Annotated in this window: 52 protein-coding genes and 1 pseudogene (1 of these 53 running past the window's edge); 27 read left to right on the plus strand and 26 right to left on the minus strand. The window is 57.7% G+C overall.

The genetic code is table 11. The annotated features are described in order from the left end of the window. Positions 1-95: 95 nt before the first annotated feature. Both RAC79_RS17090 and RAC79_RS17095 read left to right on the plus strand, forming a co-directional pair. Complete coding sequence (locus RAC79_RS17090; RefSeq protein WP_220331349.1) at positions 96-386, plus strand: DUF1778 domain-containing protein; 291 nt, start codon at positions 96-98, stop codon at positions 384-386. Then, on the plus strand, positions 383-910 hold the full coding sequence (locus RAC79_RS17095) for a GNAT family N-acetyltransferase (RefSeq protein WP_374997308.1): 528 nt from the start codon (positions 383-385) through the stop codon (positions 908-910). The genes RAC79_RS17090 and RAC79_RS17095 overlap by 4 nt, the downstream gene beginning before the upstream one ends. Before the next feature lie 666 nt (positions 911-1,576). Here the strand turns inward: RAC79_RS17095 and RAC79_RS17100 are convergent. After that, the gene (locus RAC79_RS17100; RefSeq protein ID WP_374997309.1) at positions 1,577-2,500 is read right to left on the minus strand and encodes an AraC family transcriptional regulator N-terminal domain-containing protein; all 924 of its coding nucleotides are present in this window, start codon (positions 2,498-2,500) and stop codon (positions 1,577-1,579) included. 162 nt (positions 2,501-2,662) lie between these two features. On the opposite strand from RAC79_RS17100, the gene RAC79_RS17105 reads away from it, so the two are divergent. From RAC79_RS17105 to RAC79_RS17170, 14 genes are all read left to right on the plus strand, one after another. Continuing rightward, entirely contained in the window at positions 2,663-3,976 is a 1,314-nt protein-coding gene (locus tag RAC79_RS17105; protein WP_374997310.1) for an MFS transporter, read from the plus strand. Between the two features lie 123 nt (positions 3,977-4,099). Further along, positions 4,100-4,876, plus strand: a complete 777-nt coding sequence (locus tag RAC79_RS17110; RefSeq protein WP_374997412.1) for an SDR family oxidoreductase — start codon at positions 4,100-4,102, stop codon at positions 4,874-4,876. A gap of 60 nt (positions 4,877-4,936) precedes the next feature. Then, positions 4,937-5,986, plus strand: a complete 1,050-nt coding sequence (locus RAC79_RS17115) for an aldo/keto reductase (RefSeq protein ID WP_374997311.1) — start codon at positions 4,937-4,939, stop codon at positions 5,984-5,986. A 138-nt stretch (positions 5,987-6,124) separates the two neighbouring features. Further along, the gene (locus RAC79_RS17120) at positions 6,125-7,108 is read left to right on the plus strand and encodes an oxidoreductase (RefSeq protein WP_374997312.1); all 984 of its coding nucleotides are present in this window, start codon (positions 6,125-6,127) and stop codon (positions 7,106-7,108) included. A 2-nt stretch (positions 7,109-7,110) separates the two neighbouring features. After that, positions 7,111-7,746 carry a DedA family protein gene (locus RAC79_RS17125; protein WP_374997313.1) on the plus strand — a complete coding sequence of 212 codons (636 nt, stop codon included), beginning with the start codon at positions 7,111-7,113 and terminating at the stop codon, positions 7,744-7,746. Beyond that, on the plus strand, positions 7,746-8,384 hold the full coding sequence (locus RAC79_RS17130; protein WP_374997314.1) for a class I SAM-dependent methyltransferase: 639 nt from the start codon (positions 7,746-7,748) through the stop codon (positions 8,382-8,384). Before RAC79_RS17125 ends, RAC79_RS17130 begins: the two co-directional genes overlap by 1 nt. Positions 8,385-8,478: 94 nt before the next feature. Next, the gene (locus RAC79_RS17135) at positions 8,479-9,060 is read left to right on the plus strand and encodes a class I SAM-dependent methyltransferase (RefSeq protein ID WP_220331356.1); all 582 of its coding nucleotides are present in this window, start codon (positions 8,479-8,481) and stop codon (positions 9,058-9,060) included. An 84-nt stretch (positions 9,061-9,144) separates the two neighbouring features. Then, the gene (locus tag RAC79_RS17140) at positions 9,145-9,618 is read left to right on the plus strand and encodes a DUF2147 domain-containing protein (RefSeq protein ID WP_220331357.1); all 474 of its coding nucleotides are present in this window, start codon (positions 9,145-9,147) and stop codon (positions 9,616-9,618) included. 369 nt (positions 9,619-9,987) lie between these two features. Beyond that, positions 9,988-10,455: a (2Fe-2S)-binding protein gene (locus tag RAC79_RS17145; RefSeq protein WP_142187508.1), complete on the plus strand. Its 468-nt coding sequence runs from the start codon at positions 9,988-9,990 to the stop codon at positions 10,453-10,455. Next, the gene (locus tag RAC79_RS17150) at positions 10,452-11,141 is read left to right on the plus strand and encodes an Isoquinoline 1-oxidoreductase subunit (RefSeq protein WP_142187507.1); all 690 of its coding nucleotides are present in this window, start codon (positions 10,452-10,454) and stop codon (positions 11,139-11,141) included. Before RAC79_RS17145 ends, RAC79_RS17150 begins: the two co-directional genes overlap by 4 nt. Before the next feature lie 41 nt (positions 11,142-11,182). Next, on the plus strand, positions 11,183-13,384 hold the full coding sequence (locus tag RAC79_RS17155) for a molybdopterin cofactor-binding domain-containing protein (RefSeq protein ID WP_374997315.1): 2,202 nt from the start codon (positions 11,183-11,185) through the stop codon (positions 13,382-13,384). 133 nt (positions 13,385-13,517) lie between these two features. Beyond that, complete coding sequence (locus RAC79_RS17160) at positions 13,518-14,135, plus strand: 2Fe-2S iron-sulfur cluster-binding protein (RefSeq protein ID WP_142187505.1); 618 nt, start codon at positions 13,518-13,520, stop codon at positions 14,133-14,135. Positions 14,136-14,138: 3 nt separating this feature from the next. Further along, positions 14,139-15,140 (plus strand): FAD binding domain-containing protein, encoded by a 1,002-nt coding sequence (locus tag RAC79_RS17165; RefSeq protein WP_374997316.1) that lies wholly within the window; start codon positions 14,139-14,141, stop codon positions 15,138-15,140. Further along, entirely contained in the window at positions 15,137-17,317 is a 2,181-nt protein-coding gene (locus tag RAC79_RS17170) for a xanthine dehydrogenase family protein molybdopterin-binding subunit (protein WP_374997317.1), read from the plus strand. Before RAC79_RS17165 ends, RAC79_RS17170 begins: the two co-directional genes overlap by 4 nt. 54 nt (positions 17,318-17,371) lie before the next feature. On the opposite strand, the gene RAC79_RS17175 is transcribed toward RAC79_RS17170, so the two are convergent. Continuing rightward, the gene (locus tag RAC79_RS17175) at positions 17,372-17,737 is read right to left on the minus strand and encodes a DUF1330 domain-containing protein (protein WP_374997318.1); all 366 of its coding nucleotides are present in this window, start codon (positions 17,735-17,737) and stop codon (positions 17,372-17,374) included. A gap of 113 nt (positions 17,738-17,850) precedes the next feature. Here RAC79_RS17175 and RAC79_RS17180 point away from each other — a divergent pair, with 113 nt between their 5' ends. Continuing rightward, positions 17,851-18,861, plus strand: a complete 1,011-nt coding sequence (locus RAC79_RS17180; protein ID WP_374997319.1) for an AraC family transcriptional regulator — start codon at positions 17,851-17,853, stop codon at positions 18,859-18,861. On the opposite strand, the gene RAC79_RS17185 is transcribed toward RAC79_RS17180, so the two are convergent. Then, positions 18,837-19,514 (minus strand): TetR/AcrR family transcriptional regulator, encoded by a 678-nt coding sequence (locus RAC79_RS17185; protein WP_223216061.1) that lies wholly within the window; start codon positions 19,512-19,514, stop codon positions 18,837-18,839. The genes RAC79_RS17180 and RAC79_RS17185 overlap by 25 nt on opposite strands. A gap of 82 nt (positions 19,515-19,596) precedes the next feature. Here RAC79_RS17185 and RAC79_RS17190 point away from each other — a divergent pair, with 82 nt between their 5' ends. Continuing rightward, positions 19,597-20,334, plus strand: coding sequence for an SDR family NAD(P)-dependent oxidoreductase (locus RAC79_RS17190; protein WP_220331367.1), 738 nt, complete (start codon positions 19,597-19,599; stop codon positions 20,332-20,334). A gap of 256 nt (positions 20,335-20,590) precedes the next feature. Next, positions 20,591-21,169 (plus strand): acyltransferase, encoded by a 579-nt coding sequence (locus RAC79_RS17195; protein ID WP_374997320.1) that lies wholly within the window; start codon positions 20,591-20,593, stop codon positions 21,167-21,169. 275 nt (positions 21,170-21,444) lie between these two features. On the opposite strand, the gene RAC79_RS17200 is transcribed toward RAC79_RS17195, so the two are convergent. The 3 genes from RAC79_RS17200 to RAC79_RS17210 are packed head-to-tail and all read right to left on the minus strand — an operon-like array spanning position 21,445 to position 24,172. Further along, a complete protein-coding gene (locus RAC79_RS17200) occupies positions 21,445-22,029 on the minus strand; it encodes an intradiol ring-cleavage dioxygenase (RefSeq protein WP_374997321.1) in 585 nt (194 codons plus the stop codon). 42 nt (positions 22,030-22,071) lie between these two features. Continuing rightward, positions 22,072-23,154: an aldo/keto reductase gene (locus RAC79_RS17205; RefSeq protein WP_374997322.1), complete on the minus strand. Its 1,083-nt coding sequence runs from the start codon at positions 23,152-23,154 to the stop codon at positions 22,072-22,074. 25 nt (positions 23,155-23,179) lie between these two features. Then, positions 23,180-24,172, minus strand: coding sequence for an MBL fold metallo-hydrolase (locus RAC79_RS17210; RefSeq protein WP_374997323.1), 993 nt, complete (start codon positions 24,170-24,172; stop codon positions 23,180-23,182). Between the two features lie 164 nt (positions 24,173-24,336). Here RAC79_RS17210 and RAC79_RS17215 point away from each other — a divergent pair, with 164 nt between their 5' ends. From RAC79_RS17215 to RAC79_RS17240, 6 genes are all read left to right on the plus strand, one after another. After that, complete coding sequence (locus tag RAC79_RS17215; RefSeq protein ID WP_374997324.1) at positions 24,337-25,245, plus strand: LysR family transcriptional regulator; 909 nt, start codon at positions 24,337-24,339, stop codon at positions 25,243-25,245. 378 nt (positions 25,246-25,623) lie between these two features. Beyond that, complete coding sequence (locus tag RAC79_RS17220; protein ID WP_374997325.1) at positions 25,624-25,995, plus strand: MarR family winged helix-turn-helix transcriptional regulator; 372 nt, start codon at positions 25,624-25,626, stop codon at positions 25,993-25,995. Between the two features lie 2 nt (positions 25,996-25,997). Next, complete coding sequence (locus tag RAC79_RS17225; protein WP_374997326.1) at positions 25,998-26,807, plus strand: NAD-dependent epimerase/dehydratase family protein; 810 nt, start codon at positions 25,998-26,000, stop codon at positions 26,805-26,807. 613 nt (positions 26,808-27,420) lie between these two features. Continuing rightward, positions 27,421-28,071 (plus strand): 2Fe-2S iron-sulfur cluster-binding protein, encoded by a 651-nt coding sequence (locus RAC79_RS17230; protein ID WP_374997327.1) that lies wholly within the window; start codon positions 27,421-27,423, stop codon positions 28,069-28,071. Then, the gene (locus RAC79_RS17235; protein ID WP_374997328.1) at positions 28,068-29,048 is read left to right on the plus strand and encodes an FAD binding domain-containing protein; all 981 of its coding nucleotides are present in this window, start codon (positions 28,068-28,070) and stop codon (positions 29,046-29,048) included. Before RAC79_RS17230 ends, RAC79_RS17235 begins: the two co-directional genes overlap by 4 nt. Then, positions 29,045-31,222, plus strand: coding sequence for a molybdopterin cofactor-binding domain-containing protein (locus RAC79_RS17240; RefSeq protein WP_374997329.1), 2,178 nt, complete (start codon positions 29,045-29,047; stop codon positions 31,220-31,222). The genes RAC79_RS17235 and RAC79_RS17240 overlap by 4 nt, the downstream gene beginning before the upstream one ends. Positions 31,223-31,454: 232 nt before the next feature. On the opposite strand, the gene RAC79_RS17245 is transcribed toward RAC79_RS17240, so the two are convergent. The 8 genes from RAC79_RS17245 to RAC79_RS17280 form a co-directional block, all read right to left on the minus strand. Then, positions 31,455-32,969, minus strand: coding sequence for an ATP-binding protein (locus RAC79_RS17245; protein ID WP_374997330.1), 1,515 nt, complete (start codon positions 32,967-32,969; stop codon positions 31,455-31,457). Then, positions 32,966-33,685, minus strand: coding sequence for a response regulator (locus RAC79_RS17250; protein WP_080865165.1), 720 nt, complete (start codon positions 33,683-33,685; stop codon positions 32,966-32,968). Before RAC79_RS17250 ends, RAC79_RS17245 begins: the two co-directional genes overlap by 4 nt. A 197-nt stretch (positions 33,686-33,882) precedes the next feature. Next, positions 33,883-35,517 (minus strand): NTP transferase domain-containing protein, encoded by a 1,635-nt coding sequence (locus RAC79_RS17255; protein WP_374997331.1) that lies wholly within the window; start codon positions 35,515-35,517, stop codon positions 33,883-33,885. After that, complete coding sequence (locus RAC79_RS17260; protein ID WP_374997332.1) at positions 35,514-36,221, minus strand: XdhC family protein; 708 nt, start codon at positions 36,219-36,221, stop codon at positions 35,514-35,516. The genes RAC79_RS17255 and RAC79_RS17260 overlap by 4 nt, the downstream gene beginning before the upstream one ends. Beyond that, positions 36,221-36,541 carry an XdhC family protein gene (locus RAC79_RS17265; RefSeq protein ID WP_374997333.1) on the minus strand — a complete coding sequence of 107 codons (321 nt, stop codon included), beginning with the start codon at positions 36,539-36,541 and terminating at the stop codon, positions 36,221-36,223. The genes RAC79_RS17260 and RAC79_RS17265 overlap by 1 nt, the downstream gene beginning before the upstream one ends. 252 nt (positions 36,542-36,793) lie before the next feature. Continuing rightward, the gene (locus tag RAC79_RS17270) at positions 36,794-39,940 is read right to left on the minus strand and encodes an efflux RND transporter permease subunit (protein WP_374997334.1); all 3,147 of its coding nucleotides are present in this window, start codon (positions 39,938-39,940) and stop codon (positions 36,794-36,796) included. Between the two features lie 10 nt (positions 39,941-39,950). Beyond that, positions 39,951-41,207, minus strand: a complete 1,257-nt coding sequence (locus RAC79_RS17275; RefSeq protein ID WP_374997335.1) for an efflux RND transporter periplasmic adaptor subunit — start codon at positions 41,205-41,207, stop codon at positions 39,951-39,953. A gap of 169 nt (positions 41,208-41,376) precedes the next feature. Beyond that, on the minus strand, positions 41,377-41,583 hold the full coding sequence (locus RAC79_RS17280; RefSeq protein ID WP_374997336.1) for a hypothetical protein: 207 nt from the start codon (positions 41,581-41,583) through the stop codon (positions 41,377-41,379). 430 nt (positions 41,584-42,013) lie between these two features. On the opposite strand from RAC79_RS17280, the gene RAC79_RS17285 reads away from it, so the two are divergent. Beyond that, a complete protein-coding gene (locus tag RAC79_RS17285; protein ID WP_374997337.1) occupies positions 42,014-44,173 on the plus strand; it encodes a TonB-dependent receptor in 2,160 nt (719 codons plus the stop codon). Positions 44,174-44,251: 78 nt separating this feature from the next. Further along, on the plus strand, positions 44,252-45,067 hold the full coding sequence (locus tag RAC79_RS17290) for a helix-turn-helix transcriptional regulator (protein ID WP_374997338.1): 816 nt from the start codon (positions 44,252-44,254) through the stop codon (positions 45,065-45,067). 86 nt (positions 45,068-45,153) lie between these two features. Here RAC79_RS17290 and RAC79_RS17295 read toward each other — a convergent pair whose 3' ends face one another. From RAC79_RS17295 to RAC79_RS17350, 12 genes and pseudogenes are all read right to left on the minus strand, one after another. Then, the gene (locus RAC79_RS17295; RefSeq protein ID WP_374997339.1) at positions 45,154-45,606 is read right to left on the minus strand and encodes a hypothetical protein; all 453 of its coding nucleotides are present in this window, start codon (positions 45,604-45,606) and stop codon (positions 45,154-45,156) included. Positions 45,607-45,663: 57 nt separating this feature from the next. Further along, positions 45,664-46,068 (minus strand): hypothetical protein, encoded by a 405-nt coding sequence (locus RAC79_RS17300; RefSeq protein ID WP_374997340.1) that lies wholly within the window; start codon positions 46,066-46,068, stop codon positions 45,664-45,666. Positions 46,069-46,146: 78 nt separating this feature from the next. Then, positions 46,147-49,311: an efflux RND transporter permease subunit gene (locus RAC79_RS17305; protein ID WP_374997341.1), complete on the minus strand. Its 3,165-nt coding sequence runs from the start codon at positions 49,309-49,311 to the stop codon at positions 46,147-46,149. A gap of 154 nt (positions 49,312-49,465) precedes the next feature. Next, positions 49,466-50,629 (minus strand): efflux RND transporter periplasmic adaptor subunit, encoded by a 1,164-nt coding sequence (locus RAC79_RS17310; protein ID WP_374997342.1) that lies wholly within the window; start codon positions 50,627-50,629, stop codon positions 49,466-49,468. A 343-nt stretch (positions 50,630-50,972) separates the two neighbouring features. Continuing rightward, positions 50,973-51,470 (minus strand): annotated as a pseudogene (locus RAC79_RS17315) (transposase); the annotation flags it as partial. A 471-nt stretch (positions 51,471-51,941) separates the two neighbouring features. Beyond that, positions 51,942-52,613 (minus strand): RraA family protein, encoded by a 672-nt coding sequence (locus RAC79_RS17320; RefSeq protein WP_374997343.1) that lies wholly within the window; start codon positions 52,611-52,613, stop codon positions 51,942-51,944. Between the two features lie 24 nt (positions 52,614-52,637). Further along, positions 52,638-53,594 (minus strand): hydroxyacid dehydrogenase, encoded by a 957-nt coding sequence (locus tag RAC79_RS17325; RefSeq protein WP_374997344.1) that lies wholly within the window; start codon positions 53,592-53,594, stop codon positions 52,638-52,640. 188 nt (positions 53,595-53,782) lie between these two features. Next, on the minus strand, positions 53,783-54,673 hold the full coding sequence (locus RAC79_RS17330; RefSeq protein WP_374997345.1) for an ABC transporter permease: 891 nt from the start codon (positions 54,671-54,673) through the stop codon (positions 53,783-53,785). Then, the gene (locus tag RAC79_RS17335; RefSeq protein ID WP_374997346.1) at positions 54,666-55,487 is read right to left on the minus strand and encodes an ABC transporter ATP-binding protein; all 822 of its coding nucleotides are present in this window, start codon (positions 55,485-55,487) and stop codon (positions 54,666-54,668) included. The genes RAC79_RS17330 and RAC79_RS17335 overlap by 8 nt, the downstream gene beginning before the upstream one ends. Further along, on the minus strand, positions 55,487-56,500 hold the full coding sequence (locus tag RAC79_RS17340) for an ABC transporter substrate-binding protein (RefSeq protein WP_374997347.1): 1,014 nt from the start codon (positions 56,498-56,500) through the stop codon (positions 55,487-55,489). Before RAC79_RS17340 ends, RAC79_RS17335 begins: the two co-directional genes overlap by 1 nt. A 146-nt stretch (positions 56,501-56,646) precedes the next feature. Next, positions 56,647-57,354, minus strand: coding sequence for an IclR family transcriptional regulator (locus tag RAC79_RS17345; protein ID WP_374997348.1), 708 nt, complete (start codon positions 57,352-57,354; stop codon positions 56,647-56,649). Positions 57,355-57,395: 41 nt separating this feature from the next. Then, positions 57,396-57,671: the 3' portion of an SMP-30/gluconolactonase/LRE family protein gene (locus RAC79_RS17350; RefSeq protein ID WP_374997413.1), read on the minus strand. Its footprint extends 645 nt past the window's final position; the window shows 276 of its 921 coding nt (coding positions 646-921); its start codon lies off the right edge, out of view; the stop codon is at positions 57,396-57,398.

The following is a 57,671-nucleotide window of genomic DNA, read 5'->3' on the forward strand; positions in this document are numbered from 1 at the left end:
CCAAGAAGGTATAGAAATGCGCGCGGGTGACCTGTACGCCTTGAAGGCACACATGATTGATGACGAGAAGACTTTAGCTTATATTCCGTCAAAAGATGGAGGCTGACGTGCCCAGCATAGCAAACGAGAACAGTGAGCGTATGAGTTTGAGGGTGCCTGCCACGGCCAAGGCTAAACTCGTTCGCGCTGCGGCGCTTCGTAATACCGATCTGACGGATTTCGTGACGCAATCCGCCCTGCGAGAAGCAGAGGCTGTGATCGAGGAAGCCGAGACGATGAAAGTGTCGAAGCGCGATCATCTTCGCATTCTTGAGCTTCTGGAAAATCCGCCTAAACCTAACGCCAAGCTGCGCGCGGCGATTGCCGGCCTGCCTGGCGGCCTATGACTTTACCTGCATGGCATGAGGAACCGATCGCGAAGTCTCACGGTCGGGCAGTCTTCGATTGCGGCGACGCCCAAATGAAGGAGTTCCTGCTCCGCTTTGCCCGACAAAGCCATGAACAGAATGCCTCGAAGACCTTCTGTGCTATCGACGACGCAGTGCCGGGCCGTATTCTTGGGTTCTATACGATCGCGCCTTCGGCAGTCGAGCATGCGACTGTGCCTGATGCAATGACACGCGGTCTTGCCCGCCATGATGTGCCGGGCTTCAGGCTTGCTCGACTGGCTACCCACCGCACGGTTGCCGGGCATGGACTGGGAGGCCGGCTCCTAGCCGCCGCAGCGCTCCGCTGCCTGCGACTTGCAGGAGAGGGCGGGGGACTTCTACTGATCATCGATGCCAAAGGAGAGCAAGCCGCCAACTGGTACGCTTCCTATGGTGCCGAACCGCTGAAGGACAAGCCGCTAACTCTCGTTATGCCGCTTATCTCCTTCGCGGCCGGCTTGCGTGCCAAAGGTCTCCTATGATCCCTTAAGGTGCGGGAACACGATTGAATTCGCCGCATTACGAACTATCGCATCGTGATGATCATCTTGAGGATAAGCTGTACCACCAATGACCACATGGTGAGCCAGTGCCTGCGGCGGCCCGACTAGAGAAGAAAAAGGCCGAAGCGGCCTTCGTCAGCCATTCCGGAGAAATGAATGACCCGATTGCCGAGTTCGACGTCGGACGGCGACCTATGTTCTAAACGATGATGGCTTGTCAGTCCCTGTCGAGGCCGAGAAGGCATCTGTAAAAGGTCCCATTTAGATTAGTGTCGCTGAGATCGTCCTTTGCACTGTCGGGCTCGCGGTAAAAAAGCAGAGAAGACTCAAGCAAAACGATCCCCGGGGTGAGGCAGATCATTGTCGGCGCAATATTGCATAAGAAAAATTGTAAACGCCGACTGCCTAATTACCCTGAGCCCTTTTCCGCAGGGCCTTCTCGCTTTCCCGGACACCACAAGATCTTTGGCGGTTGTGTCGAAGTGCACATGCTCGACCGCAGGGAAACGCGAGAATGTGATCTGCGCACCCGAATAAACGAGCCTAGAGCGCCTGGTTGCCAGTCGCGGGATCTTCGTAACTGACAACCAGATTTCAGCGGTTCACGCTGGGCTCGTTTTGCCTTCACTTAAGCTGCAATTCGGCTCACGCGGATCGAACGGTGCGGCTGGCGTACTCGTTGTGGAGGCGCTGCTGGTTTAAAGCATCCTGCTTAGGTGCTACACCAAAGGTTCTTGAATATTCTCGACTGAATTGGGATGCACTCTCGTACCCGACCTTGTAGGCGGCCTCCGTGACATTCGCAGCTTGTGTTGCCATAAGTCGGCGTGCTTCCAGCAAGCGAAGCTGTTTTTGAAATTGAAGCGGTGTCATCGACGTCAGCGCCTTGAAATGTTGGTGAAACGACGACGGGCTCATCCGTGCGATATCAGCCAGTTCTTCCACCCGCAGTGTCTCTGCAAAATTCGTATGCAGGACTGATACCGCTCTGACGACGCGCTCAATGTTCGACTCTGGCATGGCCAACTTGCAGATTTCGCCGCCATGTGGCCCGCTCAGCAACCAATAGCAAATCTCCCGGACAATCGAAGGCGCCAACACAGGAATTGCTTTCGGCGTCGCCAGGAGCCGCACGAGGCGAAGGATGCAGTCAGCCAAGGGCTGATCGACCTTTGCAACGAAGGCGCATGGACCTGATACGTCCGATTGCGGTGGGAGCGTTTCTAATTGCTCAAGGACTTCCCTGACCGTTGCCACATCAAAGTCAATCATCACGCCGACATAGGGCGTATCCTCACTTGCTTCGACGATACGGCCAGTGGCTGGAACCCCGACACTGACGACCAGGCACTCCATTGTGCGGTACTCGAGATGTTCGTCACCAAATTGCAATTCCTTGCCACCCTCCACCACGACGCAGAGAGATGGCCGATAGATGTTTCTCATCGGCATCATCGACTGGTACGAGCGGACGATGTTGAAGCCTTCTATGGCTGTCGGGAACAGGCCTTGGCCACCACCCTGGTCCTCAATGTAGGCGGTGACGGCAGAGAGCAATGGCGTATTCAAGCGTGGCTCCGGTTGTCTCAGGGGCCACGGCAATATGTGACTCCTCGCCAGCATCATCGTCTCTTTCGCAGGAATAGGCAAGTTTCTTGAAGGTTCGGGCATTCTGGTCATTGGAAACTCCATCTAGCTTAAGGGTGCAACCAAGCGAGGAGTGACCTCAAGATGACAGAATTCGCCGCCCGGTCAATAGACCCGTCAACGACACGAGCGCCGACTGCTACGTCCAGCGACACGTACGTAAAAGGCCTGCGTATGGCCGCCATATGCACCGTGCTTCTGCTGATCAATGCTTTCTCGCAGATCGATCGAATACTGCCCTTCATTCTGGCGGAAAAGATCAAGGCGGATCTGTCGCTGACCGACACCCAGATGGGCCTGCTCACGGGCCTCGCGTTTGCGGTCTGCTACGCACTTCTTTCCTTGCCGCTTGCCCGTGCTGCGGATCGCGGATCGCCGCGGCTCGTGTTGGTGTCCTGTGTCCTGATCTGGAGCGTCATGACGACGCTCGGCGGTTTTGCTGCCAGTTTCATGTTCCTGGCCCTTACACGTTTCGGCGTCGCATTCGGGGAGGCAGGTGCCGTCCCGGCGGGCCACGCCCTGATCGCCCGCAAAATCAGCCCCGAGCGGCGCGGTCTTGCAATTGGACTTTTCGCAATGGGCATTCCCCTCGGCACGATGGTCGGGTTTGCGGCAGGCGGCGCGATCGCGGATATCTTCGGCTGGCGTGTCGTGTTGATGGGTGCAGGCGCGATCGGCATCGTGATCGGCCTGCTAACAATCCTTGTTATGGGTCCAACACCGCGCCTACAGCATGTGAGCAGCCACGACGAACCTTTTCTGCGGACAAGCCTTGACCTGCTGTCGTCTCCCGCTTTCCGCTGGCTGTTTCTCGGCACGATCTTCCTCGGCTTTGCCGGTGCGCCTTTCTACGCATTTTCCATCCCCTTTCTGATCCGCACTTATGGGTTCACCGCCACCGAGGTCGGAATGACCTTTGGGATGCTGCAGGGATTGATGGGGATTATCGGGACCTTAGGCGGCGGACGATGGTTCGATCATGCCGTCCGCTCGGGAACCGGCAAGGTCCTTGGGCCACCGGCAATCCTCTTCCTCATCGCCAGTGTGACAACGACGTCTGCGCTGTTTGCTCCAGTGGGCTGGATGTCGATTGCACTGTTCGTGCCGGGAATGCTGTCGTTCTCATTCATGTTGCCATGGGGCTTCGGTGCCGCCCACCTCGTCGCTGGACCGGGCCGGCAGGCCCAGGCATCAAGTCTGGTAATGATCGGAAGTGGTCTCGTCGGACCGGCACTTGGACCCTTGTTCGTCGGCATGGTCAGTGACGCCGCAAACACGGCCAACATTGCAAACGGCCTCGCCCTGGGTCTGTTGATCGTACCTTTGGCAAGCGTTTTGTCGGGCATTGCCCTTCTCGTCGCAAACCGACGTGTCGGTGCGTTTCTCCGCCAGAACTGAGTAGGGACCCAGCCTAAGAAACACATTCGCAGCTTTCAATCTTCACAAGGAGCCGATACTTTGACTGATAACTCCCGCCGCAAGTTCCTGGCTCTTGCAGCCGCTGCCCCTTCAGCTCTGGCCATGACCGGCGTCACATTGGCCCAAACATCCGCCGAGGACACTCAATCTGGAAAAACACGTGGCGCGATCGTCACCGGGTCCTCTCGTGGCATTGGCGCCGCGACAGCCCTGCGGTTGGGGCGGGACGGGTTTGCCGTGACGGTCAACTACCTAACCAATCGCGCGTTGGCCGAGCAGATCGTTCGCGACATCGAGGCAACCGGCGGCCGCGCAATCCTGCGTCAGGGCGACGTCGCCGATCCGGTCGCGGTCAGGGCCCTGTTCGACGCGCACGACCAAGCCTTTGGCGGCGTCGACGTGGTGGTCAACAATGCAGGGATCATGAACGTCGGCCCCTTCGCTCAAATGACCGACGAGGCATTTGATCGAATGATGGCCACCAATATGAAGGGGAGCTTCAACGTGTTGCGCGAGGCGTCACGACGCGTTCGCGATGGCGGCCGGATCATCAGCCTGAGCTCCAGTATTATCAAAATGAGTCCTCCCGCTACGGCAGCCTACGCTGCGACCAAGGCGGCGCAGGAGATATATTCAAACGTTCTCGCCAAGGAGCTGGGCGGTCGCAACATCTCGGTGAACGCGATATCGCCAGGTGCCGTCGACACTCAGCTCTTGCGCCAGCATGGGGAAGAGGCACTTCGCGGCATACCGGAAGCGACCCCGCTTCGTCGGTTGGGCCAGCCGGAAGATATCGCCAATGTCATAGGCCTCCTCTGCTCGCAAGACGGGGCTTGGATCAATGGTCAAAACGTCTTCGCAAATGGCGGCATCGCCTGATCGACGCCGCTGCGCGTCAAGGGTCCGCGAGACCCGACTTCTTTAGAGGATGTTCTCATCGTGAAATACAACACACTCGGAAATACCGGCCTCTTCGTCTCGGAAATCTGCCTGGGCACGATGACGTTCGGCGGTAAAGGGGTCTGGGCCAACATGGGCAACGTCCAGCAAAACGACGCTCAGGCTCTGATCGCCCGCGCACTCGATCATGGGATCAACTTCATCGATACCGCCGACATCTATTCGAGCGGCACATCAGAAGAGATGATCGGAAAGTCGCTGAAAAACCTCGGTGTACGGCGAGAAGATGTGGTTATCGCCACCAAAGTCTGCGGGCCTATGGGCCAAGGCCCGAATGACGCCGGCAATTCCCGCGCTCACATCTTCGATAGCGTCAAAGCCAGTCTGAAACGGCTACAGGTCGATCACATCGATCTCTACCAACTCCACAACATCGATACTGTGACGCCGATCGAGGAGAGTCTGGCGGCATTGGATACGCTCGTCCAACAGGGCCTCATTCGTTATGTCGGCGTGTCAAACTGGTCTGCCTGGCAGATGGCGAGGGCGCTGGGCCACAGCGAACGCCTTCGTTTCGCGAAGATAGCGACTTCCCAGAACTACTACACGCTGGCCGGCCGCGATATCGAGCGGGAAATCGTCCCCCTGATCAACGCAGAGAAACTCGGTCTTCTGGTTTGGAGCCCGCTCGCAGGCGGGCTGCTCAGCGGCAAGTTCGGCCGCCACAGGCAGGGCGAGGAAGGCAGCCGCCGGACCACCTTCGATTTTCCGCCCGTCGTTATGGATCGAGCTTATGACGTGATCGACGTCATGGAACGCATCGGCACCCACAAAGGTGTCACCGTCGCGAGGATTGCGCTGGCATGGCTGCTGCATCAGCAGCACGTGGCAAGCGTTATCGTCGGTGCGAAGACGGTCGCACAGCTCGACGACAGCGTTGGCGCTTCGGAAATTACGCTCAGCACGGATGAGCTGTCCGATCTGGATGCTGTCAGTAAGATCGCGCCAGAATATCCGGCGTGGATGCAGCGAACGCGCGAGGTCCCGGCAAAGCCGCCGGTCAGTGAACTGATCAACAGCAATGCATAGGTTCGAATCCGGAACCGTCCCTTCCGGATCCTCGAGAGGTCGCTTCCCCCAAGGCGAACCTCTGTCCGCCGGAGACGCGCCCTGAACATTGCGTCTTCGGCGGACGATCTTGCCCCGTAGAAAACAGAGGAACTGACGATGTCGAAATCGTGGACACTTGACGATATGCCCCCTCAAAAGGGCCGGACGATCTTGATCACCGGAACCGGTGGTCTGGGCTTCGAAGATGCCGCTGCGCTGGGCCGAGCCGGCGCTGACGTGATCATCGCAGGCCGCAATCCGGCAAAGGGTGCCGAAGCCGTCCGACGCATTAAGGAAAGGGCGCCAAAGGCATCCGTCGCGCTGGAAATCGTCGACCTTGCAAGCCTCGGATCGATCGAAGCACTGGCGAAAAGACTGAAGGAAACGCGCCATCATATCGACGTTCTAATCAACAATGCCGGTGTTATGACGCCGCCGACGCGCGAGACGACCAAGGACGGTTTCGAACTACAGTTCGGCACCAACTACCTTGGCCATTTCGCCCTGACGGGCCACCTGTTGCCGCTGCTAATGCAGGCACAAGACCCACGCGTCGTGACGATTTCCAGTATTGCGGTAAAAAGCGCAAGCGCGGCAATCAACTTGGACGATCTACAAGCGGAACGGCACTATAAGCCGATGCCTGTCTACACCCAGTCGAAGCTGGCTTGCCTGATGTTTGCTTTCGAACTGCAGCGGCGGAGTGAAAAAGCGGGCTGGGGAATTACTAGTATCGCTGCCCATCCAGGCGTGTCGCGCACCGATCTGCTTCACAATGCCCCTGGGCGCCGCAGTGCTCAGGGCCTCCTCAGGACGTTCTTGTGGTTCTTGTTTCAGCCCGTCGCGCAAGGCGCGTTGCCGACTTTGTTTGCGGCTACATCTCCGAACGCTCACGGCGGCGGCTATTACGGACCAGATAGACTCGGCGAAACCCGCGGGTACCCAACGGAAGCGCAGATCCCACGACAGGCGTTGGAAAAGCACGTGGCACACAGGCTGTGGGAAATTTCTGAGAAACTGACCGGGATCTCGTTCAACGCGCAGGCACCAACCTTGGATATCTCAAGCTCGCGCGCGACAACGATTGCGCGGGAGGGCTGAGAATGGACCCGCTCGGATATCTTGTCGAATGGATCGCCATATATGGCATCTTTGGTCTCTTCGCGATCGGGTTTGCGGAGCGTTTCTTGCCTGCCCTGCCCTCGTATGGGGTTCTCGTCACCATAGGTGTTGCGGCCGACGATGACGTCTGGTCGCTCCACACTGCCGTTGTCGGCACGACGATTGGAAGCTCGATCGGAGCTTTCGGCCTCTATCTTCTTGCGCGAGGAGTCGGAAAAAAGCGGACTACGGCGCTTCTCTACTTTGTCGGCAGATGGATAGGACTATCGCAACCCCGTATCGATTGGACGATGTCGTCGCTGCGCGCGCGAGAACGCGCGCTCACGATCCTGTCGCAGCTCATTCCCACCGTACGGTTGGTCTCGCCTGTGGCGGCGGGGCTGTTAGGCACGAGTGCGCTGCGATTTGTCGCTGGCGTATCGATCGGCATCGTCCTGTGGAATGGGCTGTTCATCACCGCCGGGTATCTGGCCGTGATCGCTATCCCCGGCATCAATTCGTCCGCACTCGCGCTGAAAATACTGATCCTGCTCGTCAGCGCGGAACTCCTCATCGCCTTGGTGTGGCGGCTTCAGTGGCGATATTCAATGCGCTCAGATCTTGGAGTAAGCAAGTGATGACCGACAGAACTGCTGATGCGCTCCTGTTTTTTCGGGCGTGGCTCTCGGCTCCCCTTCGGGTCGCCTCCGTCACGCCATCCGGGCGTGCGCTTTCTTCTCTTATGACGACCGAAATCTCTGCGGAGACGGGCACTGTGATTGAATTGGGTCCGGGTACGGGGGTCTTCACAGAGGCCTTGCTGCATCGCGGTGTTTCTGAAGAAAATCTCGTTCTGGTCGAATATGGTGCGGAGTTTGCAAACCAACTCAGCGACCGCTTTCCAGCGGCAAAAACTGTCCAGATGGATGCAGCTCATTTGCGCAAATTATTGCTTCATACCTCGGCGCCTGTGGGTGCTGTCGTCAGTGGCCTTCCTCTTCTATCGATGCCGTTGCGCAAAGTGCATGCCATCTTGGAGGGTGCGTTCTCGCATCTTCGCCACGGTGGAGCATTCTACCAATTCACCTACGGCCCGAAATGCCCGATTGCCAGACCGTTGCTCGACCGTCTGGGCCTTAAGGCGACGCATATCGGCTGGACCCTCGCCAATATTCCACCCGCGGCTGTCTACCGGATCAGCCGGCGAAAACCGCGGACGGCGCTCGAAGGGACCCGTCGACATCTGTTATCCGATGGAAAGACAGATCTGCTTTAGTGGGTATGCGTTCCACTCGAACTGATGATTTGGTCTGCTTAAGGCTGTCGGACTTCTGACACTCCGTCGCAGCTCAATTCTGTCCCCTCTCCGCTTGGGTAAGCGCAATTTTTTTGAGAGCAGCAACTGCATCAAGCGTTCTCTGTTGTTCTTCCACGCGCTGACAAAAGTACCGTCATGGCCGCTTGCAGACGCGGAAGCAGCCGACGTCGTCGTTCTGTTGCGGGATGCTAACCTTTCTGGCTCTCCCGTTATTTACGATCTTGGATGTGGTTGGGGGTCGCTTCTGATCACGCTCGGCAAGGCCTTTCCCGGTGCTCATATCAAAGGGGTGGAAATCTCCCCCTTCCCGTGCTTCGTGGCCTGGGCCCGCACCGGGCACCTTCCCAATGTCTCGGTGACAAGAAAAAACTTCTACGCTTACGACCTGGCAGACGCAGATGCGGTGACGTGCTACCTCATGCCAAGCGCTATGCCAAAATTATCGATATTTCTCGATGACGCCATCCGCCCACACACCGCCGTTGTCGCAGTCACGTTCTGGTTTCGCGACCGGTCGCCGAAGACGGCCAAGAACGGTCCGGATTTGCGCGGTTCCGTGGCCCTGTACGTCTGGCCGGCGATACCGGAAAATTCATCTAAACCTAGCGATGCTCTCAGAGCACTCGCCTTGTAGGATCGGGCAAATAATTTGAAACTTTAGACATTCTACTGCGCAATACTTCACCGTAACTTTTCTCCATGAGGGAAAGGAAGTGATATGATGAAATCCCGTCTCAAGAAGTTCTCACTGGCAATCATGGTTACGGCAGCAGTGACCGGATTACAGATCACACCGGCTCTCGCTCAAGCCTCGTCACCAAACGAAATCGAGGGCGTGTGGGAAACAGAGGAGCGCAATTTCAAGTTCGAAGTATTCGACGCCGGCGGAAGCTATGCGGCGCGGGTCATTTATGGCGATCGGCTTATGGAAGCGGACGGTAGGACTTTCAAGAAAGACGTGCACAATCCTGACCCCAAACTTAGGAGCCGGTCACTGGAGGGCCTTACCTTTCTGACTGACCTGAAATGGGATGCACGAGATCGCCGGTGGGAAGACGGAAAATTCTACGATGGATCGTCAGGGCGCACCTATTCGGGGCGTGCATCAATACGCGACGGTGCGCTCGAACTGCGAGGTTATTCGGGTACGCCGCTCCTTGGACGGACCATCGTCCTGTATCGCACACAATAACGGCCTTCACCAAGGACGATCGCGGTTTTTACAGTCAGGCCGAACGCTGAGTGCGGGATTGCCCGTGGCAGTCAGCTCGATGAGCGGCGTTGTTACCGCCGTTGGCATGTTCGGCGGAACCACAGCCGGCGGGACGTTTATCGGTGAAGCGATGCACTACGCGGCCTATACCAGCCGCCCTCATGGCCGTCGACATGGGCTTTCGTCGGCTTCGCTTACTGGTTTCGGCGGCCGATATTTGGGTGCCTGGGCCCCTAGCGGTCTAGGCCAATAAACGCCGCGAGGATTGGGCACGTTTTTTGTCAGATCGGGCATATCCGACCGCGGTCGCTCGATCTTAAGCTAACGGCTGTAAAAGGGATCGAGTCCATGTCTTATACGCTTTCGGTCAATGGCCGGACACATGATGTTGACGAAGATGGCGAAACCCCGCTCCTGTGGGTGCTTCGCGATAGCCTGTTGCTAACGGGCACCAAATACGGTTGTGGCGCCGCTCAGTGCGGCGCCTGCACCGTCCATCTAGACGGGATGCCGGCTCGATCCTGTTCAATCCCATTACGATCGGCTGCCTCGGCACAGATCTCCACGATCGAAGGCGTGAACGGCGTTGAAGCAGCAGCTCTTCGTGATGCCTGGGTCGAGCGCGATGTACCGCAATGTGGTTTTTGCCAATCCGGTCAGATCATGAGCGCGGTTGCGCTGCTGCGAGTGAACAAGCACCCGACGGATGAGGACATTGATATTGCGATGAACGGTAACCTCTGTCGCTGCGCCACCTACGCTCGAATTCGTGCAGCCATCCACGATGCGGCGGCAAAGCTCGGTGCGCCGACATGAAACGAACCGCCACAAAGGCACGATGGCGTCGCCGGCTAAAGCTCGCGATTGCTACCGTATTCGGAGGGATTGTTCTCGCGGCTGCCGGAAGCCTCGTCTACGCCCTTTATCCGCGCACCATGCCACAAACCCAAACAATCGAGGCCAGACCGCAGCCGTTCGAACTCGATCGTCTGCGGCAAGTGTCGGAGTTTGACGAGATTACCGATCAAACCGCGCGTTCTGTCGCGCTGTTCGAGGAAGCCGGCCGTGTGATTGAGCATCCACGCTGCATGAACTGTCACCCGCGCACGGATCGTCCCACCCAGACCGAGGCAATGCGCCCGCATACGCCTTGGGTGACCCGTGGCACCGACGGCGGTGGCGCACCGACGCTTCGCTGCTCGACTTGCCACCAAGCCGAAAATTTCGAGGCGTCCGGCGTCCCCGGAAATCCCAAGTGGAGGCTCGCGCCGATCGAGATGGCCTGGCAGGGCCAGACGCTCGGCAACATCTGCAGGCAACTGTTAGATCCGGCACGGTCGCATATGACGCGTGAGGAATTGCTCCACCACATGGCGCAGGACGAACTGGTTGGCTGGGCCTGGCGCCCTGGAGCAGACCGCAAGCCCGCACCCGGCACTCAGGAAGCCTTCGGGTCGCTGATCAAAGCCTGGCTCGATACAGGCGCGGCGTGCCCGGAATGAGTGGAATCAAGTGAATGCAAGATGGCAACTGGAGAATGCCTATGACCGACTCCCCTGACCAAAAGCCTCGATTTCAGATGACACGTCGACGCTTGATCCTCGGTGGATCTCTTGTCGGTGGTGCGCTCGTCGTGGGGTATGCCGCAGCCAACCCGATGCAGGCGGTCGGCGCGATCCTTCAAGGCGGCGGCGGTGACCCGGAGCCAAGTGCCTTTGGACCATTTATCCGGATCACCGATGACGGCTGGGTAACGATTGTCAATAAGCAGCAGGAACTCGGCCAAGGCATCCACGCTGGGCTTGCCGCGATCGTCGCGGAAGAGCTCGACGCGGATTGGGATAAAGTGCGTGTCATCGATGCGCGCAGCAACGTCCGCGCATACGGTGTGCAGATGACAGCCGGTTCGAATTCGATCGCCTCGAACTGGGATCTCATGCGTAATGCGGGAGCCGCGGCGCGCTCCATGTTCGTCCAGGCCGCAGCGGCTCGCTGGGGCGTGCAAAGCGGTGACATCGTCGTCCGCGACGGTGTCCTGTCCCATCCTGGTTCCAGTCGAACGGCGAGCTTCGTTGATCTCCTTTCCGATGCGTCCCGCCAGATCCCGCCCCAAACGCCGATACTGAAACGCCGGCAGGACTACCTGCTGATCGGCACCGAGCGCGTTCGGCGAAAGGACAGTCTTCCAAAGAGCACCGGGGCCCAGATGTACACGCAGGATATCCAGCGTCCGGACCTGCTCGTTGCGATGGTCGCTCATAGTCCCCGCTTTGGTGGAAAACTGTTGCGGTTCGATGCATCGGATGCACTGAAGATCAAAGGCGTCAGCCACGTCTTCGCGATCGAGACGGGTGTCGCCGTACTCGCCGAGACGACCTTTGCCGCCAAGCGGGGCCGCGACGCGCTCCGTATCGAATGGGACGATAGCCAAGCTGAGATGCGATCGTCTCCTGATCTTGCCGCCTATTTTCGGGAGATCGCAGCCGGTCGCACCGATGTCGAGCCCGGAAGTTTTCAGTCGACGGGTCAATCGCCGGAGGCGCCATTCGATGGCGACGTTGTCGAGTTCTCGTTCGACTTTCCCTATCTGGCACATGCACCGATGGAGACACTCAATTGCGTCACCAAGGTCGACGGCTGGGACGTTGCGATCACGTCAGGCGCCCACCTGGTAACAGTCGATCAGGTTCAGGCAGCACTTACTGCTCGGACCGTTCCTGGTCGGGTTGACATTGAGGTGATCCCTGCCGGCGGTTCCTTCGGCCGTCGCGGTGGAATGAGCTCTGACTATGTCGTCGAGTGTGTGCGGATCGCCAAGCGCGTCGAGGGCCGTCCGGTCAAGCTGATCTGGACCCGCGAGGATGACATGAGGTTGGGCTACTTCCGACCGATGTCGCATCACCGGGTATGGGTCCAGGTTGGATCGGACGGTTTCCCGGAGCGTTGGCGCTTCCATTCGGTTTGCCAGAACTTGCTTCCTCTTGCACCTAATTTTACGGCGACCGAGGGCATCGCGGACTCGCCCAATCTTTCCACAGCGGCTACTGTCGATGGCAAGATTTTCACGCCATCGTTTCCAGTCACTGTCGGGTTTTGGCGCTCGGTCGGCAATTCGCACACCGCCATGGTGATGGAGCACATCGTGGATCAGCTGGCGCGCCGGGCGGGCCAGGATCCGGCATCCTACCGCCGCTTCCTATATCAGAATGCCGGCGACACACGTCGGCTGGCGGTACTTGAGGAGCTCTGCGACAAGGCAGGTTGGGATACCCCGCTCGAAGCGGGCTGGGCCCGGGGCATGGCCATTCATCAAGCGTTTGGAACGATCGTCGGTCAGGTCGCAGAAGTTCGGTTGCTCGACGACCGGCCGATTGTACGTCGCGTGGTTGCCGTTGTCGATTGCGGCATCGCGGTTGCGCCCGATCAGATCGCCGCACAGATGGAAGGAGGTATAGGTTTTGGTCTGTCCGCCGCCCTGTACGGCGCGATCACGCTCAAGGAGGGCGTCGTGCAAGAGACGAATTTTGACCGATACCCGGTTTTGCGGATGAACGAGATGCCCGCTGTCGAAACCTATATCGTCGCGTCTGGCAACAAGCCGACTGGAATGGGTGAGCCGGGAGTGCCGCCGATTGCGCCAGCTATCGCGAACGCGATCCTCGCCTTGTCTGGAATGCAAACTCACCGCCTGCCATTCCTGAACAGAAACATGAATGCTGGTTTTTCGATTGCAAAGCGAGGCTAATCAGTCCGCGCTGAATTTCCCGGCTAATCCTTCCGGCATGTCTGACTTACGTTGAAAGAGATGCGATTTCGGAGCGTCACGCCGAAGCGGGTGGCGCTTAGTATTGTTGCAATCCAACAGGAGACGAATCCAGATGCCAGACCCGCATGACAGGAAGTTTCTCGAAGTCACCCGGCGACAGGTTTTAGAGGCTGGAACGATCGTTTCAGTGTCTGGAATGCTACCAGGGGCCGCACAGGCACAAGCCTTGGGCTCGCAGCCCACGCCAGAGAACGGTACGACAGTTCAGGTCAGCGTTCAGATCAATGGCCAACCGCGTGTGCTAGAAATTGATGCACGGGCATCGTTGCTGGACATGCTGCGCGAGCGCCTAGGCCTGGCTGGAGCCAAGAAAGGATGCGATCACGGTCAGTGCGGCGCCTGCACGGTGCACGTTGACGGGCGCAGGGTCGCCTCCTGCCTGACCGTTGCTGCCAAGGTTGACGGCCGTGAGGTCACAACCATCGAAGGTATCGGCAGCGCGGACGCTCTGCATCCCATGCAGCAAGCCTTCATCGACCAGGACGCCCTACAATGCGGTTACTGTACGCCGGGCCAGATCATGGCGGCAATCGCCTGCGTCAAGGAGGGCCATGTGTCGACACCTGATCAGATCAGGGAGTATATGAGCGGCAACATCTGTCGTTGCGGTGCCTATGTCGGCATCGTTGCGGCGATCGAGCAGGCGGCCCCCCTGATGGCGCGGAGCTGAGCCATGAGATCATTATCCTATGTCCGAGCCAGTACTGTTCACGAAGCGACCGAAGCATTTGCGGCGGCTGGCGACGGTGCGCGCTATATCGCCGGCGGTACCACTCTCTACGACCTTATGAAGCTTGGTGTCGAACGTCCCGCGCATCTCATCGACATCGCATCCATTGAGGGGGCCGATCGGATTGATACAGGTGGCGACGTCCTGTTCTTCGGCGCTGGAGCGCTTATGGCGGACGTTGCCGAAAACGAAGTCGTCCGTCGCGACTACCCGGTATTGGCCGAAAGCCTCTCGAAAGCCGCCTCTCAGCAGCTTCGTAACATGGCGACCGTCGGCGGTAACCTGCTGCAGCGGACCCGCTGTCCCTATTTCCGGAACAGCGCAATCGGCGCCTATCCCTGCAACAAGCGGGAGCCGGGTTCCGGATGCGCTGCAGTCGGCGGGCTTGATCGCGGTCAGGCCGTTCTCGGCATCAGTGACGCTTGCACGGCCGTCTCACCGGGCGACTGGCCGGTCGCGCTGACGGCGATGGATGCAATAATCGAGATTGCAGGCCCTACAGGTACACGCTCGGTCCCCATCGCAGAGTTTTACCGGCTGCCTGGAAACACACCTCATCTCGAATTTGCAATTGAAGCCGGCGAGATCGTGACCGGTATTTCGGTGCCCAAGACAGAGGCGGGAGAAAACTCGACTTACCTTAAAGTGCGCGACAGAGAATCTTACGCTTTCGCCTTGGCATCGGCCGCGGTGGCGCTCGCGATGGAAGGGGATCACGTGCGCGGGGCGCGTATTGCCCTTGGCGGCGTCGCCACAAGGCCTTGGCGTGCACGCGAGGCGGAGGCGCTTTTGAACGGCCGAACGATCGACAGGGAGATTGCATTGGCTGCCGGCAGGGCGGCCTTTGCGAACGCGTCGGCCGGAAAGCACAATGCATTCAAGATTGAACTTGGCGCTCGCACCCTTGCAGACGCCATCATAATCGCGGGAAGGAAGGTTCAATGACGCAGGAACGGAACGCTGACCGCCCTCGGGTCGACGCTCATGAAAAGGTGCTGGGACGAGCATTATATGCGGCAGACCAGCCGATCGCCGGCCTGCTCCATGCGATGACGGTTCCGGCGACAATCGCCAAGGGGCGTATTGAGGCGATCGACGTGACTGCCGCGACGAATGTTCGTGGCGTCGTTCGCGTTTTCACGCATGAAGATTTCTCGCAGATCAAGACCACACCGGCGACACGCGGCGCCTATGGCCGATCTGGTAAAGGTTATCAGCCGATGACAAGTCCGGTTGTCCGCCATCGCGGAGAGCCGGTCGCCCTTGTCGTCGCCGAGACGCTTGAAGCGGCAATCGAGGGTGCGGAAGCCGTCAAGGTGCTTTACGCCGAAGAGGCGTTCAGTGTGGCGATGGAAGACGACCGGGCGGCCCGCGAGCCAGAGCCCGAAAGTCAGCTGTCTTCCGGTGATGCGCAGGCAGCTTTCGCATCCGCCAATCATCGCGTCGATGTCGAGTATCTGCATCCCCAACAGCATCACAATCCCATTGAACTCATTTCGACAACCGCTGCATTCGAGGAAGGTCAACTCCGGATTTATGAAGGAACCCAGGCTGCTGCGGCATTTGCCGGCGGCTTGGCGGGGATGATGGGACTTGAACCAACGCGCCTGCGTGGTGTGAGCCCCTACACGGGAGGAGGCTTCGGACAGAAGAACGGCATTCAAGAGCAGAGTGTGCTCGTCGCAAGTGCCGCTTCCTTGCTTGGCCGTCCTGTGAAGCTTGTAATGCCCCGCGCTCACTTGTTCCATACGGCATCTTATCGGCCCCGTAGCCGTCACCGGGTCCGGCTTGGGGCAGACGAACAAGGGCGTCTGCTGGCCGGGCTTTACGAAACTGTGCAGCAGAACAGCCGCTATGACGGATTTGGGTGCGAGCACGGCGCCAATCCACCGCGCATGTACGGATATGGCGCCTGGCAGGGCAGTGACCATATCGTCCGAGTTGATACCCAGACACCCGGCCACCAGCGAGCCCCTCATGAGCATCCCTCAAGCTATGCTACTGAATGCGCGATTGACGAGCTCGCCGAGGTTATCGGAATGGATCCTGTCGAGCTACGCATCCGCAATGATGCGCAAAACGACCTGATCACTGGCAAACCTTTTTCGTCCCGCCATCTTGTGGACTGTCTGAAACGCGGGGCAGAATTGATCGACTGGGGCCGACGAGCCCGTGAAGCAGGCACTTTAGTGGCAGAGAATGGTGATCGGATCGGGTTCGGTGTTGCCTGTGGAAGCTACAAAGGATCGATGACGGCGGCCGTCACGACACTTCGGCTTTCTTCGAGCGGACGATGCGAGATCGCGACATCTGGGCACGAAATGGGGCAGGGCATCCGTAGCGTCATCGCCGCGGAGCTTATAGAACTTCTCGGGGTGGACCCAACAAAGCTCGATATCCGCATCGGCGATACGGGACATGCGCCGCAGCATATAACCGCAGGCTCGTGGGGAACGGGAAGTACCGCCCCGGCAGCCCGAAGCGCTGCCCTGAAACTGCGCGAAGAGCTGAGCCTTCTCACCGGTAGCGCACTGTCGGGTGAGCCGGTCCATGTCCAGCTTGCCCGGACCCGCCGCCCCTTTTTGGAAGTCACGGTCAACACGATCCCGCTCGGCAAGGACGCACAGGTGATCGAACAATTACGCAGAGGCATTCCTTCCACCACGGGACCGGAGTATCCGGAGTTTATGGCTTTCAGCTGGATTGCGCATTTTGCTGAGGTGCACGTGGAATCGTCGACCGGGCGTGTACGCGTCAAGCGCGTTGTTAGCGTTGCCGACTGCGGCCGGGTCATGAACCGGCGAACGGCGGAAAGCCAGGTTAGGGGCGGTGTCGTCTGGGGTATTGGTGCAGCACTTCGGGAGGCGGGTGAAACAGATCCCCGCTTCGGCGGCGTGCTTAATAACGATCTTGCAGAGTATATCGTGCCCGTCAGCGCCGACATCGGCGCCATCGATGTCGACTTCATCGATCGACCAGACTTCAAGCTCAACGTGTCGGGCGTCAAAGGCCTTGGCGAGGTCGCCATGGTCGGAGCGGCCGCAGCCGTGGTCAACGCTGTCTACAACGCAACCGGCAGACGGGTCCGGCATCTGCCAATTCGCATCGAAGATCTGTTGTAGTCACCCTACACAGACAATGCGTTCGAACAATGGAAGGGCAGCCAATGCCCGTTCTCAGAGCCGCATGAGATTGATGGGTTGCAACACTGCTTCTTCCAGCGCTGACATCCGGATTGGATCGGCAGCCGAGTATGCAGGGTCGGCGATCATCTCGACGAAGGTTGCGCGTTTCGGGTAACGCACCAGCGCAACCGCGTCCCAGGCTTGGTCGGGCTCGGCGCAGAGTGCAGTTGCGCCGTCACCGGCGAAGATGATTTCCGCCCCATATCGTGCGACGATAGGGCCGGCCATGGCGAGGTAATCGAGATAGCGCTGCCTTCCGCCGTCGGCTTTGAACCGAAGCAAGTTCAGCATTACGATAGGCTGGCCGTCATCTTCGGCAAGGAAGCGGTCGATATCGGCGACGGTGACTTTGATCATCATAATTCTCCAGCAATGGAGGCCTCGGCCTCGTTCATTTTCCGGCAAATTATGCTATCGCTTGCACACGTTCCATAATGCAAACCCCGGAATACTTTACCTAGAGCCCAAAGATGGACCCTTTCCTTGATCTTGTCCGATTGCTTCGGCCGCGTGCTGCCCTGTTAGGCAGAGGCGTAGACGCCGCCGGTGACTGGGGCCTGAGTTTTCCGGCGCTGGGAGACCTGCTGTTTTTCTGGATCGAGGGCGGAACGTGCCAGTTGATACGACCTGGTTGCGATCCGATTTGGCTGAAGAAGGGCGACTTCGTGTTGCTGCGGACGACGATTTCCTTCACGCTCACGTCAAACAGGGACGTAGAGCCGTTGGACAGCGTCGCCGCGGTGGCCGCAAAACGGGAAGGACGGTTGAGGCTGGGCTTCGGTCAGGAAAGACCAATTTCACTTCATATGGGCAAGTTTCTGTTCTCGACCGCCAACGAGGATCTCCTGACGGGGCTTCTTCCGCCGATGGTTCAGATACCCTCGCATTCGCCTAGACTCCGCCGGCTTCACAACCTGCTCACGTTGATGGAATCCGAGGGCCGCGATCCTGGACCGGGGAGCGAATTCATCATCATCCGTCTCGTCGAACTGGCGCTGGTCGAAATTCTCAGGATGCCGGCCGCGGATTTTCCGGAACAAAGTCTGGGAGCCGCCAGTCCGGGCATGCTCGCCGGCCTTCGCGACCCCGTTACGTCCAAAGCCATTCGGGCCATGCACGAAAATGTTGGGCAAGATTGGACGGTCGAAGCGCTGGCAAGGCTTTGCGGTGTTTCCCGCTCTTCTTTAGCTACCCGATTCCAATCGCTCGTCGGAATAGGTCCGATCTCGTATCTTTTGCGGTGGCGCATGGCGCTTGCGAAGGAGGCCCTCAGGTCTGGAACGGCAAGGGTGGAGGAAATCGCCTTTTCGATTGGCTACAAGTCGGCAAGTGCGTTCAGCACGGCCTTCGCCCGGGCGGTCGGCTGTTCGCCAAGCCGGTTTGCAGAAGCTCGTTCCGCTCTTCATAAGGAGAGCAGAGTTGAACCATCAAATCCTAATCGGTCCGGGCTGAAAGATCAGACCCTGCCCTTCGCGCGCTGATCAACGTTACCAGCCATAGTCTCCCAGCCGGACAACGCCATTTCCGCCGCCGCATGCAGTTCGGCTCGATCGGCTCCATCGCGCGCACGGATCGCCATGCCGCTTTGGACGATCTGCACGAATCTCGCCAGCTTTGTCGTGTCTGTTGTGGGAACAAGATCACCGTCGATCTTTGCTTTGTCAAAGCGGGCCTTGAGGATGTCAAAACCGCCTGCGCGAGTTGCTCGCATGAGTTCGGCTAGTTCGGCGTGTCCTTCGCTCCCCACTGATGCGAGCGTCGCCATGCACCCATGCGGCAGATCGCAACCTCCGCCGGTCATGGCGATTGCGGAATCCTCGAGAAATGCAAGAGCGGCTTCCCTGGCTGTCGACGCCTTCCGGAAGCGTGTCCAGACCAGCCCTTCATAGGTCGTGTAGTAATATTCAAGCGCTTCGGCATAGAGCTCATCCTTCGAACCGAAGGCAGCATAGAGGCTCTTGGTGCCGATCCCCATCTCTTCCGTCAGATCAGCGATGGACGTCGCCTCGTAACCTTTGATCCAGAACAGTCTTGTCGCTTTGGCGAGTGCTGCAACGCGATCGAATTCTCGCGGTCGACCGCGCGAGCGGAGGGGCCGTTCTGAAGTTTTCGACGATGGAGAATTATTTTGCATCGTCCACTGCATAATTCAGTTGACGGGTGTTTGCAATGGCCATACGTATTTATACATCGATCACTGCATAAAAGGAAAGACCATGGAATTGCTTGGAAAACGCGCCCTGGTGAACGGCGGCTCTCGTGGGATAGGCGCTGCGATTGCGATCGCCCTTGCTGAGCAGGGCGCTGACGTCGCGTTCACCTATCAGCGTGCGGCGGAGAGGGCTGCATCTGTAGTCCAAACTATTGAGGGAAAAGGCCGGCGCGGGCTTGCCATTCAGGCTGATAGTGCCGACCCGACCGCCATCCGTCGCGCCGTCAGCCTGACGGTCGACACGCTCGGAGGGCTTGATATTCTGGTCAACAGCGCAGGCGTCGGGACCGCAGGCATGACTGCGGATCTGGCACTCGCCGACCTGCAGGCCATGCTTGATGTCAACGTTCGCGCCCCCGTACTTTTTGCGCAGGCAGCAATCCCGCATCTCTCATCAGGCGGTCGGATCATCTCTCTCGGTTCCTCTCTGGCAGAGCGTGTGCCCTTCCCGGGTGTAACGGCTTACGCCATGTCGAAGTCTGCACTTCTGTCATTCACACGAGGGCTCTCACGCGAACTCGGACCTCAAGGCATCACCGTCAATCTCGTCCTCCCGGGTTCAACCGACACTGAAATGAACCCTGCTAACGGCGAGAATGCTGATTATCAGCGCAGCCTCACATCGCTCGGTCGATTTGGCGAGCCCCGTGAAGTCGCCAGCGCGGTCGCATTTTTGGCTGGCCCTGCAGCCAGTCTGATTACCGGCGCGGTCCTGAGTGTAGACGCCGGCTTCAACGCCTGATCCTGCTCATCGGTAGGACGTCGGCCCGCCAACGTCCTCTCCTTTGCCTCGTAATTTTATCGCTTTCGAGGACGTTCGTCAGCGGCGCTTGGATGTGAGGCGCTTTTGGAGGATCGGGCAACTTTTTCACAGGTTTAGACATAGTTCTACAGCGCAGAATTGGTAGCTTCAGGACTTAGATTTCTACGAGCGAGAAGATCATCCTGGCCAGTTACGTCCTGGTGGCTTGGCTTGACCGACAGAATTGGAGCATCCAATGATCAATAAAGTTCTGCGCCGATTATCAAGCAGCCGGGCGCCCAAATTCATCAAGCTCCGAGGAAAGGGGCGCGCCAAGGTAGACGGAAGCGTAAGTGGAGCCGGTACCCTCGTCGTTGGTGAAGGATGGAAAGGGCTCATTGCTGAACCAACGCAGATCGTGATCAGGAATAACGGCCAGCTTATTCTGAATGGTCAGTTCACCCTGCATTCCGGCGGAACGATCGGCGTGCAAAGCGGGGCCAAGCTCACGCTTGGAAGAGGGTTCGCCAATCGTCATTCTTGGATCTCATGTGGCTGTGAAATCGACATGGGTGATGAGGTTTTCATTGCCGACCAGGTAATCATTCGCGACTGGGACGGGCATTCGATCGTGGGACGGCCGGACAAGGCACCCATCAGGATCGGCAATAACGTTTGGATTGGCATGCGAGCCGTTATTCTCAAGGGCGTGACAATTGGCGATGGGGCCGTCGTCGCTGCTGGTGCGATCGTTACGAAAGATGTCCCCGCCGGGGCGGTGGTCGCTGGCAACCCGGCGAGGGTCGTAAAAGAAGGCGTTCAATGGATCCCGTGATATCCTCTCGCAGGGTCGTAACTAAGCTTGATTATAAGGCGTTTGTTGAGAACTTGACGGCGCCGATTGCCCTAGATGGAAATAATTGACTGCATGGCAGGTTGATCTCGGCACGAGGTTTCATCCTGCCCGAGGTTTTAGGGCGTACAACGGCCCTTTCGACATTCCCGAGACTGGTTCCTCGAGGCGCTTTTATTGTTAAATCGTGGGAAGTTTCATTCTGGTTTTCAGGCACTATAATTTACCTCACGACTGATTAGTCGTGGAATTTGTTCTCAAACAACAAAATCGAACTGCCCGAACTGGCCATCATCCGCTTTTTTCAAGTCGAGAAGAAGTGCCTCATGAAAGAGCCGATCGCCGGTGTTTCGGCTCTCGCCTGGGAAGTAAAGTTGTGTGGTGAGGATGCGCCCGCCGGGTCGCTGGACTTTGAAATGAAAATGACGGGTTCGGCCGGGATAGAGTGCAGGTATGATAGTGTTGAACCACCAGCGCCCCTGCCCGTCTGTGAACTGGTGTCCGCGCAGTCGGAAGCCGACACTGTCGTAGTCACCTTTTTCGTCCGCATGCCAAATCTCGACAAGGCTTCCGGCGAGCGGACGGCATCGATTGTCGAAGACGAATCCTGCAACAGTGATTTTCTCACCGCCGGGCGCATCGGCATAAAGGTCGCGTTCAAGCGGGGAGTTCGGCCCGAAGAAAGGCCCAGCCTCCCGCTCGAGCGTCAGGTCTTCCTCCGCACCACATGACGGGGTCAGAGGTAGCTCAGGAGCGGCCTGTGCAAACGCCATCATTCGAGAAGCGTCGAGGAGAGGCAGCGACAGGAAAGCTGTCAAAAGAGAGCGTCTGGTAGAGGGCATGACTGCATCTCCTCATGTCTGTAGAGGTGAGTTGTGACGTTTTCACCGCAGACGCTGCGCAGCATTCGCCTGCGCTTCGCGGATCAGGCCAGAGTACATGGTCTCCTTACCGGGATACCACGGCATCGTGCCGATTGAGCCGAAACCGGGAACAGTTTCCATGTGCGCGACCATGCGAGCACGCATGCGCTCGTCCGGGAGCGGTCCTGTCATTGCCTGAACGTTGTCACTCATATGGTCAGGGTTTGACGTACCGCAGAGTACGCTTGTGACGGCAGGGTGTGCCATAACCCATTTCAGGAAGAACTGCGCCCAGCTGGTAGCGCCAAACTCGGCTGCAAAGCCAGGAAGCGGCTGCCCTTCGACAACCTTCATCAAACGTGCCTTTTCCAGCGGTAGATTAATGAGAACGCCAATGCCCTTGTCAGCCGCGGTCGGAAGGAGGCGTCGCTCGGCATCGCGATTGAAGATCGAATAGTTCGTCTGGATGAAGTCGACATCGTCTCGTTGAACGATAGCCAACAGTTGGTCTTGCGCCGACGACTCGTGGTGAGTGACGCCGACGTGACGGATAAGCCCCTCCTTCTTCCAGGCCTTCATCAGCGGGATGATGACAGGTGCATTGGTGATGCTGTGGCACTGCATGAGATTGATCGTCTTACGCCATGTCCGCATGCGCGACTGGCGAAAGCTTTCAACCGCATGACTTTCGTCGCCGAGATATTCTCCTGTCGACCAGACCTTGTTGGCGAGGAACATGTCGTCGGACCCTTCGAACTCGCCCATGAACTGGCCGACGCTGACTTCCGCTGAGCCGTAGAGCGGCGATGTATCGACGACGCGACCACCCGCCGCAACGTACCGCTCGAACACCTGACGGAGAGTATCGCGGCGGTCCCCCGGCTTCAGGTCGAAGGTCAGGAAGGTCCCAAGCCCTAGCACTGTGACCTTTTCGCCGGTGCGCGGCAGGGTGCGGGTCTGGACATCCGGGCTCTGGACCGGCGCAGACGATGCTGCATTGGTTCCAGATGTCTGCGCCGCGCCACTGGTGGCAAGTGCCACCCCTGTTGCCGCTAAACCTACTGTACCAAGAAAGCGGCGTCTGTTGATGGTCGACATATCCATGGAACTGATCCTTTTTCCTTAACCGTCAGAAGTGCCAGTTGGCGGGAACCCAGGCGTAGCCGCCATCGGTCTTCAGCATCCGCCCGATCCCGGGGAACGGATAGTGGAAGCCTAGGACGGGCATGCTTTCGGTAGCCGCGCGGTCGAAGATGCGCTTTCGGGACGCAAGTGCCGTCTCCTTGTCACGGTCCGGCCCTGGAAGCCAAGGCCTGTCAACGTTGACGACCGGGTGATAGGCAAGGTCGGCCGTCAGCAGTAGCTGGTCGTTGCCGGAATGGACAAGGAAGGTCGCCATGCCCGGAGTGTGGCCAGATGCGGCAATCGTCGTCAGGCCCGGCACGATCTCGGCGCCGGCTTCGTAAAGCTCGACATCGTTCCTGAACGGCGCAAGGCTGTTCTTGATGTTCGCCGCAAATCGCAGGCGGAATTCCTCCGGAACCGGCATGTAAGAGAGGTCGGGATCGGCGCGGACGAAAAAGTCCCAGTCTGCCTTCGGAACGAAAACGGTCGCTTTCGGAAAGGCTTTTCCGCCGTCTGCGGTTCTCAAGTTACCCACATGATCGGGGTGGGTGTGCGAGACCACGACTACGTCGATGTCTGCCGCACTAAGCCCGATCGCCGCGAGGTTTTCGAAGATGCGGCCACCGTTCGGACCCATGGTCTTGCCCGCTCCGGCTTCGATCAGAACCCGCCGGCCACCGGTTTCGATCAGCAGCGTGTTCAGATTGAGCGTCATGTGGTCGGTCGGCAGAAATGCCTGTCGCAGCACATCCTGAAGCTCGGCCTCCGGGGCATCACTGGCGTAAATGCGTGGCGGCCCTCCAATTACGCCATCGCTCAATACGGTCGCGCTGATTTCGCCGATGCGGAGGCGATAATGACCGGCATTACCAGCCGCCGCAGCGGCGGTTTGAGCATTGGCGCTGCCAGAGCTGTTCAGGCCCGGGATGATCATGCTTGATGCGCCTGCGACAGCGGACAGCATAATGGTGCGTCTGTTGAGAGTGAAGGCGCTCATCAATCTTTCCTTTTTCGGGCGCGCTGGTTCGTCCTGTTCCTCGATCAGCGTGATCGACGACAAGTGTTCCACGGGGCAGCGCTTTAGTTTCCAGGATCATGACACGGAGTCATTGATCTGATAACCTGCAATGAGTTTATCAGCTTGATTAGAGAAACTTCGCAATGGACCCAATCAGATTGGACAGCTTCGACGTGTTCGTCGCCATCGTGCGCTGTGGCGGTTTTCGCGCGGCGGCTCTCGAGCGAGGGATTTCGTCATCAGCGTTGAGCCAAACCATGAACACCTTGGAGGAGGCATTGGGCATCCGGCTTCTCAACCGAACGACGAGGAGCGTCTTTCCGACAGAGGCAGGGCAACGTCTTCTTGAACGGCTGGCACCAGCACTGAGTGATATCAGGCTTGCCATCGCAGAGGTCGACGAATTGCGTGACAGCCCATCGGGAACGGTCAGGATCAACGCGCCGGCGCCCGCTGCCGACCATTTCCTTTGCCCGTTGGTGTTTGATTTCATGGAAGTCTATCCCGATGTAAAAATCGAGATCATCAGCGATGCGGCTGTTATAGACATCGTGCAGCAGGGTTTCGATGCCGGCGTGAGGTTTGGCAAGCAACTGGCCCAAGACATGATTGCGCTCCCGCTCGGACCGACGCTTCGTTATGCAATCGTCGCTTCACCTGAATATGTCAGGAAATTTGGACAGCCACAGACCCCGCACGAGCTTGTTGACCACCAGTGTATTAAACGTAGGTTCCCTGGGGGCACACTCGTTACCTGGCGATTTGCCGAGGCAGGGGAAGAAATCGAAGTTACGCCAACTGGACGCCTGACGCTGAGCTCCGCGCACAACGAACTGCAAGCTGCGCTGGCCGGCAGGGGTATTGCCCATGTGTTTGATGACTATGCAAGGCCTTACGTTAAGAATGGTCAACTGGTGGAGCTACTTTGCGACTGGAGCCCTGCCCTTCCGCACTGGTTTCTTTACTACCCGAGCCGACGACTCCCGAGCGCCGCCATGCGAGCGTTCCTTGATCACATGAGAAATTACGATTGGGAGAAGGCGAAGTCCTGAACCCAGACGAACGTCGTCAGCATTCACTTTCTCGAACAGGCTGTGCGGTCTCGGGCGTTTGGGGGCGCCGCGATCCGGCCTTTCTGTCGACCGGCGCCAAGAAGCGCGACCTACAGACGGCCCATGTACGCCTGCTCGACGCTGGCCACTCGCGCTTGAGACGCACACCAGCCAGGTTGCAGCGATCATGCGCAGCTTCGTGTCCGATCATCTTTGACATCGCCTCATCAAATTAAGCCTTGACGTTTGTATGGTACCTTGCAAAAATCGTATGGTACCATACAAATTAAGAAGCTTCCCTTGCGCGATCACACTGATACTGAAAACTCCTCTGTCGGCGCATGGACGAAACGGTGTTACCTCGCCGGTAGAGCCGTCATGGACGAATGCCTACGACCGTTCGACCTGGGATCAACCCAATGGTATGTCCTCTGGTATCTCGTCAACCACGGCCCGTCCGTCCAGCGTGACCTCGGTCGCGCGCTCGAACTGGAACGCGCGACCTTAAGCGGAATCATCGCCACGCTCGTCCGCAAGGATCTGATCGCGCAGACCGCGCACGGAAGCGATCAGCGTCAACGTCTGCTGACTTTGACAGCCGCCGGCGAGACGCTGTGGCGCCGGATCCCTGATCTTTCTTTCATTCACGATGCTGCTTTCGGCGGGATCGAAGAGGCCGACCTGGCCACGACGATCCGTGTCCTCAAATCTGCGACCGAACGACTGCAAACACTATTACGAACGGATTGAACATGACCATATTGATCACCGGGGCCACCGGACTTGTTGGCGAGCGGCTTCTGCCGCGCTTGGCGGAGGCCGGTTTCCCCTGCCGTGTCCTGCTCCGGGAGGGCAAACCCTCCCCTGAGGGCGTAGAGACCACCAGGGGCGATATCCTCGACCCTTCGACCCTGACGAAAGCCGTCGAAGGGGTTTCCGCTATTGTGCACCTCGCCGCCGTGTTTCGCACACAAGACACCGATCTTATCTGGAAAAGCAACGTCGACGGTACACGCAACCTGATTGCCGCCGTAAAGGCGCATGCTCCTGACGCGCGCCTCATCATGTCGAGCACCAGCCATGTCTACAACAAGGATAATCCGCACCCGGGAAGGGAAGACGACCCGGTGGACCCCCAGCACGCCTATCCCGCAAGCAAGGTCGCGGCGGAAAAGGAACTGCGCGAAAGCGGATTGAACTGGTCGATACTTCGCCTCCCCTTCGTCTATGGAGACGGTGATGGACATCTCGAATCTCTTCCCAAGCACGTCAGCGCCTGGCATCCGGCGCAACGGATGAGCACGATCCACCATCGTGACATCGCACAGGCAGTTACGCTCGCGCTCCGGGGTGCGTTCGATCGGCGCGTGGTAAACTTGGCCGACGAGGCGCCTTCCTCCATCTACGAATTGGCAAGTTTGGTAGGCGTCGGGATGGAATCGAGCGCTGACCCTCTTAAAAATCCCTGGTACCTTCATGTCGACACGTCTCTCGCCCGCAGCCTGGGATTTCGCCCCAGCATAAGAACCGTCTACCAGGCTTTGCACGACAGCCTGCTTTAAGAGTAATGAGCCCCACAGGACCTGTGTGTTGGCAACAAACGTTGCCGCTACACTTGTGCCGACTTCTCCTGATAGCCTTGGTTTTTGAGCCGAGAGCCCAAATTGCCTTCAATCATTAAACCCCGGGCTCTAGCGCTGCTGGGGGATAGACCGCGTGAGAGCCTGATATCTCAAACCGCCTCTGCGCGGCTTCCGGCCAGCCAAACCCCGGAGTGCCAGCTCCGTGTCTGGAATAAGCCACGCAATCACGATAACTTGACAGCTTATTGTGCCATCGACCTCACTGGTAACGCTGAGGTGTAGCTGGCGGGCATACGGTAAGAATACGTGTTTCATCTCGATGCCCCGCCTTTTGCGCCGGGTACATAAAGCATCCAGCCATTACAAAATCATGCGGACAGCTTGCATTGGTTAGTAAATCTAACCAGCGACGTAAGCGCTGCCGGTGTTGTCAGACCCAGAAAAATCGCCCCTACTAGTCAGGACTATCCGGACAACGACTGGCTGCCGATGTCAGCGCGGTCTCATGTTCGGCAGCATTGCCCCGATCGAAAGCAAAGCCCGCCAACGTCTTTGCCTTGGCACAATCTGGCTCGTCACGGAGGAAAAGCAGATGACGAACGATTATCGCCCCCTGGAGGTCACTCGCCGGGATTTCAACAAGGGAACAGGATTTGGTATTGCGGCTGGCGCAAGCATGAGCTGGATGACGTTTGTTAGAATGCCCGCTCTGGCCCAGACGCTCTCAGAACATTTCGTCAATATCGAACTCCAAGTCAACGGCGAAGCTCACCAGTTGACAATCGACACGCGGACGTCCTTGCTCGACGCCTTGCGAGAGCATATCGGGCTGACCGGGACTAAAAAGGGTTGCGACCATGGCCAGTGCGGCGCGTGCACCGTCATTGTCGACGGCAGACGGATGAACTCCTGCCTTAGCCTAGCCGTCATGCTGACAGGCAGCGAAATTCTTACTATCGAAGGTCTTGGGCGTCCGGAGGACTTGCACCCGATGCAAGCCGCCTTTGTCGAGAGGGATGGATTTCAATGCGGTTACTGCACCCCAGGCCAGATCCTCTCCGCGGTTGCGACGCTTGATGAAATCACTGCTGGGATCCCAAGCTCGGCTACGGCTGATGTTACGGTACCGTCATCTGCCTCTCCCGAAGAGATACGAGAAAGGATGAGCGGAAACCTTTGTCGCTGCGCGGCCTATCCCAATATCATTGCTGCCATCCTCGATGTTCAGGAGCAGCACGGATGAAGCCGTTTACCTACCATCGCGCAACCAGCCTGCACGACGCCGTCACCACGTTGGCAGCACGAGCCAATGCTCGCATCATAGCAGGCGGCACCAATTTGCTCGACCTTATGAAGCTTCAAATAGAGATGCCGCAGCAACTCGTTGACATCAACGGTTTGGGGCTCGATACGATCGCAGGCGTTGAAAACGGTGGGTTGCGTTTCGGGGCAATGGTCCGCAACACTGATCTCGCAGCACACCAAATCGTCCGGCAGCAATATGGCGTCCTTACGCGGGCAATTGTTGCAGGTGCATCCGGACAGATACGTAATCGAGCAACAACTGCAGGAAACCTGATGCAGCGTACACGCTGTCCGTATTTTTACGGCACCGCGATGGGTTGCAACAAGCGCGAGCCGGGTTCCGGCTGCGATGCGCTGAATGGGATCTCTTCGAATCTTGCCATACTCGGAACGAGTGACGCATGCATTGCAACACATCCTTCCGATATGGCAGTTGCCCTGCGAGCACTCGACGCCGTGGTCCATGTCCTCGGTACCGAAGGTGAGCACAGCATCCCGATCGCCGATTTCCATCGCCTGCCTGGCGATACACCCCACATCGAGACAGCTCTTCGTCCAGGCGAGATTATCACTGCGGTCGAGGTTCCTGCTCCGCTCGGCGGCGTGCATGTCTACCGCAAGGTGGGCGAGCGGGCGAGCTATGCGTTTGCCACGGTTTCCGTCGCGTTAGTGGCGCGCGTGGATGGCGCAAGCGTGACAATCGAACGCCTTGCTTTTGGAGGACTGGCCGCCAAACCGTGGCGCGTCGAGGCTGCCGAGCGTCGCGGAGCCGGCACGCCGGAGGAGGTCGCTCGTGATGCCGCAGCGATCATTCTGGAGGGTGCTCGGCCAACCGATCGCAACCGATACAAGATGGCGCTAGCGCAACGCACCTTGCATGCAGCGCTGATCGATGCACAGGAGCAAAGCCGATGACCCGTATGGACACGCCGAACGGCGAGACGAGAATTGTTGGTCGATCAATTAGCAGGCTTGATGGACCGCAGAAGGTCACGGGCTCCGCGATCTACGCCTACGAGAGGGCAGCGATTCGTCAGACGCTCGTCGGCGTTTTTGCAACAGCGACGATTGGCAAAGGTGAAATTAGCACTCTGAACACATCGATTGCCGAGGCAATGCCGGGCGTCCGTCTTGTGATCACCTACAAAAACGCACCGCAGCAGGGCAAGCTCGATCCTCAGACCCCAGGCTTTGCGGTTCGTGCGCGTCCGATTCTTGCTGGAACAAGGATTGATCATTTCGGACAACCTATTGCACTCGTGGTCGCGGATACGTTTGAGAATGCGCGCGACGCTGCTCACGCCGTTGTTGTCAGCTACAGATCGATGACGGGGAACTTCGCTTATGCCGAAGGGAATCCCGTCACCGAACCTGAACTTGCCAATGCCGGATTTCCCGCCTTCACCCACCACGGGGACTTTGATGCGGGTTATGCCGACGCTGCTTTTAAAGTCGATCAGACGTACGAGACACCACCGCATTTCTCGCAGCCGCTGGAGCCGCATAGCACGCTTGCCCGTTGGGAAGGCGAAACACTCCACCTCACGACCAGCCACCAGACACTCCGCTACATCGGTGCTTCTCTTAAGGCCGCCCTCAATATCGAACCTGAAAACCTCGTTGTCTCGGCGCCTTTCGTTGGCGGCGGGTTTGGATCGAAACTCGCGGTCCATGCCGACATTATGGGAGCAGCAATCGCTGCCAGGATGGTCAGTGAACCTGTCAAGGTCTGCATGACCCGACAGCAGATGTTCAGCCTGCTGGGAATGCGGCCCTGGCAGCGGCAGCGCGTGCGACTTGGCGCCAATGCTGAAGGTAAGTTAATTGCCATCGGCCATGAAGCTCTGATCTATTCAAATGACAGAGACCCGTTTCTCGAGCAGACAGGCACAGTGACACGCTCCCTTTATTCCGGCCCAAATCGCATGACACGTCATAGGGGGACGCATCTGGACCTGCCCAACGGTGAACCGGTCCGTGGCCCCGGAGAACTGCCGGGACTGCTGGCAGTCGAATCCGCAATGGATGAGCTGGCCGAAGCGCTGAACATGGACCCGGTCGAGCTACGAGTTGTAAATGATACGACAAGGGATCCGGAAAGCGGAGTGCCGCTTACCGGGCGCAGCCTTACCGAATGCTTGAGAACCGGGGCGGAGCGGTTCGGTTGGTCTCAACGCCCTGCCCGGCCCCGCAGCCGCCGCGACGGGCAGTGGCTGATAGGCATGGGCATGGCCTCGGCGATACGCGTTCACTTCCAGGGCGCGACAGAAGTGGAAGTGGGCGTCACCGCAGAACGCCGAGTGGCGGTGCGATCGGATCTGACAGACATAGGAACGGGAAGCTACACTATCCTCGCTCAGTTCGCAGCAGAGATGCTGGGCATCACGGTTTCAGATGTAGATGTATTTCTCGCACACTCGAGCCTGCCGACTGGAGGCGGTTCTGGAGGCTCCTGGGGAGCATCGAATACGACAGCCGCGCTTCACGACGCTTGCCTTAGCCTTATGCAACAGGCCGGCGTTTCCGCAGGCAAGGATTTTATCAGTCAAATTCTGGCGAAATATCCGCAAGGCTTGTCTGTAGCGGGGAAACTTCCAGCGTCATCTCAGATCCTCGACTGGGACCAGAAATCCCGCCACACCTATGGCGCGCATTTCGTGGAAGTCGGCGTGCATGGATTGACCGGAGAAATCAGGGTCCGCCGAATGCTTGGCGCATTCTCGGCAGGGCGGATTCTCAACCCCAAGACCGCCCGTTCGCAGTTGCTTGGAGGCATGATCTGGGGCCTTTCTGCCGCTCTGCGTGAGGCCGCAGAGATCGATCCGCGGTATGGCAACGTGGTGAACGGTGATCTGGCGGAGTATTTGCTGCCGGTCCATGCCGACGTACCCGATGTCGACATCATTCTGATAGATAAACCTGATCTCGATGCCAATCCGGTCGGGGTAAAGGGTGTAGGCGAACTCGGAGCGTGCGGAGCATCTGCGGCATTCGTGAACGCGATCTACAATGCCTGTGGCGTACGTGTCCGACATTTTCCCGTAAACCTAGCTAGTATCGTTTCTGAGATTCCCGAGCATCAGCAGTGACAGGTCTCGTTGACTGCAATTTGAAGGGTTTACACCTCTGGCAGCGATGCGGTGACAGATACGCGTTGGCGGGCCACGACCAGACAGCGCCGCGCATCAACCCTCAGCTATGATGTGAGCTTGCCGCCTCTAACGAGGAGATGGAGCTTCTCGAGTTCCGGAGCCGAAACGGGATCTGGTTTTGTGGGAGACTGGTGCTAACCAGGTTCCCGCAGAGTAACTGAACTATTGATCACGATGAGATCGAGGTAGCTTGTCGGCGGCGGCGCGCGGGAATGATTGCTGCGCTGACGTTCCATCGTTTTGAAATCGCGGCTCTGCTCACTTCACCATCATCGTGACGTGGAAGCGAAATAATGGTGCGCATCCCATTCTCCATGGTGACGAACGCGATATCACCCCCATGTTGACGAGCAACTGCACGCGCAATTGCCAGACCGAGACCGATCCCGCCGGTTTGTTTATTACGAGACGCTTCAAGCCTGAAAAATGGAGCGAAGACCTTTTCCTTCATGTCGTCCGGGATGCCGGGTCCGCGATCCTCCACAACGATGTCTACTGTGGTCACAGTTTGCAAGATCAACACTTTGGCCTCGCTGCCGTATCGGACAGCATTCTCAACGATGTTGCGTATAGCCCTTCTCAACCCATCCGGCCGACAGCGATATGTTATCTTGTCCGCACTTACCAACGTGACCGGCCGCCCCAGATCCTCCTGATCGTCACATATGCTGCCGATCAACGCCTCGAGCTGGATCGGCCGGGTCTCTTCTTCCGTTGACTCGCCACGCGCGAAAGCGATCGCCGCTTCGGTCATGCTCTGTAACTCCTCAATTGTAGCGAGCATTTTCCGTTGGATGTCCTCATCCTTGACAAACTCCGTCCGCAACCGAAGAGAGGTGAGCGGTGTGCGCAGATCATGACCGATCGCAGCAAGCATTTTCGTTCTGTCGTCAATAAACCTGTGCAGGCGAGCTTGCATCTGGTTGAATGCAGATGCTGTTCGCCTCACCTCTTCCGGCCCGGATTCCTCCAATGGCGGGAGGTTCTCACCACGCCCAAGAGCCTCGGCAGCGATTGCCAGACTTCTCAGAGGCCTGGCAATACGGTTGCCCACCAGAACACCGATGATGGCAAGCACGGCGGCCGTCAAAACAAGCGAACTCAGGGAAGTGGAGGTCCACCAGCTACCTTGTTTTGTATAGAAGGCAGCGTTCAGATAGTTGCCGTCATCCAGCCTCACAGCCATGCCATATCCGCGAGCTCCATCGAAGTAGAGATACTTCACCGGTTGAGGAAGCGTCCATAGCTCCTGGTGGGGGGCCTTCCATTCCTGGCCACGGTTCGAGGACGCCACGCTTTTTGCCGTCGGTACCTGCGGTACGGCTGTTCCACCTTCAAAAAACCGCACGAGGTCGACGTAATTTTCGAGCGGTCGGCTGAAGTGGTCAACCGCCTGCAATCTCCACGTCGCCGCGCTCGCAGGATCTCCATCGCTTATCCAAAAACGCGAGTCCCCCGTTTCACTCGCGGTGAGCACCTGCTGCCTGGAGCTTGGAACGGCGTTGTTGATAAGACGCGTTATAGTGCGGGTGCGGCTGAGGAACTCGCTCTTGGCGGCGGCATCCACTGCCTTCCAATGCTCATTCCATGATATGACGAATGTAATGGCTTGAGCGATGAGCAAGGCCGCAAGGGTAAAGCCGATGAATTGCGCCGCGAGAGTTTTCGTCCATTTCTTTATCATTCTGGAGCCACTTCCACCGAGAGGCTGTAGCCACCGCCCCAGTGTGTCTTGATGATGGACGGATTTTTCGGGTTATCTTCGATTTTCTTCCTCAACCGACTGACCTGGTTGTCGATAGTGCGATCGAAGACGTCAGCAGTGCGACCAACGGTCAGATCGAGCAGCTGCTCTCGACTCAGAACAAACCCCGGTCGCTCGATGAAGACTTTCAACAAGCGGAACTCCGCTGAGCTTAAGGGAATTCCAACTCCGTCCTCGCCGGAGATCTCTTGACGGCCAAGGTTCACGCGCCAGGGCCCGACCCGCACATTCTTCAGGTTGGCCGCAGCGAGCGGCATAGTAGGGTTGCCCGATCTGCGCAGCACTGCCCGAATGCGGGCCAGGAGTTCTCTCGGATTGAAAGGCTTGACGAGATAATCGTCAGCGCCAAGTTCCAGGCCGATGATCCTGTCAGTATCGTCCGCCATAGCGGTGAGGAAAATTACCGGAGTGGCGGTAGATGTGCGCAACTGACGGCATACCGAAAGCCCGTCCTCGCCTGGCATCATCACATCAAGAACGATCAGGTCAGCTGTCTGTTTTTCCAACAGGCGGCGTAGCGCCGCGCCGCTCTCTACGGCTGTGACCCTGTAGCCCTGTTGTTCAAGATATTGTTGGACCAAATCCCGGATATCACCGTGATCATCAACAACAACTATATGCGCGGCCGCGTCCATGGTGATGTCCTTGTTTACCGTGGAGAATACATCAAGTCACCACATCTTCGCAGCCGAAAAAGTGTATCAAAGTTTCACAGCAGCCGACGGTTCGGATGACGGGGTGCCACGCAGCAGCCGGCCCGGAAAAGCGCAATTCACCGCACGTCTGAGTCAAGGCTTCAATGGCCAGGCCCGGAATTGCAGGCGCGATGACTTCATCTTGTCAAAACCCCGCCGGCCGCCTGAACGGCCTCGGGAGTATCCACGTCCAGATGCGCCGCATCGCCGATATCCACGTCGATAATCGGTAGCCCCGATGTTTCGATGATATGTCGTGCTCCGATATCGCCCTCAAGCCGCATTACAGCGTCGCCAAGCGATTTGGGAAGAATGACCGGGTTGCCACGCTTTCCCCGCGAGACTGCGCGGACGATTGCACGCCCGGAAGCAGAGCGGAAGGCTGCAATCAGGAGATTGAGATCGCCTGCCTTCACGCCGGGCATATCGGCGAGCATGACGAGAACACCATCCGCATCGCGCGCTGCCGGAGTTGAAAACCCTGAAATCAGCGAGCTTGCCATACCGGACGCATAGTCAGGGTTCTCGACAGCTGTCAAATCCAGTCCGGACAGCACCGCCATAATCTCGCTCCGCCGGTGGCCTGTCACGACGACGACGGATGCTGCGTCGGCAGTAAGGGCAGTCTTCGCCGTATGGCGCACCAGTGGCTCGCCATCGAATTCGGCCAGCAGCTTGTGAGCACCGCCCTCGCCCATTCGACTCGCCATCCCGGCAGCCAGAATGACCGCTGCAACCGTCACCGGTCGACTGGGTTCTGTGGCGCTTTCTCGCGGCCGTGGCCTGGTCTCGATTTCCATCAGCAGCCCGCCGACACCCATGCCCGTCAAATCCCGGGCATCCGGCTTCTCACCGGCCAGAATGCGATCCAAAACCCAATCGAAGCCATTCTCCTTTGGGCTCCGCGCACAACCAGGCGCCCCCACAACAAAGGTCTCGCCAATCCGTCCGAGAACAATGAGATTGCCGGGATCGACGGGCATACCGACGCTCAAGATCTCGCCTTTCGCCTGACGAATAGCTGCGGGGATAACATCGTCCTTATCGATTACCGCCGAGGCACCAAAGATGATGACAAGCTTCGGGAAGGGTTCAGAGGTGGCTATCACCTGACTGATGGCGGCGGCGACAGCATCATGTCTGTGAGCCACCCGCTGCTCGCGTTCCAGCCGGTTGCCGTATGAGGCAAGCCGGCGCTCCAGAATACGCGCAGTCTTGTCCATGACCGCGGGCTTGAGCGACGGCAGTTCGGTGGCGATAAGGGATACCGCGTGTTCACTGAACGGTTTGACCTCCAAGGCCACAGCCGTTCTCAAGGTGTCACAAGCGGCCTCGACCTTGCTGCCCGGCACGGCAAGGGGAATGATCTTGAAAGTCGCCACCATATCGCCTGCCCGGACACGCACATGATCGGCGAGACAGGCCAGCGTGATCGCCGGATCGATCCGATTGACGCAATCAACGACGTAACGATCTGCAACGAAGAGCCCGTCACTGGCGGCATAGACATTTACGCGTCCCGTCGTGGCCTCGGAGAAACGCAGGTGGTCCCGCGCGACAGCTTCGGCAAGCCGCCGGGCTGCCTCGTCTTCGTTGAGGTCGCCGTCCTCGATCCGCGCTGCGGTGACGCTGACGATACCGGCCTGTTTGAGTGCCTCAACGTCCGCTCGAGAAACACGGTGCCCTTTGCGCAAGGTCCGCTCCGGCAATCGGACCGCGTGCGCCAGCATTAGTTCTTCCGCCCTGGCGACTGGAAATTCGCCGAACTTCATTGAATCTCACCCTTCCGCGATCCCATATCACGCGTTCGCAACGCCTCTATGATCTGTGCGAGGATAGCGACCGCGATCTCTGCCGGACTGGAGGCACCGATAGGCAGCCCGACCGGCCCGTTGATGCGGGTGAGCGCTTCGTCGGCAAAGCCCTCGGCCCTCAGGCGACCCAGACGCGATGCATGGGTTCTTCTGCTTCCGAGTGCCCCAACATAAAAGCAACCGCGACGCAGGCCCTCCGCAATCGGGAAATCGTCTATTTTCGGATCATGCGTCACTGCAACGAGCGCAGTATAAGCGTCGAGGGGCTTCTCCTTCAGTGCGTCTGAGGGCCAGTCAGCAATCAGATCGATCCCGGCAAAACGCTCAGGCGTCGCAAATGCCGTCCGCGGATCGATAATACGTACACTAAAGCCAGCGAGTGCTGCCATCTTTGCCAAGACCTGACTTATATGGACGGCTCCGATAATGACGACATCGGGTGGCGGCAGATAAATGTTCAGAAAACAGCGACCACCGTCAATCTCAACAACGCTTGAACGCCTGGACCGGAACGCAGAAGCCACCGCCTCGCCGAGGGCGCCGTTGAGCTTGTCACCTTCTGCAATGACGCTCGACTTACCACTGTCGAGATCGGTGACCAATGCGGCCGCAGCCCGTGTGCGTCGGCAGGCATTCAGCCGTTCCAGTGTCGAAAGGTCCATCAGCCAAGCTTTTCTACATAGACGCGAATGCGCCCGCCGCAGGAAAGCCCGGCACGCCAGGCCGTCTCATCGGAGACACCGAATTCCAGCATCTTTGCCTCACCGGTGCCTATGACCTCCAGTGCTTCGGTAATAACGGCGCCCTCCACACAACCTCCGGAAACAGAGCCTTCGAAATTGGCGTCGCTATCGATCACCAAATGGCTCCCTGTCGGCCGCGGCGCCGAGCCCCACGTCTCGATGACGGTGGCTATCGCCACCTCGCGCCCGCTCTTCCGCCAGGTCTCGGCGATCACCAATGGATCCAGGTTAATCATCATCTCATCTCACCCATATATCACCCCTCACGCTCTCCAAGCCTCTCCTGCCGCCTCGCCATCAGGATCAGAATGCAGCTGAAGGATCGTTTGTCATTCCTGGCAGCTCTTTTCGCCCTCATCCTTTTGACTATTTCCGACCCGCAACGACGCTGTCGTCAAGATTCACACTACGCATAAATAAATTCCCTGCCGCCTTTTTGGCGTACTTAATTCGGAACGCCAATCCTGGCGAAGCAGCTTCAGGCCTGAACCCTATTCCGCCGGTGCGTTCGCAGTCGGCGGGATACGAGACGAGCGCGACCTCCCGAGACCGGCCAGCCTGCGGGTTACAACGTAGAGAACCGGAATGAGGAATATGCCGAAGACCGTCGCCGCGATCATCCCGCCCATCACGCCGATACCGATAGAATTCTGGCTCCCGGCCCCCGCGCCCGAAGCAGTTGCGAGCGGCAAGACCCCGAGGATAAAGGCAAAGGAGGTCATGAGGATAGGTCGAAGGCGTTGACGTGACGCCTCAATCGTCGCCTCGACAAGGCTTCTCCCTTTCACTTCTTCCGCTGTCGCAAACTCGACAATCAAGATTGCGTTTTTCGCTGTCAGTCCGATCGTCGTAAGCAACCCGACCTTGAAGTAAACATCATTCAGCTGGCCGAACTGGCTTGCCGCGATCAGTGCTCCCAAAATGCCCACCGGAACCGAGAGCATGACAGAAAAGGGAACCGTCCAGCTTTCGTAAAGTGCGGCAAGCGCCAGAAAGACGACGATGACGGAGATGATGTACAGTTGGAGGGCCTGATTGCCTGCGAGACGCTCCTCCGCCGATAGGCCGGTCCATTGGTGGGAGAACCCCGCTGGAAGATCAGCGACCATGCGATCAATCTCCTCCATTGCTTGCCCGGAACTTATCCCAACTGCGGGCGAACCCTGGAGCTGAACTGCGGACACGCCATTATATCGCTCGAGTCTTGGTGACCCAAAACTCCAGTTCCCGGTCGAAAAAGATGACAGAGGAACCATCTCACCGAGATTGTTGCGGACATGCCAGCGCTCGAAGTCCTCCGGCTGCATGCGAAATTCGGCGTCGGACTGGACGTAGACGCGCTTTACTCGGCCGCGGTCGAGGAAGTCGTTTACGTATGTGCCTCCCCAGGCTGTAGACAAAGTGGCGTCAATATCCGACAGGTTGATACCCAGTGCGCTCGCGCGGTCGCGATCTATAGCGATCGAGTATTGTGGCGTGTCGTCCTGTCCGTTGGGGCGTGTACCTGTCAGCCGGTCGTTTTGCGCTGCCGCGCCCAGCAGCTGGTTGCGGGCAGTCATTAAAGCCTCGTGTCCGGCGTTGCCGGTGTCGCGAAGAAAGAAATCGAAACCACTATTATTACCAAAGCCCGGGATCGCAGGAGGATTTAGCGCGACGACACGGCCGTCGGATATCTTCGTGAAAGCCGCCATTGCCCGCTGGACAATCGCCGCGGCCGATGCCTCGGGAGTACGCCTTTCATCGAAGTCCTTCAGCGCGACAAATACGGTAGCGACATTCTGCCCCTGTCCGCCGAAACTGAAGCCGACAGATCCGAATATGCCTTCGACGTAATCACGCTCATTTGTCAGGTAGTGCTCGATGACCTGATCCAGAACTCGCCGTGTACGGTCAGCCGTCGCGCCTGGCGGCAACTGGACGGCGGTCACAAGGCGTCCCTGGTCCTCTTCGGGAAGAAAAGCAGAAGGCAGCTTTGTGAACAGCGACCCCACTCCAACAGCGATTGCTATGCACATGACGACGCCAACCGCGATGCGGCGAAGCAGAACTTGAGTGGCGTTTTGATACCCGTTTGTGAAGCGAGCGAACCCTGCATTGAACCATCGAAAGGGCGCAGCCTTCGCCGCTCCGTGGACTGGTCTCTTGAGGAGAGACGCGCAAAGGGCGGGCGTCAGCACCAGCGCGACAAGGACAGACAGGATCATGGATGTGATAATGGTAACAGAAAACTGTCGATAGATGATACCGACGGAGCCAGAAAAGAAAGCCATAGGAATGAACACAGCGGCCAGGACGGTTGTGATGCCTATGAGCGCGCTGCTGATCTCGCCCATTGACTTGATCGTCGCCTCGCGCGGGCCGAGGCCTTCTTCCCCCATGACCCGCTCGACATTCTCCACGACCACGATGGCATCATCCACCAGGAGACCGATCGCCAGCACCATCCCGAACATCGTGAGGGTATTGATGGAGTAGCCGAGCAGTTCCAGAACGGCGAACGTGCCGAGAAGCACGACTGGAATGGCCATCGTCGGGATAATTGTAGCTCGGATATTTTGCAGGAACACATACATGACGATGAAGACAAGGACGACGGCCTCGATGAGCGTAACCACTACTCCCTCAATCGACAATCGAACGAAAGGCGAGGTGTCGAACGGGTAATGTACATCCACGCCGGGCGGAAAATTCGGTCGCTGCCGCTCAATCTCGGCCCGAATGGCTTCAGCGGTATCCAGTGCGTTTGCATCTGCCGCCAATCGGAAACCGACGCCGGCCGCTGGCGTACCACTGTAGGTGCTTGAGAGGGTGTAACTCTCCGCACCCAGCTCCACCGTCGCAACGTCGCTCAGGCGGATAACGGATCCATCTGCATCACTGTCGAGAATGATCGCCTCGAATTGCTCTGCGGTTTGCAGACGACTGCCCGCTGTAACCGTGGCGTTAAGTTGCTGGCCACGTCGCTGCGGTACGGCACCGAGTTGGCCGGCGGAGACTTGCGTATTTTGCGCGCGCACAGCCTGCGTGACGTCGCTGACCATCAACCCGTGCTGAGCCAGCTTATCCGGATCGATCCAGATACGCATCGCATAGCGATCAGATCCAAGAAGGCGTGCTTCCCCGACGCCGGGAATCCGTCGTAACGTATCCATGAGCGTAGTGTCGATAAAGTCGGCGATATCGTTCCCGTTGAGACTTCCGTCGGATGATGCGAGAGCGGCAATCAAGAAAAAGCTTGCGGTCGATTTTGAAACGGTCAACCCACTATCGAGCACAGCCTGCGGCAAGCGTGCTTCAACAAGCTGGAGGTTGTTTTGAACCTGCATCTGCGCCACATCGGGATCAGCTTCGCTTGTAAAAGTGAGCGTGATCGAAGACTCGCCGGTCGCAGTGGAATTCGAGGAGATATAATCGACATTGTCGATCCCGGTCATCCCTTGCTCGATTACCTTCGTGACCGAGTCTTCGACGGTCTGTGCATCGGCCCCGGGATAATTCGCGGTGATCCGAACCGCCGGCGGTGCAATTTGAGGATATTGGGAAATCGACAACGAGGGGATCGAGAGCGCCCCTGCCATCATGATCGCAACTGCCAGAACTACGGCGAAGATGGGTCGTTCGATAAAAAAACGCGACATGACATAAATCCTATTGAAGCGAGAAGGTGCGCGCGCGCTCAACAGCCTTCGCATCGCGGCTCGGCTCACGTGACGCCGCCAAGGCCTGCTCCACGCCCCGCACCACCCCCGTGTCATCTTCAACGACGACCATCTTGACACGGACGTTCTGTCCGACCCGAGTTCGCTGCGATCCCTCCACTACCAGGCGGTCGCCCTCGGCGACGCCATCGGTGACGAGCCAGTTGTTCCCTACGGACCGGTCAACGGTCAGAACACGTTCTTCAATTTTTGAATCCCCGGTGACAAACCGGGCAACGGCTTGTCCGCGGGAATTGCGGGATACGGCCCGTTGAGGGACGAGGAAACTGCTTTCGACAAAGCCTTCTTCAATAAGGGCACGGACATACATGCCCGGCATTAGCATCCCGTCAGGGTTGGGGAAGACCGCACGCAACGACACCATCCCGGTTGACTGTGAAACCGCTGACCCAAGGAACTGAAGCTTGCCGGGATGCGGGAAGCGTGAACCGTCCTCAAGCTTCAGCTCGACTGCGACATATTCTCCATTTGACCGGATGCTGTTGGAGGCCAGCGCCCTGTTGAGTGCCAGGAGGCTGGCACTAGACCTTACAAGATCCACATTGATGATGTCGTGCTGACGGATGACGGTCAGCGGCTGCGCCTGGTCCCGCGTAACCAGAGCCCCCTGTGTGACGGCTGAGCCATCCACCCGTCCGCTGATCGGGGCGACTATTTTTGTGTAGCCAAGTTCGATGCGGGCCGCCTCAAGTGCAGCCGTCGCCGCTGCAACGTCTGCTTCCGCCTGTAGCAACTGCGTCCGGGCAATATCCAGTTCCTGCTCACTAACAGCATTGTTGGCGGTCAGCCGCTCGTAGCGTTCGAACCTGGCCCGGGCGCTTGGAACCGCGCTCTCGGCTCGCTGCAAGGCAGCTTGGGCATTTCGGTAGGCAACTTCAAACGGCGTCGGGTCCAGTTCGTACAGGACATCGCCAGCTGCAACGTTGCTACCCTCTACAAACACGCGCCGTTGGATCGCACCGGTCACGCGGGGGCGAACCTCAGAAACCAGATGGGCACTCGTCCGCCCCGGCAGTTCACGCGTGAGAGATACGCTTTTTTGTTTTAGTTCTTGAACACTTACTTCGGGATCCTGGGCCGTGGCCGACTGTTGTGCCTCGACCTCTGAATTGCAACCGTGCAACGCAAAACTGCAAAACCCGAGGAAAACCATATGAAGGAGGACCATCTTGGAACGTCGGACCATTTTAAAACCCCGTGCTTGATAGTGCTGTCGTTGGCTTTCGCAGCGTAACGGTTTTCAACGTAACGAGGTCTTGTCACGGCGATATGCCGGAGACTTCAGAAATTGTATCAATCTGTCGCCTGCTATTCACGCGGGGAGACAGCTACCGAGCCCGCCCCCGGTAGCTCGCTTATGAAGCCTCTTGAAACAATTCAGCGTTCTCAGCGCGCAATTGACCGAGCAACTGTTCGGATGTGGCCGATCGCTGTTGGGCAAACCGCAGCAGCCGTTGCGCGGCAGTGAGCGCGTTCTGGTCGCCCAGCTCCAGTTCATTCTCTTTACAGAAAATGATAAGCGCTTGTTTGACCTCACGAATCTCTAAAAGTCCAAGTGTCATGTTCGGTCTCCGAATTGCTGAACCGACGCTATGGTGACAGTGTGGTGTCTCCTGGCTTTGCCAAAGATGTAATAACTCGTGCCCAGACGACGACACCCGGTTCCCGGCTTCGCATGCGGGGAAGCGACCGCTTTTTACCGGAGATTGGACCGTCAACGATCAGAATGGCCTGTTCATGCGACCCTTCGCACTTCGAAAAGCTGATATCGCGTGAAACGCAATCCCCTCGGGGTGAACCACGGGCCAGGCCCTTGCGACAACTCGCCTGAAGACTGAATACGGCAGCTCATATGTCGTCTAAAAGACACAACGTCTGTCCTCCGGAACGGTTTGGCCGAAATGCAAAACATTTTGTCCAGATATCGAAATGCTCGTGGTCACGAAACTGATTAGAAGACTAAAATAGTCAAGTTAATCGGGACGATAGAGCATGAACAGCGACGCGGATAGCAAGCCAGATGGTCAAAACAAACTCCAAAACCAATATAGCATGAAACTCCTTGTTTGCGTGTGGATGCTCGCGATCGTGGCCACGTCGGCTATCCCCGCGATTGCCCAGGAAGCGACCGAACAGGAATCGACCATCCTCAAGCCAATCGTCATAACTGCACGAAAAACGGAAGAATACATAAGGGACGTGCCTCAAAGCATCACCGTCGTAAAGCCGGAAGACATTGAAAGCAATGCACTCGACTCAGGCGGAGCGATCGCAGCAGCGTCTCCAAATGTCGTATGGCAGAATGCGTCCGTGGGCAGACAGTTCTTTTCGATACGCGGCATCAGTTCGCTGGGCGTGCCGAACAACTTCTCCGATGGCACAATCGGCTTTACGGTTGATGGCATACCCCAGAGTATGTTGAGTTCTCAGAATATGCTCTTTGACATCGATCATGTGGAAGTCCTTCGCGGGCCGCAGGGAACGCTTTGGGGCACGAATGCGCTCGGCGGCGCAATCAACGTGACCACCAAACAGCCAGACGGCGAACACGAGGCAAAGATCACAACCGAATACGGAGGACATGGCTATGCCATGGGCGAAGCCACACTCGGCGGCGTGCTGATTCCCGACGCCTTGAACGGGCGAATGGCAATTCGCTTCAATCACTATGACGGGGACATCGACAGCCTGTTCACCGACGATCTCGGCGCAAGAAAAATTGGTGCCTTTCGCGGAGGGCTGCAATTCAATGGCCTCGATGACACGACCATCGCACTAACCGGGAATTATCTTCGTGACGATTCAAACGCCCCCTTTTCTCTTTTGCGTGGAGCGCCAGGGTTTCCTGTCAGTGGAGTCGTGACAGAACCTGACTATGTTACGACGCATGCCGATGTCGGACTCACTATCAAGCACGAGTTCGAAAACTTTTCCCTCACGTCCATTACAGGCTTTCAGAGTAACAAGATGACGGCCCGGACCGAAGCAAATGATGTGCTCATTCCATCGTTGTTCCCGTTGGTAGGGAGCAATGTTTGGCACGGCGTCGACAAGGAAAAAATCTTCAGTCAGGAAATCCGGCTTAACTCCCTTGAAGGGGACGATATCAGGTGGGTCGTGGGAGGAAGTCTCAATTACTCGGATCTCGACCACAGCTGCACCGCTCCTCAATGCGCGCCATTCCCATATTCCGGTCTCGTCACCATGGACACGAACCTTCGAGCTTTGAATCTCGGCCTGTTCGGTGACGCCTCCGTCCCGCTCGGCGACAAATGGGAAGTGTCATTCGGGGGGCGCCTGAGCCATGATGACATCAAATTCAAACAGACCAACGATCTTCGGGTTGCCAGCCTGACGGGCGATAGCGATGCCGACGGAACCTATCTTACAGGACGCGCCGCGCTCGCCTACAAATGGAACGAAACCGCACAGAGCTACGTCTCCATCGCCCGGGGTCATGGAACCAGAATTTACCCGCTGTTTTCCTATCCGAACAACGGTATCGTGGCCGACGCTTATCCGGCGGCAGAGAACTGGACTTACGAACTTGGAACCAAAGTCGCACTTTTCGATGACCGTCTCGAACTGGACGGGAGTGTCTTTTATAATGACGTGAAGAACGGCGTCCTGAGCTATTATGATCCGGGCCTTGGAGGCTTCGCCACGACTTTCCAGAGTTATGAGACGTCCGGGTTCGAACTGCAGGCGCGTGCTGCAATTACGGACGAATTGAGCTTCAACGCGGGCGTAGGCTACACACACACCCGCCTCGGTTCGGACGGAGCGAGCTCGATTTTCGAAGGCAACCGGGTTCCCAATATCCCGGAATGGAGTGTCTCGGCGGGCCTGGCTTATGAAACGGATGCTGAAATGGTAGGCTTGCCCGGCTCGTTCAATGCCGCCATAGATTATCAGTACAGAAGCTCTCGCCCTGCTGATGTGCAGTCCACATTCGACCTTGACGCCTATAGCATCGTCAATGCCCGGGTCGGCTGGAAAAACACAGGCGGTGATTTTGAAATCTACGGTTTCGGACGCAACCTGTTCGACGAACGCTATGAAACGTTCGGTTCCGCCGGTTTCCTCGGCAGCCAGCTTGTTTCCGTGAGCCAGGGCCGCGTCCTGGGGGTCGGGATTTCAAAATCCTTCTGACCGGCTACGCTATAGCAGCGCTATGATGGCATGTGCGTCTGCGCCAATACTGATTGAAGATGATGAAGAGGTTTTCCAATGCCTATCCTGGAAGAATTCGAGACCGAATTTGATCCTGATACGGTGGATAAACCTCTCATCGTCGTTGGTGCAAAAAAAGCGGTTTCCTATTGGGAGAAGGGACAACACGCACACAACAAGGCCTCGCTTTTGCTGAACCTCAGAGGAATGGTGACTTGCGAAGCAGACGATGGTGTCTGGATCGTCCCTCCCCATTCCGCGCTGTGGATGCCCGCAGGGAAAGCTCATTCGGGGCGCTTGTCTGGTAACATCGAATGCTACGCGGTCTTCATCGACCCTGAATTGATCACCAGGCAGCCAAAGTCCTGCGCAACTCTTTCCGTTTCGCCTCTCTCGAGGGAGCTGGTTCTCAGATGCGCGCAGTCGCCTGTCGATGCGCCATTCTTCGACGCGGATTTTCGCATCCTGGCTGTCCTGTTGGATGAACTCGATGCTGCACAAGAAGTGAAGCTCTCGTTCCCGATGCCGAAATCGGCTCCCCTTCAGCAGCTTGCAGATTTGCTTCTCAAATATCCGGGAGACAAGGCGACTTTAGCCCAATGGGCAGCGAGGATCGGATTGAGCGAACGCACCTTGAGCCGATCGCTTCAGCTTGAGACCGGCATGAGCTTTGGCCGGTGGCGACGTCAGCTGCATGTCGTCCTCGCCCTTCAGCGACTGGGCGACGGCGAAATCGTTCAAAATGTCGCAATAGATCTTGGATATGAAAGTGCAAGCAGTTTCGTGACAATGTTTCGAAAGACGTTGGGAAAGCCGCCAGCCCGGTATCTGATGGACCAAAACTACAGCCTGACCGAGGTGCACCCGTCTTGAAATTACCGCTTCATCTTCGTGCACCCGAAATCCGACGACCCTCCCGAATCCCGAAACCAATGCAATATTGCCGGTCAGCTACGGCGTTATCTGGTCGCATCCACGATGCCGCGCCTCAAATCCGCCGCGACGGCCTGAAATAATTGATGATCGACTGCTTTTCCCAGACCCGGACACTCATTTCCATCCCCCTGCACATCAACGCCGATAGCATACAAGGTGTCGAGTGCTGAAACATCTAGTGTCGCAACGACGTTGGGGTCTTTCCTGACCTCGGCTTCACCCATCGCATGTTGAACCGTAACTCCGTCCGCATGTGCGCTACCGAACGATATAAACAATGAAAACAACATGACGATCACAGGGAGGTAGGGAGTTCGTGACATGACTGTTCCTAAAATATCAGCAGAACTGGCGACGGGTGATGTCGATCGTCGACGACCGACAAAAAGATGACATCCTATGTCATGTTTGCCTGATTTCTGCATATCGGCATCCGGACAAAATATATCGCGATCCGGCCAAATGGCTTTGATCAAGCGGATTGCGTGACCCGGCCGGCTCAGGTTTGCGATTCGAGCAGATGTGGCGGGTTCTTACTTATCCGGCGCCTCCGACAAGAGACGCTGGGCAAACCCCAAAGCCTCTTCTTCGGAACCAGCAATGAGCAACGGATATCCCCAGAATTTGGCGAATGCCGCCGCGAACGCCTTCATTGCCAGGCGCTTTGCTGCGCCGGGCTCAATATGGACCATGCCTTTCACATATGTACGCAGATCGTGTTTGTGTCTTTTCATCCATAGAGAGACCTGCTTTTTTTCCTCCTGGGTGTGCTCGTGGTCGTCTTCCTCAGCAGTCAGACTGAGAAAAACGAACTTCTCCTTCCGTGCCAGAAGAGCTTCGAATCTTTCGAAATCTTCTTTGTGATCATGTTCTGGCTCTGCGTGACTATGTGTAAAATCGACCCAGACGTAGGGGAACTGAGAGGCGTCCATTTTCATGATTTTCTCCTTCGACCTTGCCAGATTGCTTTTTAGCTCTTTGAATTTCGGGGACGCGGCTTGGTGACAGGCCAGCACTCACAGATGGCCGGGTCTTAATTCGGTATCGACCGAGCTGTCGTGATCTTGATGCAATTTTTCGACTGCCGGCTGACGCTCCCTCCAGGTGATCAGGCGATAGAACATCGGAATGAAGAACGTCGCGATAAAGGTGGCTGCAAGCATCCCGCCAATGACGCCGGTTCCAATCGCGTGGCGGCTGGCCGACCCAGCCCCGCTGCTGATCGCAAGCGGCAACACACCGAGAATGAAGGCGAGCGACGTCATGACGATGGGGCGGAAACGGAGACGGGCACCTTCAAGGGCGGCTTCCGCGGCAGTGACACCCTCCCGATGCTTGAGCACGGCGAATTCAACAATCAGGATCGCGTTCTTCGCCGCCAGTCCGATTAAAGTCACCATGCCAATCTGGAAATAGATGTCATTTGTAAGGCCCCGCAGCATCGTCGCGAGAAGTGCGCCGAACAAAGCAAAAGGAATTGCGGTGATCACAGCCAGTGGCAGGCTCCACCGCTCGTATTGCGCGGCGAGAATGAGAAACACCATCACGACACCGAAAATCATGGCGAGTGAGCCTGATCCGCTGGCCTCCAGTTCCTGATAAGCCGAGCCGGTCCATGCGATCTGAAACCCTTCACCGAGCGCCTCCCTGGACACCTCCTGCATGGCGCGGATCGCGTCACCGGACGTATAGCCGGGGGCCGGATCGCCCGTCACCTTGCCAGACGCGAAGGCGTTGAAGCGCTCCACCTGATCGGGGCCGATTGTCCGCGTGAGCGTTACGAGTGCGCTGAGGGGAACCATGTTTCCGGAATCCGACCGGACGAAGACCTGTCGAACATCATCGGGAGACTCACGGAAGGGAGCCTCCGACTGAAGGTTGACCTGGTAGTTTCGGCCCAACAGAGTAAAATCGTTGACGTAAAGGCTGCCGAAGGTAGCCTGCATCGCGTCGAAGACCGAGTTGATCGGTACCCCGATCGCCTTTGCCTTTTCGCGGTCCAACGTTGCCGTAAAGCGAGGAATATTCGTGTCGAAGCTTGTACGGACCGATGTCAGTTCCGGCCGTTTGGCAGCCATTTCGACAATCTTGGCCACTTGTTGGCCCAAAGCTTCGGTTCCCAGCCCCGCCCGGTCCTGAATATAGGCTTCAAAACCACCTGTCGTTGACATGCCCATGATGGCTGGAGGGTTGAATGCCAGAACAACTGCATCCTTGATGCCGGCGTTCATCCCCATCATCGGTCCCGGCAAATTTCTTGCATCCAAGTCGGCGGTCTTTCGCTCGTCCCAATCCTTCAGGTTGATGAAGGAAGTGCCGACATTTGATTTGAGGCTGCTCGAAAGAATGTCGAAGCCAGCGAAGGCGAACACCTGACTGATCGCGGGGTGTTCCGACAGGATTGTCGTCGATTGGTCCATTGCTGCTCTGGTCCGCGTCAGGGAGGCGGCAGGTGGCAGCATTGTGACAGTGAAGAGCACGCCCTGATCTTCATCCGGAACGAGTGAGCCCGGCAGGGTGTAGAAAAGATAGCCGGTCGCTCCAAGCATACCACTGACGATGAGCAGTCCGGTCGCAAAGCGTTTGATGAAGAACCGAACTCCGGCCGTATAACCGCGCGTCAGAGCATCAAAACCGCGGTTGAAGATCCGGAAAGGCAAGAGCGGTTCGGTGTGGCCCGGCTTCAGCAAAAGGGCACACAATGCGGGTGTAAGACTGAGCGCTACGATGCCCGACAGGATCACGGATATGGCGATCGTGACGGCAAACTGCTTGTACATCTCTCCCGCGAGCCCACCCATGAACGAGACGGGGATAAAAACGGCGCATAGCACCAGCACGATAGCGATGACGGGACCTGTCACCTCGCTCATGGCCTTGATGGCAGCTTCTCGTGGCGACAGTTTTTCGACACTCATCAGACGCTCGACATTCTCCAGCACGACGATCGCGTCATCGACGACAATGCCGATGGCGAGTACGAGGCCAAAAAGGGTCAACAGGTTGATTGAAAAGCCGAGGAGATAGATGCCCGTAAATGTGCCAACGATCGAGATCGGCACTGCAATGACCGGAATGAGCGTCGCTCGCCAGTTTTGCAGGAACAGAAAAACAACGAATACCACGAGCACGATCGCCTCGATAAAGGTGTGGATCACCTCATCAATCGACACCTGGATGAAGCGTGTCGTATCATAGGGGACGGCATACTGTATCCCGTCCGGGAAGGCGATTTTCAGTTCATCCATCCGGGCCTTGATCGCTGTCATAGTGTTCAGCGCATTGGCGCCCGGCTGCAGGTAGAGCGCGACGGGAACAGCGGGCGTGCCATTCAGCTGGCTGTCAAGCGTGTAGCTCTTGGTGCCCAGCTCCACACGCGCGACGTCCTTCAGTCGCAGGGCAGCGCCGTCGTCACCGGAGCGCAGGATGATGTTCTCAAATGCCACCGTGTCGGGAAGCCGTCCCTGGGTCGTGACGGTGTAGGTGAAGGACTGATCGTTCTGACTGGGCTGATCGCCGATTTTCCCCGCAGCAAACTGTGAGTTCTGCTCCCTGATGGCCGTGGCGACATCCGTCGGAGTAAGGTCGTATTGGGCAAGTTTGTCGGGTCGCAACCAGATGCGCATGGAGTAATCAATGTCGCCGAGGATCTTTGCGTCACCGATCCCGGGAATGCGCTTGAGATCGTCGACGATGTTCAGAAGCGCGTAGTTGCCGACAAACGCACGATCATAACGCGGGTTTGACGAATACATCGCGATGAAGCCAAGGATCGATGTTGACTGCTTCTCGACTGTCACTCCCAGCCGCTTCACGTCCTCCGGAAGGGAGGCAGTCGCACGCTGGACGCGATTATTGACGTTGATCGTTGCCTGGTCTGGATCTGTCCCAAGGGCAAAGGTGACCGTGAGCTGCATCGTCCCGTCATCGGAATTAAACGACTGCATGTAGATCATGTTATCGACGCCGTTGATCTGCTCCTCGATCGGGGCTGCAACTGTTTGCGCCAGAGTTTCGGCAGTTGCGCCCGGATAACTTGCCGTCACCACAACTTGTGGCGGCGTCAGTTCCGGATACTGTGCAATCGGAAGAAGACCCAGGGAAGCAAGGCCCGCAAGCACGAGCACGATGGAAATAACGGCTGCCAGAACGGGCCGGTCGATGAACAATCGCGATGTCATGATGATACTCTCATGGCCATGGGCTGGTATTGGTCAGCGCGTCGGTCTCCCGAACCCCGTTGCAAAAGGGCGTTGCGCGCGCATCCCGCGCACACAGGCGCTTGGCACTCTATTCAAACTGGTCGTCGCGTCCGGTTGAGAACGCGCGGCCCTCTCAGTTTTTAGCAATTTTTGTCGAGGCGTTTATACTTTCTGTAACCTGTACAGGCGCTCCGGGCATCACCTTCATGATGCCTTCTGAAATAACCTTGTCGCCGGCAGAAAGACCGGAGGTCACGAGCCACTCCTTCCCGATCTTCTGTCCAAGGGTGACCGGGCTGATTTTCGCCTTCCCTTCCCCATCGATCGTATAGACGAACTGCCCTTGCGGTCCCTGCATCAGCGCCATGTCAGGGATCGTAATGGCGTTGTCCATCGAAACTCCCGTGATCCGCGCGCGGACAAATTGGCCTGGAAGCAATCTTCGGTCCGGGTTCGCCACAACTGCACGGGCCTGCAGCGTTCCGGTCTTTTTATCGATCGTGGGCGATGTGAAATCGACGATGCCCGTATATTCATACCCGGAACCATCGGCAAAAGTGACAGCGACTTGAAGCTCCGGCTTATCTCCCGTCGCCGCCTTGGAGGATATCAGACGTTGCACCTCCGCTGTCTCATTGTCGGAAAACGAAAAATTGACGTATACGGGGTCGAGCTGCGTGATCTTTGTCAACAATCCTGCATCGCCATCCGTGCCAATCAAACTTCCTTCAGACACCTGCTCCATGCTGGTTAGCCCGTCAACCGGGGCAACCACCGATGTATGATCCAGATTGAGCTGTCCGGCAGCCACCTGTGCCTGGGCGACTGCAACTGCCGCCTCTGCAAGCTCTCGCACTGAAATCGCGTCATCACGAGACTTCTCGCTTCCAACGTTTTTCTCGAAAAGGGTCGCGCTGCGCTGTTCCTCTCGCCGAGCCTGGTTAAGCTGAGCTTCCGCTTGCTTTAATTGCGCATTGGCTTGCGCGAGTGCGACCCTGTATGGAGCGGGATCAATCGAAAACAGTGGCTGCCCGGCTTTGACATGGGCCCCCTCTGTGAAGTTACGCTTTAGAAGAATACCGCCGACCTGAGCGCGCACGTTAACATCACGGCTAGCGGTAATCCGTGCCGAGTACTGATAGCTCAAGGCGACGGATTTCTGCGTCAGCTCCACGACGGTCACCGCGGGGGGAGGCATGGCTGAAGCCTCCTGCGCGAGAGATGAACTGGAAAGAAGGGAGGTAAGCACGGCAGCATAGAGCAGCCTTTGCGCAAAATCAGATACTAGAATGCTCATTCGACGGTCCAGCAGGTTTCAATACCGCAGTACGCGGTGGGGACAAATGGGCGCCGGTGTTTGAGACTGGGGTCAGGGTCAAACACCAGCGCATCCAGATTTCCAATGGGGAAGAAAATCTGGACTTTAGTTCTCATAAATTATCGGGAATTCTAGCTGGCGTCATTGCGCAATACGGTCAAAATATTTCGCAGAAACGCCAACCTGCCGGCGCATCGAAACCTCGCGTACAGCGATCCATGCCTTCCGCTAAACGCTACGGATGTCCAATGGGAGGTTCTGGCCGAGGCCGGGCGCCCTGACCGTGCGAACCACATGGGCGGCGACATCCCTGCACCCGGGGCTAGCCGCCTGCAAGAATCGCCACGCTGGCCCTCTTGGTCACCTCTTGCGGCTCGACCAGATCGATGATCTTTCCAATCCTGTCCCATAGCCCGGTGACAGTTCTTTCGGCGGTCCTCCGCAGGAGTGCCTTCAGCTTGGAGAAGGCCTTCTCCATGGGGTTGAAGTATAGGCTGTACGGCGGAAGAAACATCATTGTCTCGCGCCCCCTTTTCTATCACTTCCCGCGCCGCCGGTCTCTTGTGGCTCCACAGATCATCAAGGATGAGAACGTCGCCCGGTTTCAATATCGGCACCAGAACCTGAGCGACATAGGCCTCGAACCACTCGCCGTTGATCGGCCCGTCGATGACGAGCGGTACGACCATTCCCGTACTGCGCAGGCCCGCAACCAGTGTGGTTGTCTTGCGGTGACCATGAGGAAACTCCATTCGCAACCGCTCGCCCTTCCTGCAGTGCGAGCCATATTGGTTGCCGTCCAGGTCTCGTCTATGAACACGAAGCATCATACCTCACGGGCACCCATCGTTTTGGTTGATCGCCGATTGCGGCTCTCGCAACCAGGCAAGGCCGTGCAGGCGTTCACGAACATTGGCGGCGTGACGACAGAGCCACCGTATCGCGTCGATCAAGCCCGCTTTTGACCGAATTCCGTCGAGCCACGATCACAGGGCCGGCTTGGATAGCGGTACGCGGCCCAAAGCTGGCTTGACCCAGAGGACATGCTCAAATTGCGGAGGGAATGGGTGTCCTGAAGCAATTCGAAAGCCTCGAAATCGCGTGATCCGGCAAGGTGGCGGAGGGTACCAGACGCCGGGGGCAGCGATGCGGACAGTTTGTGAGGTTATGCTCTTGAAGGGAATCAAACGGGCCGCGCCCTAGATAAATACTCCATCTGGAAATTGCTCGGTTGGCTCTTCCGACTCCATACGGTCAGCCGCCGCCAGGTTGTGCGGCGGCCGGGGTTTTTTCATGCTGTAATGCAGCCCAGCTTCGTCAAGGCGGCGTCTACCCAGGCCCTGTCATTTTTACCCGCGCGGATCGCTTCCATCTGCTTCATCTCGGCTTCATGCTTTTTTATCGCCGCTGCAAAAACGTCTTCGGCCTCGTCCATGTGCACGCTGAGGAAGCCGTCTGCGTCTCCACATACGAGGTCGCCAGGATTGATTACCATTCCGCCGATCGAGATCGGCACGTTCACCTCGCCCGGACCATCCTTGTAGGGACCGCGGTGAGTGACGCCGAGGGCAAACACCGGAAATGATCCGGCGGACAATTCGGCGCTGTCGCGGATGGCGCCGTTGATAACGATGCCGCCGAGACCGCGCTGAATTGCGTGCGCCACCATCAGCTCGCCGATGATGGCGTTTGTCAGATCCCCGCCAGCATCGACGACTACGACGTCACCCGGTTCGGCGATATCTAGCGCCTTGTGGACCATGAGATTGTCGCCCGGACGCGCCTTCACAGTGATCGCCGGACCGACCATCATGCCGCCGATGTAATACGGGCGAAGTGCTGCACCGCCAGCTGTCATGCGGCTCATCACGTCGCTGATGTTGGCAACTGGCAGGCTGCGAAACGCATCTATCCATTTTGCATCTACCTTTCGGTCGCGCGCACAAATCCGAAATCCGATCATGTCAATTCTCCAATGTCGATAGGTTCAGGCGGCAGAAGTGAGGTTCTTGTTGGCAAGCGCCTGGTTGTCATAGCCTCGTCCTTCCAGGACGCCGATGATGTGAGTAGCACTCTGTACCGCCATGTTGCGCAGCGCCGAGCGGCTGGCGCCGCCGACATGCGGCGTCGCGACGAGATTGGAAAGTCCCCAGAGCGGGCTGTCGGCCGGCGGTGGCTCCTCCTCGAAACTGTCGAGGGCGGCACCGGCAATCGCTTGCGATTGCAACGCCGCGACAAGTGCAGCCTGATCGACCACCGCACCACGCGCCGTATTGATCAGAAAGGCATCCGGCTTCATTAATGACAGGCGCTCGGCATTGATGAGATGGTGCGTCTGAGGCATCAGCGGGCAATGCAGGCTGACGACGTCAGCAGCTTTCAGGATCTCGCGGAGATCGCGACTGACCGTAACCTCCGACGTATCCGCGGCAAACGGATCATAGGCAATGACCTTCATGCCGAGGCCGCGGGCAAGGGCGGCGGCGCGCTGACCGATCTCTCCGAAACCGACGACACCGAACACCGCACCGGCGAGATCACGCCCCACATACTTCGTCTTCGGCCAACCGCCCGCCTTCACCTGAGCATCGAGCGGCAGAACATCCTTCATCAGGCTGACCGTCAGGCTGATTGCCAACTCCGCCACCGATTGGGCGTTGGCGGCAAGAGCCCGCAGAACCGGAACACCGATTTCGGTAGCAGCCGCAAGGTCGATATTATCGACGCCACTGCCGTGCTTCGCGATCACCTTCAATCTTGGCGATGCAGCGATCACCGACCGGTCGATCGATCCCTGCCGCACCAGAATTGCATCGACATGATTATCGCGCGCTATGGCCGCCAGATCGGCCGGTGTCGAATAGGCCGGAGCGAAAATCGGGGACAGCCGATGATCCGCCAGCAGTTGCATGGCTTCGGAGACCAACTGGGCTCCAGTAACCATCACTCGACCCTGACTTTGTCCATCATTTTCATTCGTCGCAGTCATATGTGCGCCTCATCTGTACCATTTGCCGGAAAATTCGGGAAAGAGCACCCGGCCTGCGCCGCAGGTTGCCTGATATCCCCGTGTCTTTGAGATTGGCCGACCGCCGAAATCTATTCCGCGCCGGCTACCTTTTTACGCCGCCATCAGCCGTTCTGGGTTCCCCATTTGCGAACTGTCAGAAGTTCGATCGTCCGGAAGACAAGCCCTTCGACCACAAGGCCGATGACGATGACGGTCAGCAACCCTGCGAACACACCGGAGGTTTCGAGCGCATTGCGAGCCTCGAAAATGTACCAGCCGAGACCGGCAGCATTTCCCGAAACCCCGAAAACCAGTTCAGCCGCAATCAGAGTGCGCCAGGCAAAGGCCCAGCCGATCTTCAAGCCAGAGAGGATCGACGGAAAGGCTGCCGGAATGAGGATGAAGAACACCATGCGCAAGCCGCCAAGACCGTAGTTCCGACCGGCCATCTTCTGGGTTTGACTGACCGACAGAAAGCCCGTGAATGTGTTTAGCGACACGGCCCAAAGAACCGAGTGGACAATTACGAAGACAATGCTGCTGGTGCCAAGCCCGAACCATAGAAGTGCAAGAGGCAGGACAGCGATTGCTGGCAGGGGGTTGAACATGGCTGTCAAGGTGGCCAGCAGGTCCGTACCAAACCTCGTCGAGATCGCAAGGGTCGTCATGACTGCCGCAAGCGCGATAGCGGTTGCGTAACCTGTGACGAGAACTTGTAACGACGTTATCGCTGCAGAAGGTAGCCGTCCGGAAATGATATCGGCCCAAAGCGTCGTCACCGTCTCGCTGAAAGAAGGAAACATCAGGGGGTTGCCGAGATAACGCGCATAGACCTCCCAAATGACACACAAACCGATCAGCACCAGCGCGCGCCGAAACCCGGTAATGTTAAAAAGGCCTTCCCAAAAGCCAACATCCTGCTTGATGCTGCCAATCTGCGCGATATCGACAGTTTTATACTCCAGGTCGGGCCTGGGGGACGGGGTCGGCCGCGCCGTCAGAACCTCAGTCATGGGCAACCTCCTGATCGCCGAAGAGCATCTGGTTGATCTTTCTGTTGAACGCCATGAAGTCCGCATCGCCCTGATGCTGATGCCCATAGGCGGTCGCATCGAGCTCGGCGCGAACCTGGCCGGGATGCGGAGAAAGGACGAGAATCCGGGAGCCAACGATGATCGCCTCCTCGATCGAGTGGGTGACGAATAGCAGCGTAAACCGCACGTCATCCCAGAGCTCCAGAAGTTCTTCCTGCATACGCCGACGGGTCAGCGCATCGAGGGCCGCGAAGGGTTCGTCCATCAGAAGCATCTGCGGCTCCATAGCAAGAGCACGGGCGATCGCCACACGTTGCTTCATGCCGCCGGAAAGCATGTGAGGATATGAATTCTCGAACTTCGAGAGCCCTACCTTGGCAATCACGCGCCGTGCCCTGTCGCGGATTTCGGACTTCGGGAAACGTCCAGACCGGCGCATCGGGAACATCACGTTGTCGATCACCGTCATCCACGGCATCAGCTGGTCGAATTCCTGGAACACCATCATGCGATCGGGCCCGGGACCTCGGACCGGTTTACCGGCCAGATTGATGTCGCCCTCAACCGGTGCGAGGAAGCCCGCAACACTTTTCAGAAGCGTCGATTTTCCGCAGCCGGACGGGCCAAGCAAAATAAAGCGATCATCCTTCTGGACGTTGAAGCTGACCTTGTAAGTCGCGGTGAGAATGGCTGCTCCCGTTTTGTATTGCAGGGTGACGCCGTTGACCGAGAGCAAGGGCGAGGATGCGGGCATGCCCTGCGTGCCATTTGCCGATTGTGTGTTCATATCCATCAGCTACCATCTCCCTTGCTGACGGGCTCGAAGAACATATCACGCCAGCTGGCAGGTGCCTGCTTGATAGCACCAGTGCTTGCCAGGAAGTCCGCAAGGCTTTGCATCCCTCGTGGTTCAATCGCGAAAGCCTGGCCACGGATCGCTTCTTCGACCTGAGCTGCGGAGAGGCTTGTTTTCTCGGCAGCCATATAGATCTCGGCGGCTTTACCCGGATCGCTCCGGATGAAATCCATCGCTTCCTTCAGCGCCCCCACAAATGCTGCCAACGCTTTTGGATTTGCGTCCGCGAATTTTTGGGCCGAAGCATAGAGCGCGCCGGAAAAAGGCCCTCCTATGATTTCTCGACCATCGGTGACTTTGAAGCATTTCCCGGACGCCTCAAGTGCGCTGATGAACGGTGGCGCGGCAAAGTAGAGTGTAACTCCGTTTCCGGATATCAAAGCGGTCGTTGCGTCGGGGTGCGGCAACTGGACCATCTGTTTGTCAAAGCGTTTCGCCTCCCCTTTGCCGAATTCTTTCTCGGCCGCCATTTGCAACATGATGGCTTGTGGCGAGGTCGTACCGGTCACCGCAATGCGGTCAGTGGGCTTGATGTCCTTGATTGACCTGATCGACGGATCGTTGGTGTAAAGGGTCAAAACCGCTTCGTTACACGCCACGATCCCCTTCAGGTCGTAGGAGCCCTTGGTCTTGGCCCAGGCTGCAATCAGGGCAGTGGAGCCATAGGCACCAATGTCGAGGCTGCCGCTGAAGATGCCGTCGTTGATGACGGTTGAGCCGCTGACACGCTGAACCTGAAATTCGGTTCCGGCGATTGCATTGCTCTCTGCGTGCTTCTGGAAGAGTGACAGCTTTTCCGCGACAGTCGTCGCTAGATGGCTGGTACCGTACTGCGTAGCAACCCTGATAGTCTTTTTCTCTTGCGCCTTCGCAATCAAAGGCGCTCCAGAGGCCGCAAACAGGCCAATCCCGGCAAAGGCCAGAGATTGACGTCTTGTCAGATTGATCATGAACTCCTCCACGAGTTTCGCCATCTGCTACAGGCTCTCGGAGGGTTCACGACAATTATGAGCGCGTACCCATCCTCCCGATGAGCAGCAACTTGTTAGCATTTCGAAACGGCGTTGCAAATAAAAAATGCAACGCCGTTTCAATTTTATTGCTCGCCTCCGAGTGACTTCGTCAGCCCGTCCGCGAGACTGAGCAGTTGCTGGGCAACCTGCGCCGACTTTTCCGCAGTCAGCCGCGAAGCTGGCCCCGTGATCGCGAGCGCTCCTAGCAGACGTTGGCCTGCTCCGAATACGGGGGCGGCCATCGAGGCAACGTGTGGATCCGTCACGCCGTTGGAATAGATTGGCAGCGCAATATCTTTGACGCTCGCGGTCTGGCCTGCTTCGAACGCACGTAAAACCTGCGCGATTGACGATTCGTCCATGGGTCTGAGATCGCCGGGCCGTACATGCATGCGCAACGGAGATGGCGAATCGTGGCGGAACAGGCAGAGACGTTGATCGCCGCGCCGGATATAGAACGAGGCGGTCTCGCCCGATATCGCAACAAGCCGCTCCAGGACCGGCATAACCTCAGATTCAAGCGCATAGGATTGCAGGTAAACGGAACCCAGCCTGGCGATCTCAGTCCCAAGACGATACCGACCGTCCCGCATTCGCTCTATGAAGCCGAAACTTTGGAGCGAGACGCACAAGCGCATGATCGTGCTTTTGACCAGGCCTGTCCGCTCGGCAAGCTCGGTCAACTCCAGCGCATCATCGCCCCGCCGGTATGCGGACAGGACGGTGAGAAGCCGATCGGCGGAGGCCACGCCTTTTACTCGAGGCAACTGTTGCTCATATTCGTCGTCCATGTGCACCATCTTCCTTATGAACCCTTCAGTCCATCGTTAGCCTACCCACGGGCCATGTACAATTCCGCGCCCCGAACCGGTAGCCTTCCCCTCAAGATACTGCCGGTCTGCGATTCCGTGATATAAACGACATGGCGATCCTTCGGGTCGAAGGCCAGGTTGGTGGTCGACATCCCGGCGCAGGACCTAATTCGATGCAGCGGTTCTGCCACACCGGACACATGCCAAATCGAGCCAAATCCAGTGTGGGCAACGAAGAGTTCGCCGTTTTCCGACAGAGCAAGACCATCCGGTCCGCCCATGCCACCATGCAACTG

It is taken from the genome of Agrobacterium sp. LR_9, assembly GCF_041954855.1.
Taxonomy (GTDB): domain Bacteria; phylum Pseudomonadota; class Alphaproteobacteria; order Rhizobiales; family Rhizobiaceae; genus Agrobacterium; species Agrobacterium leguminum.

Coding starts and splice junctions, on each gene's coding strand:
- RAC79_RS17090 (WP_220331349.1), top strand. CDS start 96: ATGGAGGCTGACGTGCCCAGCATAGCAAACGAGAACAGTGAGCGTATG.
- RAC79_RS17095 (WP_374997308.1), top strand. CDS start 383: ATGACTTTACCTGCATGGCATGAGGAACCGATCGCGAAGTCTCACGGT.
- RAC79_RS17105 (WP_374997310.1), top strand. CDS start 2,663: ATGACAGAATTCGCCGCCCGGTCAATAGACCCGTCAACGACACGAGCG.
- RAC79_RS17110 (WP_374997412.1), top strand. CDS start 4,100: ATGACCGGCGTCACATTGGCCCAAACATCCGCCGAGGACACTCAATCT.
- RAC79_RS17120 (WP_374997312.1), top strand. CDS start 6,125: ATGTCGAAATCGTGGACACTTGACGATATGCCCCCTCAAAAGGGCCGG.
- RAC79_RS17125 (WP_374997313.1), top strand. CDS start 7,111: ATGGACCCGCTCGGATATCTTGTCGAATGGATCGCCATATATGGCATC.
- RAC79_RS17130 (WP_374997314.1), top strand. CDS start 7,746: ATGACCGACAGAACTGCTGATGCGCTCCTGTTTTTTCGGGCGTGGCTC.
- RAC79_RS17140 (WP_220331357.1), top strand. CDS start 9,145: ATGATGAAATCCCGTCTCAAGAAGTTCTCACTGGCAATCATGGTTACG.
- RAC79_RS17145 (WP_142187508.1), top strand. CDS start 9,988: ATGTCTTATACGCTTTCGGTCAATGGCCGGACACATGATGTTGACGAA.
- RAC79_RS17150 (WP_142187507.1), top strand. CDS start 10,452: ATGAAACGAACCGCCACAAAGGCACGATGGCGTCGCCGGCTAAAGCTC.
- RAC79_RS17155 (WP_374997315.1), top strand. CDS start 11,183: ATGACCGACTCCCCTGACCAAAAGCCTCGATTTCAGATGACACGTCGA.
- RAC79_RS17160 (WP_142187505.1), top strand. CDS start 13,518: ATGCCAGACCCGCATGACAGGAAGTTTCTCGAAGTCACCCGGCGACAG.
- RAC79_RS17165 (WP_374997316.1), top strand. CDS start 14,139: ATGAGATCATTATCCTATGTCCGAGCCAGTACTGTTCACGAAGCGACC.
- RAC79_RS17170 (WP_374997317.1), top strand. CDS start 15,137: ATGACGCAGGAACGGAACGCTGACCGCCCTCGGGTCGACGCTCATGAA.
- RAC79_RS17175 (WP_374997318.1), bottom strand. CDS start 17,737: ATGATCAAAGTCACCGTCGCCGATATCGACCGCTTCCTTGCCGAAGAT.
- RAC79_RS17180 (WP_374997319.1), top strand. CDS start 17,851: ATGGACCCTTTCCTTGATCTTGTCCGATTGCTTCGGCCGCGTGCTGCC.
- RAC79_RS17185 (WP_223216061.1), bottom strand. CDS start 19,514: ATGCAAAATAATTCTCCATCGTCGAAAACTTCAGAACGGCCCCTCCGC.
- RAC79_RS17190 (WP_220331367.1), top strand. CDS start 19,597: ATGGAATTGCTTGGAAAACGCGCCCTGGTGAACGGCGGCTCTCGTGGG.
- RAC79_RS17195 (WP_374997320.1), top strand. CDS start 20,591: ATGATCAATAAAGTTCTGCGCCGATTATCAAGCAGCCGGGCGCCCAAA.
- RAC79_RS17200 (WP_374997321.1), bottom strand. CDS start 22,029: ATGCCCTCTACCAGACGCTCTCTTTTGACAGCTTTCCTGTCGCTGCCT.
- RAC79_RS17205 (WP_374997322.1), bottom strand. CDS start 23,154: ATGGATATGTCGACCATCAACAGACGCCGCTTTCTTGGTACAGTAGGT.
- RAC79_RS17210 (WP_374997323.1), bottom strand. CDS start 24,172: ATGAGCGCCTTCACTCTCAACAGACGCACCATTATGCTGTCCGCTGTC.
- RAC79_RS17215 (WP_374997324.1), top strand. CDS start 24,337: ATGGACCCAATCAGATTGGACAGCTTCGACGTGTTCGTCGCCATCGTG.
- RAC79_RS17220 (WP_374997325.1), top strand. CDS start 25,624: ATGGACGAATGCCTACGACCGTTCGACCTGGGATCAACCCAATGGTAT.
- RAC79_RS17225 (WP_374997326.1), top strand. CDS start 25,998: ATGACCATATTGATCACCGGGGCCACCGGACTTGTTGGCGAGCGGCTT.
- RAC79_RS17230 (WP_374997327.1), top strand. CDS start 27,421: ATGACGAACGATTATCGCCCCCTGGAGGTCACTCGCCGGGATTTCAAC.
- RAC79_RS17235 (WP_374997328.1), top strand. CDS start 28,068: ATGAAGCCGTTTACCTACCATCGCGCAACCAGCCTGCACGACGCCGTC.
- RAC79_RS17240 (WP_374997329.1), top strand. CDS start 29,045: ATGACCCGTATGGACACGCCGAACGGCGAGACGAGAATTGTTGGTCGA.
- RAC79_RS17245 (WP_374997330.1), bottom strand. CDS start 32,969: ATGATAAAGAAATGGACGAAAACTCTCGCGGCGCAATTCATCGGCTTT.
- RAC79_RS17250 (WP_080865165.1), bottom strand. CDS start 33,685: ATGGACGCGGCCGCGCATATAGTTGTTGTTGATGATCACGGTGATATC.
- RAC79_RS17255 (WP_374997331.1), bottom strand. CDS start 35,517: ATGAAGTTCGGCGAATTTCCAGTCGCCAGGGCGGAAGAACTAATGCTG.
- RAC79_RS17260 (WP_374997332.1), bottom strand. CDS start 36,221: ATGGACCTTTCGACACTGGAACGGCTGAATGCCTGCCGACGCACACGG.
- RAC79_RS17265 (WP_374997333.1), bottom strand. CDS start 36,541: ATGATGATTAACCTGGATCCATTGGTGATCGCCGAGACCTGGCGGAAG.
- RAC79_RS17270 (WP_374997334.1), bottom strand. CDS start 39,940: ATGTCGCGTTTTTTTATCGAACGACCCATCTTCGCCGTAGTTCTGGCA.
- RAC79_RS17275 (WP_374997335.1), bottom strand. CDS start 41,207: ATGGTCCGACGTTCCAAGATGGTCCTCCTTCATATGGTTTTCCTCGGG.
- RAC79_RS17280 (WP_374997336.1), bottom strand. CDS start 41,583: ATGACACTTGGACTTTTAGAGATTCGTGAGGTCAAACAAGCGCTTATC.
- RAC79_RS17285 (WP_374997337.1), top strand. CDS start 42,014: ATGAACAGCGACGCGGATAGCAAGCCAGATGGTCAAAACAAACTCCAA.
- RAC79_RS17290 (WP_374997338.1), top strand. CDS start 44,252: ATGCCTATCCTGGAAGAATTCGAGACCGAATTTGATCCTGATACGGTG.
- RAC79_RS17300 (WP_374997340.1), bottom strand. CDS start 46,068: ATGAAAATGGACGCCTCTCAGTTCCCCTACGTCTGGGTCGATTTTACA.
- RAC79_RS17305 (WP_374997341.1), bottom strand. CDS start 49,311: ATGACATCGCGATTGTTCATCGACCGGCCCGTTCTGGCAGCCGTTATT.
- RAC79_RS17310 (WP_374997342.1), bottom strand. CDS start 50,629: ATGAGCATTCTAGTATCTGATTTTGCGCAAAGGCTGCTCTATGCTGCC.
- RAC79_RS17320 (WP_374997343.1), bottom strand. CDS start 52,613: ATGATCGGATTTCGGATTTGTGCGCGCGACCGAAAGGTAGATGCAAAA.
- RAC79_RS17325 (WP_374997344.1), bottom strand. CDS start 53,594: ATGGTTACTGGAGCCCAGTTGGTCTCCGAAGCCATGCAACTGCTGGCG.
- RAC79_RS17330 (WP_374997345.1), bottom strand. CDS start 54,673: ATGACTGAGGTTCTGACGGCGCGGCCGACCCCGTCCCCCAGGCCCGAC.
- RAC79_RS17335 (WP_374997346.1), bottom strand. CDS start 55,487: ATGGATATGAACACACAATCGGCAAATGGCACGCAGGGCATGCCCGCA.
- RAC79_RS17340 (WP_374997347.1), bottom strand. CDS start 56,500: ATGATCAATCTGACAAGACGTCAATCTCTGGCCTTTGCCGGGATTGGC.
- RAC79_RS17345 (WP_374997348.1), bottom strand. CDS start 57,354: ATGGACGACGAATATGAGCAACAGTTGCCTCGAGTAAAAGGCGTGGCC.